58 protein-coding genes (1 of these 58 running past the window's edge) are annotated in these 57671 nt (G+C 36.3%); 52 read left to right on the top strand and 6 right to left on the bottom strand.

Annotated elements, in window-relative coordinates:
• Positions 1-71 precede the first annotated feature (71 nt).
• The 3 genes from RZ79_RS04510 to RZ79_RS04500 are packed head-to-tail and all read left to right on the top strand — an operon-like array spanning position 72 to position 3842.
• Entirely contained in the window at positions 72-923 is an 852-nt protein-coding gene (locus RZ79_RS04510) for a methyltransferase domain-containing protein (RefSeq protein WP_054450235.1), read from the top strand.
• Positions 924-937: 14 nt separating this feature from the next.
• Positions 938-1450 carry a tRNA (cytidine(34)-2'-O)-methyltransferase gene (locus tag RZ79_RS04505; RefSeq protein ID WP_053795643.1) on the top strand — a complete coding sequence of 171 codons (513 nt, stop codon included), beginning with the start codon at positions 938-940 and terminating at the stop codon, positions 1448-1450.
• A gap of 19 nt (positions 1451-1469) precedes the next feature.
• Complete coding sequence (locus RZ79_RS04500; RefSeq protein ID WP_054450233.1) at positions 1470-3842, top strand: DNA translocase FtsK; 2373 nt, start codon at positions 1470-1472, stop codon at positions 3840-3842.
• A gap of 39 nt (positions 3843-3881) precedes the next feature.
• Here RZ79_RS04500 and RZ79_RS07170 read toward each other — a convergent pair whose 3' ends face one another.
• Positions 3882-4001: a DUF4044 domain-containing protein gene (locus tag RZ79_RS07170; protein WP_080695541.1), complete on the bottom strand. Its 120-nt coding sequence runs from the start codon at positions 3999-4001 to the stop codon at positions 3882-3884.
• 116 nt (positions 4002-4117) lie between these two features.
• On the opposite strand from RZ79_RS07170, the gene RZ79_RS07350 reads away from it, so the two are divergent.
• The 28 genes from RZ79_RS07350 (at position 4118) to arcD (ending at position 32976) form a co-directional block, all read left to right on the top strand.
• Entirely contained in the window at positions 4118-4468 is a 351-nt protein-coding gene (locus RZ79_RS07350; protein WP_080997459.1) for a DUF3397 family protein, read from the top strand.
• 172 nt (positions 4469-4640) lie between these two features.
• Complete coding sequence (mraZ, locus tag RZ79_RS04495; RefSeq protein ID WP_054450231.1) at positions 4641-5066, top strand: division/cell wall cluster transcriptional repressor MraZ; 426 nt, start codon at positions 4641-4643, stop codon at positions 5064-5066.
• An 18-nt stretch (positions 5067-5084) separates the two neighbouring features.
• Positions 5085-6032, top strand: coding sequence for a 16S rRNA (cytosine(1402)-N(4))-methyltransferase RsmH (gene rsmH, locus RZ79_RS04490; protein ID WP_054450229.1), 948 nt, complete (start codon positions 5085-5087; stop codon positions 6030-6032).
• Between the two features lie 20 nt (positions 6033-6052).
• A complete protein-coding gene (locus RZ79_RS04485) occupies positions 6053-6430 on the top strand; it encodes a hypothetical protein (RefSeq protein WP_034531801.1) in 378 nt (125 codons plus the stop codon).
• A complete protein-coding gene (locus RZ79_RS04480; RefSeq protein ID WP_054450227.1) occupies positions 6427-8580 on the top strand; it encodes a penicillin-binding transpeptidase domain-containing protein in 2154 nt (717 codons plus the stop codon). Before RZ79_RS04485 ends, RZ79_RS04480 begins: the two co-directional genes overlap by 4 nt.
• A 21-nt stretch (positions 8581-8601) precedes the next feature.
• Positions 8602-9558, top strand: a complete 957-nt coding sequence (mraY, locus tag RZ79_RS04475) for a phospho-N-acetylmuramoyl-pentapeptide-transferase (protein WP_053796012.1) — start codon at positions 8602-8604, stop codon at positions 9556-9558.
• Between the two features lie 23 nt (positions 9559-9581).
• Positions 9582-10961 carry a UDP-N-acetylmuramoyl-L-alanine--D-glutamate ligase gene (murD, locus tag RZ79_RS04470; protein ID WP_054450224.1) on the top strand — a complete coding sequence of 460 codons (1380 nt, stop codon included), beginning with the start codon at positions 9582-9584 and terminating at the stop codon, positions 10959-10961.
• The gene (gene murG / locus RZ79_RS04465) at positions 10961-12052 is read left to right on the top strand and encodes an undecaprenyldiphospho-muramoylpentapeptide beta-N-acetylglucosaminyltransferase (protein WP_054450223.1); all 1092 of its coding nucleotides are present in this window, start codon (positions 10961-10963) and stop codon (positions 12050-12052) included. The genes murD and murG overlap by 1 nt, the downstream gene beginning before the upstream one ends.
• Positions 12053-12067: 15 nt before the next feature.
• On the top strand, positions 12068-12955 hold the full coding sequence (locus RZ79_RS04460; protein WP_053795636.1) for a cell division protein FtsQ/DivIB: 888 nt from the start codon (positions 12068-12070) through the stop codon (positions 12953-12955).
• 109 nt (positions 12956-13064) lie between these two features.
• Positions 13065-14426, top strand: a complete 1362-nt coding sequence (gene ftsA, locus RZ79_RS04455) for a cell division protein FtsA (protein ID WP_034531792.1) — start codon at positions 13065-13067, stop codon at positions 14424-14426.
• 29 nt (positions 14427-14455) lie between these two features.
• Positions 14456-15688: a cell division protein FtsZ gene (ftsZ, locus tag RZ79_RS04450; RefSeq protein WP_034531789.1), complete on the top strand. Its 1233-nt coding sequence runs from the start codon at positions 14456-14458 to the stop codon at positions 15686-15688.
• 38 nt (positions 15689-15726) lie between these two features.
• Entirely contained in the window at positions 15727-16131 is a 405-nt protein-coding gene (locus tag RZ79_RS04445) for a cell division protein SepF (RefSeq protein WP_034531786.1), read from the top strand.
• A gap of 1 nt (position 16132) precedes the next feature.
• Entirely contained in the window at positions 16133-16915 is a 783-nt protein-coding gene (locus RZ79_RS04440) for a YlmH family RNA-binding protein (RefSeq protein WP_054450221.1), read from the top strand.
• Between the two features lie 17 nt (positions 16916-16932).
• On the top strand, positions 16933-17574 hold the full coding sequence (locus RZ79_RS04435) for a DivIVA domain-containing protein (RefSeq protein ID WP_053791873.1): 642 nt from the start codon (positions 16933-16935) through the stop codon (positions 17572-17574).
• A gap of 232 nt (positions 17575-17806) precedes the next feature.
• On the top strand, positions 17807-20605 hold the full coding sequence (gene ileS, locus RZ79_RS04430) for an isoleucine--tRNA ligase (protein ID WP_054450219.1): 2799 nt from the start codon (positions 17807-17809) through the stop codon (positions 20603-20605).
• Between the two features lie 51 nt (positions 20606-20656).
• Positions 20657-20860, top strand: coding sequence for a cold-shock protein (locus tag RZ79_RS04425; RefSeq protein WP_034531780.1), 204 nt, complete (start codon positions 20657-20659; stop codon positions 20858-20860).
• 66 nt (positions 20861-20926) lie between these two features.
• Positions 20927-21481 carry an NUDIX hydrolase gene (locus RZ79_RS04420; RefSeq protein WP_034531779.1) on the top strand — a complete coding sequence of 185 codons (555 nt, stop codon included), beginning with the start codon at positions 20927-20929 and terminating at the stop codon, positions 21479-21481.
• Between the two features lie 22 nt (positions 21482-21503).
• Entirely contained in the window at positions 21504-21755 is a 252-nt protein-coding gene (locus tag RZ79_RS04415) for a hypothetical protein (RefSeq protein ID WP_034531778.1), read from the top strand.
• A gap of 10 nt (positions 21756-21765) precedes the next feature.
• The gene (locus tag RZ79_RS04410; protein WP_034531777.1) at positions 21766-22458 is read left to right on the top strand and encodes a 5'-methylthioadenosine/adenosylhomocysteine nucleosidase; all 693 of its coding nucleotides are present in this window, start codon (positions 21766-21768) and stop codon (positions 22456-22458) included.
• 17 nt (positions 22459-22475) lie between these two features.
• On the top strand, positions 22476-23630 hold the full coding sequence (locus RZ79_RS04405) for a cysteine desulfurase family protein (protein WP_054450218.1): 1155 nt from the start codon (positions 22476-22478) through the stop codon (positions 23628-23630).
• A 1-nt stretch (position 23631) separates the two neighbouring features.
• Positions 23632-23970, top strand: a complete 339-nt coding sequence (locus RZ79_RS04400; RefSeq protein ID WP_034531775.1) for a DUF1831 domain-containing protein — start codon at positions 23632-23634, stop codon at positions 23968-23970.
• Between the two features lie 140 nt (positions 23971-24110).
• Complete coding sequence (mnmA, locus tag RZ79_RS04395; RefSeq protein WP_034531774.1) at positions 24111-25238, top strand: tRNA 2-thiouridine(34) synthase MnmA; 1128 nt, start codon at positions 24111-24113, stop codon at positions 25236-25238.
• A 105-nt stretch (positions 25239-25343) separates the two neighbouring features.
• Positions 25344-26000: a histidine phosphatase family protein gene (locus tag RZ79_RS04390; RefSeq protein WP_080997458.1), complete on the top strand. Its 657-nt coding sequence runs from the start codon at positions 25344-25346 to the stop codon at positions 25998-26000.
• Between the two features lie 16 nt (positions 26001-26016).
• Positions 26017-26730, top strand: a complete 714-nt coding sequence (locus tag RZ79_RS04385) for a tetratricopeptide repeat protein (RefSeq protein WP_054450213.1) — start codon at positions 26017-26019, stop codon at positions 26728-26730.
• Positions 26731-26755: 25 nt separating this feature from the next.
• Complete coding sequence (gene recD2 / locus RZ79_RS04380; RefSeq protein ID WP_054450263.1) at positions 26756-29314, top strand: SF1B family DNA helicase RecD2; 2559 nt, start codon at positions 26756-26758, stop codon at positions 29312-29314.
• A 68-nt stretch (positions 29315-29382) separates the two neighbouring features.
• Positions 29383-30339: a ribose-phosphate diphosphokinase gene (locus RZ79_RS04375; RefSeq protein ID WP_054450211.1), complete on the top strand. Its 957-nt coding sequence runs from the start codon at positions 29383-29385 to the stop codon at positions 30337-30339.
• 109 nt (positions 30340-30448) lie between these two features.
• Entirely contained in the window at positions 30449-31435 is a 987-nt protein-coding gene (locus RZ79_RS04370; protein ID WP_034531770.1) for an aldo/keto reductase, read from the top strand.
• Between the two features lie 113 nt (positions 31436-31548).
• Entirely contained in the window at positions 31549-32976 is a 1428-nt protein-coding gene (arcD, locus tag RZ79_RS04365; protein WP_054450209.1) for an arginine-ornithine antiporter, read from the top strand.
• A 27-nt stretch (positions 32977-33003) separates the two neighbouring features.
• Here the strand turns inward: arcD and RZ79_RS04360 are convergent, their stop codons facing one another.
• The 3 genes from RZ79_RS04360 to RZ79_RS04350 form a co-directional block, all read right to left on the bottom strand.
• A complete protein-coding gene (locus RZ79_RS04360; RefSeq protein WP_054450207.1) occupies positions 33004-33912 on the bottom strand; it encodes a diacylglycerol/lipid kinase family protein in 909 nt (302 codons plus the stop codon).
• 76 nt (positions 33913-33988) lie between these two features.
• Complete coding sequence (gene rnjA / locus RZ79_RS04355) at positions 33989-35671, bottom strand: ribonuclease J1 (protein WP_034531767.1); 1683 nt, start codon at positions 35669-35671, stop codon at positions 33989-33991.
• Between the two features lie 2 nt (positions 35672-35673).
• Positions 35674-35889 carry a DNA-directed RNA polymerase subunit epsilon gene (locus RZ79_RS04350; RefSeq protein ID WP_034531766.1) on the bottom strand — a complete coding sequence of 72 codons (216 nt, stop codon included), beginning with the start codon at positions 35887-35889 and terminating at the stop codon, positions 35674-35676.
• A gap of 160 nt (positions 35890-36049) precedes the next feature.
• Between RZ79_RS04350 and RZ79_RS04345 the strand changes: the two genes are divergently transcribed.
• Complete coding sequence (locus tag RZ79_RS04345) at positions 36050-36496, top strand: hypothetical protein (RefSeq protein WP_054450206.1); 447 nt, start codon at positions 36050-36052, stop codon at positions 36494-36496.
• 31 nt (positions 36497-36527) lie between these two features.
• Here RZ79_RS04345 and def read toward each other — a convergent pair whose 3' ends face one another.
• A complete protein-coding gene (def, locus tag RZ79_RS04340; RefSeq protein WP_034531763.1) occupies positions 36528-37091 on the bottom strand; it encodes a peptide deformylase in 564 nt (187 codons plus the stop codon).
• 137 nt (positions 37092-37228) lie between these two features.
• On the opposite strand from def, the gene RZ79_RS04335 reads away from it, so the two are divergent.
• From RZ79_RS04335 to holA, 13 genes are all read left to right on the top strand, one after another.
• Entirely contained in the window at positions 37229-38146 is a 918-nt protein-coding gene (locus tag RZ79_RS04335; protein WP_054450204.1) for a Rossmann-fold NAD(P)-binding domain-containing protein, read from the top strand.
• Between the two features lie 8 nt (positions 38147-38154).
• The gene (locus RZ79_RS04330; protein ID WP_162200345.1) at positions 38155-38430 is read left to right on the top strand and encodes a UPF0223 family protein; all 276 of its coding nucleotides are present in this window, start codon (positions 38155-38157) and stop codon (positions 38428-38430) included.
• 21 nt (positions 38431-38451) lie between these two features.
• On the top strand, positions 38452-39243 hold the full coding sequence (locus tag RZ79_RS04325) for an inositol monophosphatase family protein (RefSeq protein ID WP_054450201.1): 792 nt from the start codon (positions 38452-38454) through the stop codon (positions 39241-39243).
• A 109-nt stretch (positions 39244-39352) separates the two neighbouring features.
• Positions 39353-41191 (top strand): translational GTPase TypA, encoded by a 1839-nt coding sequence (gene typA / locus RZ79_RS04320; protein WP_034531758.1) that lies wholly within the window; start codon positions 39353-39355, stop codon positions 41189-41191.
• A 192-nt stretch (positions 41192-41383) separates the two neighbouring features.
• The gene (locus RZ79_RS04315; protein WP_054450199.1) at positions 41384-42538 is read left to right on the top strand and encodes an FtsW/RodA/SpoVE family cell cycle protein; all 1155 of its coding nucleotides are present in this window, start codon (positions 41384-41386) and stop codon (positions 42536-42538) included.
• Positions 42539-42553: 15 nt separating this feature from the next.
• Positions 42554-42832 (top strand): DUF2129 domain-containing protein, encoded by a 279-nt coding sequence (locus RZ79_RS04310; protein ID WP_053795617.1) that lies wholly within the window; start codon positions 42554-42556, stop codon positions 42830-42832.
• A gap of 13 nt (positions 42833-42845) precedes the next feature.
• Positions 42846-43403, top strand: a complete 558-nt coding sequence (rsmD, locus tag RZ79_RS04305; RefSeq protein WP_054450196.1) for a 16S rRNA (guanine(966)-N(2))-methyltransferase RsmD — start codon at positions 42846-42848, stop codon at positions 43401-43403.
• Between the two features lie 2 nt (positions 43404-43405).
• Complete coding sequence (gene coaD, locus RZ79_RS04300; RefSeq protein WP_053795615.1) at positions 43406-43882, top strand: pantetheine-phosphate adenylyltransferase; 477 nt, start codon at positions 43406-43408, stop codon at positions 43880-43882.
• The gene (locus tag RZ79_RS04295) at positions 43882-44931 is read left to right on the top strand and encodes a SepM family pheromone-processing serine protease (RefSeq protein WP_054450194.1); all 1050 of its coding nucleotides are present in this window, start codon (positions 43882-43884) and stop codon (positions 44929-44931) included. The genes coaD and RZ79_RS04295 overlap by 1 nt, the downstream gene beginning before the upstream one ends.
• A gap of 64 nt (positions 44932-44995) precedes the next feature.
• On the top strand, positions 44996-45661 hold the full coding sequence (locus tag RZ79_RS04290; RefSeq protein ID WP_054450192.1) for a ComEA family DNA-binding protein: 666 nt from the start codon (positions 44996-44998) through the stop codon (positions 45659-45661).
• A gap of 47 nt (positions 45662-45708) precedes the next feature.
• Positions 45709-46188: a ComE operon protein 2 gene (locus tag RZ79_RS04285; RefSeq protein ID WP_034534666.1), complete on the top strand. Its 480-nt coding sequence runs from the start codon at positions 45709-45711 to the stop codon at positions 46186-46188.
• 171 nt (positions 46189-46359) lie between these two features.
• A complete protein-coding gene (locus RZ79_RS04280; RefSeq protein WP_054450191.1) occupies positions 46360-48405 on the top strand; it encodes a DNA internalization-related competence protein ComEC/Rec2 in 2046 nt (681 codons plus the stop codon).
• A gap of 2 nt (positions 48406-48407) precedes the next feature.
• The gene (gene holA / locus RZ79_RS04275; protein ID WP_054450189.1) at positions 48408-49436 is read left to right on the top strand and encodes a DNA polymerase III subunit delta; all 1029 of its coding nucleotides are present in this window, start codon (positions 48408-48410) and stop codon (positions 49434-49436) included.
• A gap of 73 nt (positions 49437-49509) precedes the next feature.
• On the opposite strand, the gene rpsT is transcribed toward holA, so the two are convergent.
• On the bottom strand, positions 49510-49758 hold the full coding sequence (rpsT, locus tag RZ79_RS04270; protein ID WP_034531745.1) for a 30S ribosomal protein S20: 249 nt from the start codon (positions 49756-49758) through the stop codon (positions 49510-49512).
• A gap of 275 nt (positions 49759-50033) precedes the next feature.
• Here rpsT and rpsO point away from each other — a divergent pair, with 275 nt between their 5' ends.
• The 7 genes from rpsO to yihA all read left to right on the top strand — a co-directional run.
• A complete protein-coding gene (gene rpsO, locus RZ79_RS04265; protein ID WP_054450187.1) occupies positions 50034-50303 on the top strand; it encodes a 30S ribosomal protein S15 in 270 nt (89 codons plus the stop codon).
• A 180-nt stretch (positions 50304-50483) separates the two neighbouring features.
• Positions 50484-52175: a ribonuclease J gene (locus RZ79_RS04260; RefSeq protein WP_054450185.1), complete on the top strand. Its 1692-nt coding sequence runs from the start codon at positions 50484-50486 to the stop codon at positions 52173-52175.
• Between the two features lie 28 nt (positions 52176-52203).
• On the top strand, positions 52204-53118 hold the full coding sequence (locus RZ79_RS04255; protein ID WP_054450183.1) for a hypothetical protein: 915 nt from the start codon (positions 52204-52206) through the stop codon (positions 53116-53118).
• A gap of 188 nt (positions 53119-53306) precedes the next feature.
• Complete coding sequence (gene tuf, locus RZ79_RS04250) at positions 53307-54494, top strand: elongation factor Tu (RefSeq protein WP_054450182.1); 1188 nt, start codon at positions 53307-53309, stop codon at positions 54492-54494.
• A gap of 167 nt (positions 54495-54661) precedes the next feature.
• Positions 54662-55966 (top strand): trigger factor, encoded by a 1305-nt coding sequence (gene tig / locus RZ79_RS04245; RefSeq protein ID WP_034531735.1) that lies wholly within the window; start codon positions 54662-54664, stop codon positions 55964-55966.
• A 140-nt stretch (positions 55967-56106) separates the two neighbouring features.
• Positions 56107-57342, top strand: coding sequence for an ATP-dependent Clp protease ATP-binding subunit ClpX (clpX, locus tag RZ79_RS04240; RefSeq protein WP_054450178.1), 1236 nt, complete (start codon positions 56107-56109; stop codon positions 57340-57342).
• 143 nt (positions 57343-57485) lie between these two features.
• A protein-coding gene (gene yihA, locus RZ79_RS04235) for a ribosome biogenesis GTP-binding protein YihA/YsxC (protein WP_053795605.1) crosses the window boundary here: on the top strand, positions 57486-57671 show its start. It continues 405 nt past the right edge of the window; 186 of the gene's 591 nt are visible here — the first part of the coding sequence; the start codon lies at positions 57486-57488; its stop codon lies off the right edge, out of view.

The raw sequence follows: 57671 nt of genomic DNA, 5'->3' as shown, positions 1-57671 counted from the left end.
TAGTTCCTGTAAATGAAGGCTTTACGAATATGATATACTTATATATTGAATTGGATAAGGATGATTTAAATATGAAAAAAATCGAAATTGCAAAGCAATTTTTAAAACAAAATATCGATTTATTTAGATGCCCAGTATGTAAAGAATCATTTATTAACCAAGTTGATAATTCAATCGTTTGTCCTAACAACCACTCATTGGATATTTCCAAAAAGGGAACCATTCAATTTATTAACCATAAGGTGAATACAGAATATGATGGGAATATGTTAGAATCTAGACGAAGGATTATGCAGGCTGGTTTCTTCGATGGGATTTTACAAAAGATTAATGAACTAATCGATGCCGGGCATAAGAACATCGTTGACATCGGTAGTGGAGAAGGAACACCACTAAAACGTTTGGAAGACTTAAGAAAAAACGTGGATAGTGCGATTGGCTTTGATATTTCTAAACCAGGGGTCAATCTATCAACCAGTGAATTAAGCGACCAAATGTTTTTCTGTATTGCTGATTTGGCGAACCTTCCATTTAATGATCAAAGCATTGATATTATTATGGATTTATTTTCACCATCAGCTTACAAGGAATTCAATCGAATCATTGCACCTAAGGGTCACTTGATTAAGATTGTGCCAAACTCACGTTACCTATTTGAATTGCGTCAAAAACTTTATGGTAATGATAGCGAAAACAGTAGCTATGATAACCAAAAGGTTGTCGATCTATTTATGGAGCATTATCCAAATGCGAAGAAATACGATGTGAAATACACCGTTGAGTTACCTAAGGAGTTAACTCACGATTTAATGATTATGACACCACTTCATTGGGGCCATAATGCGAAAGATTTAACACAAGCAGAAGTTGAATCATTAACATCAATCACAGTTGATGTATCAATATTAGATAATCAGTTTTAAAGCGAGGAAAAATTATGACTAACCATATTGTTTTATTTGAACCATTAATGCCAGCCAACACTGGTAACATTGCTAGAACATGTGCCGGTACCGACACTGTTTTGGATTTAATCAAACCACTAGGATTTTCAGTTGATGACAAGCATCTAAAAAGAGCTGGATTAGACTACTGGGACAAGGTTGATATCAACTATCACGAAAGCTTACCAGCATTCATGAACACTTTAGGCGAAAAGGACAAACTTTACCTAGTATCTAAGTTTGCTAACCACGACTACACAGATCGTGATTACACGGACGATGACTTCAACTACTACTTCATGTTTGGTAAGGAAACCACTGGATTACCTGAAATGTTCATGCGTGATAATGAAGAAAAGGCAATCAGAATTCCACAAGATGACACTCACATTCGTGCATTGAACCTATCAAATACATGTGCCATCGTTATTTACGAAGCGTTAAGACAACAATCATTTCCAAATCTTGAAAGAACACACAAGTACGAATACGACAAACTAAAATAAATGATAAGGGGTAATCAATTTGGCAAAGAGAAAAACAAGCGCGCGTAAAAAGAAAAAAACAACCACCAATGCCAAATTATTTAATATCGATAGCAAGTATCAAAATCATATTATTGGATTTATTATGATTTTGGTCAGTGCATTCAGTCTCTTTAAATTGGGCTTTTTAGGAATCACTTTCGATAATATCGTTAGATTCTTTATCGGAGATAGTAGTCCATTTGGATTATTGATTGCACTAGTTGTCGGGTTTATCTACCTAATTAAAGGACCTAAGCTTCAATACAATAAGCGTTGGATAATTGGTGGAACCATCTTTTACCTTGGTTTAACACTGTTCTTATCAGCATTATTGTTTTCAAACAGTAGCGACAATGCCTTTATATCAAAGACACTATCTTTAATTAGCCAGGATTTCATTCACCTAACCGATGCTTCATCAATTGGTGGTGGAATGATTGGGGCATGCTTATTAGTAGTATTTGATTTCTTAGTTTCAATTCTGGGATCAGAAATCCTATCAATTATTATGATGATTGTCGGATTAATCGTATTCTTTAACGTTCCAATGAATAAAGTCATGGATAACGTTAGAAAATACTCCGAAGAATCATCACAAAAGATTGGTTCTGCAATTGAAGAACGTAAGCAACGCCACTTAGAAGAAAGACAAGATAATCAAGATGATGAAGAACAAGTCGAAGACGTTAATCCAATGTCTAGGGTTCAAAGAAGAAAGAACCCAGCTTCTGTTGAAGAAAAGCCTAAGATTAAGCTTTCAGGTTGGATGGATAACGAACCTGAAAAACCAGAGGTAAAGAGTAAGCCAGAAGCTAACTTGGATCGTTCAGACTTTAAGTCAGCAGACGACTACAATCAAGATACCAGAAACAAACCAAAGCTATCTGAAATTATCAACGGACACACCGAAAATGATAGTAAGGGAATCGATATTAAGGATATTGATGATTCCAACTATCAATTGCCACCGATTGGCTTGTTATCCGATGTGGCTAGAAGTGACCAAAAAGATGAGTTTAAAAACATCGACCATAATACAACCGTATTGAAGAAGACATTGAACAGTTTTGGTGTTGACGCCGAAATTAAAAATGTTAACTTGGGACCTTCAGTTACTGAATATGAATTACATCCAGCAATCGGCGTTAAGGTTAGCAAGATTGTTAACCTAGCAGACGACTTGGCCTTGGCATTAGCAGCTAAGGACATTCGTATTGAAGCACCAATTCCTGGTAAATCATTAATCGGGATTGAAGTACCAAATAAGAAGGTCGCGATGGTGTCATTTAAGGATGTTGTCAAAACATCACAACAATCCAAGCATGGATTATTGACAGTGCCATTGGGAAGAAACGTTAGTGGGGATGTTATTACAACCGACCTAACTAAGTTGCCTCATCTATTAATCGCTGGTTCAACTGGTAGTGGTAAGTCCGTTGCCATCAACGGAATCATTACTAGCATTTTAATGAATGCTAAACCTAGCGAAGTTAAGATGATGCTAATTGATCCTAAGAAGGTTGAACTAGGAATTTACAACGGGATTCCACACTTGCTATCACCAGTTGTTTCAGAACCTAAGAAGGCTGCAAGAGCCCTTAACAAGGTTGTTGCGGAAATGGAACACAGATATGACTTGTTTGCTAAGCATAATCAAAGAAAGATTAGTACGTTTAATGAATATTTAAAAGGGATGACCGAAGAAGAACGTGGCGATTTAAAACCACTTCCATACATCGTAGTTGTTGTTGATGAATTGGCTGACTTGATGATGACTGTTTCAAATGACGTCGAAGGTGCCATCATTAGATTGGCACAAATGGGACGTGCTGCCGGAATTCACATGATTTTGGCAACTCAACGTCCATCAGTTGATGTTATTACCGGTCTAATTAAGTCTAACGTGCCATCTAGAATTGCTTTTGCCGTTTCAAGTGGGATTGATTCTAGAACTATCCTAGATACTAATGGTGCTGAAAAATTATTAGGTCGTGGGGACATGTTATATCTACCAATTGATAAGAATAAGCCAAGCCGTGTGCAAGGTGCATTTATATCTGATCAAGATGTTGAAAATGTGGTAGATTATATTAAAGAACAACAACCTGCCGAATATGACGACGATATGATTGTTACGGATGAAGAAATCAAGGTCGACGAAGAAAACGAAGATCAAGACGACTTATTCGATGACGCACTAGCCTTTGTTGTAAAAGAACAAAAGGCAAGTACATCATTACTACAACGTAACTTTAGAATCGGTTATAATCGCGCAGCTAGAATTATTGATGACTTAGAACAACGTGGTTACATTGGCCCTCAGGAAGGAAGTAAACCAAGAGAGGTTTATAAACAACCTGATAATGACTAAAAAAATGGAACCCATCATTTTGATAGGTTCCATTTTTTATTAGTTTTCAAATAGTTGGAAGGCAGCACCTAGTACTAAACCACCAACAGTTGAGATAATCATTAACCAGACAAAAATCATGGTAATGATTTGAAATCTAGATTTCTTTTTCTTAGCCATTATTAACACCACTTTCCGCAATTAATAATATATTTTAAAGTTTACAGTTCATCAGCGAATAATGCAAACTAATTCATATTGAGGTGATTGTTATTTCTCCGTTTGGATTTTTGACCATGGTATTAGTTCAGGTGGTATTTTTATTCTTATTTTCATTACTGTTCAATATCGTCAAAAAAATTATTAGCAAACTTTATAAGATTTCGATTAGAGCGAGTGATTTCTTTCCAATTATCATGAGTTATGATATCTACCAATTATCATTGGATAAACACGATCAATCTTTCTTACCATATGTATGGTTAGGACTTGTTATAATTGGGATTATCTACGCAATCTACTACTTGTTCACACGTAGTAATGCCAAAGTGGGGATTTTTTACAAATTCTTGTGGAGATTTTCAGTAATTTACTTTTTTGTGGTCTGGCCCTCCACCATTTTGATAATTGCCGCCAAAACGCTTTAAAACCTTGAGCTACCAATGTTGGTAGCTCTTTTTTTATTGTCTAAAATTAGTGGATTTTAATCTAAATGTGGTGAAAATTAGTACATATTGGAAGAAATTTAATAATAAGGTGGTACGAAGTGGTGGATAGTGGTAAAATCAAGGTAATATAAATTGGAAGGAGTGAAGAAGCGTGTTAATGGGTGAATATGAACATTCAATAGATTCAAAAGGGCGCTTGATCATTCCTTCCAAGATTAGATCAGAAATAGGTGCGAACTTCATCATCACACGTGGACTTGATGGATGTTTATTCGGATATCCTATGGATGAATGGAAAAAGGTTCAAGAAAAGATTAATCAACTTCCTGTAAGCAAGAAGTCAGCAAGATACTTTTCACGTTTTCTATTCTCAGCCGCCGACGAAAGTAAGGTTGATAGCCAAGGAAGAATTAACATTCCAGATACTTTGATTGATTACGCGGGTATCGAAAAGAAATGTGTGATTGTGGGGGTTTCCACAAGAATTGAAATCTGGAGCAAGGAAAAGTGGGACGAATTCTCAGCAACTGCTGGTGAAGAGTTCGACGACATTGCTGAAGACTTAATTGATTTTTAGAAAAGAAGGTGACTAATTATGACGGAATTTCATCATGAAACTGTACTACTTAAAGAAGCAGTTGACGGATTAAATATTAAACCCGATGGCATTTACATCGACTGTACCCTTGGTGGGGGAGGCCACAGTGCCCGAATTTTGTCACAATTAACATCTGGTCATCTTTATTCATTCGATCAAGATGAAGTGGCAATCGAATATAACAAAACTAATCTCAAGCAATACATAGATGAGGATAAGGTTACCTTTGTTAGAAGCAACTTTAGATACATTCAAGAAGAAATGAATAAATTAGGAATTCAATTTGTTGATGGAATTCTGTATGACTTAGGAGTTTCATCTCCACAGTTTGATGACGCAAGTAGAGGCTTTAGTTATCAACACGATGCACGATTAGATATGCGAATGGATCAGAGAAATCCATTAGACGCATGGAAAATCGTCAACGAATGGCCATACGAAAAATTAGTGAAGATTTTCTTCCGTTATGGAGAAGAAAAATTTTCTAAGCAAGTTGCACGAGCGATTGAAAGGAACCGAGAAAACCATTCAATCGACACAACAGAACAACTTGTTGATGTGATTAAGGAAGGAATTCCAGCCGCGGCTAGACGTCACGGTGGTCATCCTGCCAAGAAAGTCTTTCAGGCATTGAGAATTGCGGTGAACGACGAACTAGGTGCTTTGGAAGAATCATTGGAAAAAGCAATCGATTTAATTGATGTGAACGGAAGAGTAAGCGTCATTACTTTCCAATCATTAGAAGATCGATTGGTTAAGACAATGTTTAAGGAAAAGACCACGATTGAAGATTTACCAAGTGGTTTACCAATCATTCCAGACGCCATGAAACCTGACTACAAATTAATTAATAGGAAACCAATACTACCGAGTGATGACGAATTGAGAGATAATCATCGTTCACATAGTGCAAAATTGAGAGTTATTGAGAGAATTAATAAATAATAGAGAGAAGAGTTAATCTGATGGCACAAAATAATCTAGCTAATAGCGTATACGCTACCCCTGGTTATTACTCCGCAGGGGAACAACAAAAACAACAAAATCCAGAAGTAAAATCAAATGTAAGACTTGGATTGTCAAAATTTGAAAAAACTGTTGTAATATTAGGATGTTCACTTGTATTCTTTTTGATGGTTGGACTAGTTGGTGAAAAGATCTCACTAGGTAACCACGCCACAGAACTTCAAGTAACAACTAATTTATTAGGCAAGGTTAAAGATGATAACAGTACACTAAAGCAAGAAGTAAGTGAACTTCAAAGCGGAAATCGTCTACAAAAAATTGCTAAACAAGCCGATTTATCTTTGTCCAATAAAAACGTAAGGAATGTTAGCAAATGAATAAATTAAATAATCGGAACAAACAAAAAAAACGCCGAGAAAACCGTAGCCGCTATGGACAATTTTTACTATTGCTATGTCTAGGCGTTTTTTTGTGTATGGTATTGAGATTTACATATGTATCAGTATTTAAAAACGTTGGTGGATACAACTTAAGCGAAATGGCAAAGAGTTTGTACACTCAAAGCAACGTTATTTCTGCTAAACGTGGAACTATTTATGATGCAAACGGACAACCTCTTGCCGAAGACACTAACGTTTATACAATGTATGCCATCTTGAATAAGAAACAAGTTGGTTTAGATAACAAGCCAATGTACATCACTGATAAGGAAAAAGCTGCCAAAGCCATTTCTTCAGTGTTATCAATTTCATATAAACAAGCATTAAAGGATCTAAATCCTAGTACCAATGCATTCCAAGTTGAATTTGGTTCAGCCGGTACTAACATTTCATTAACTCAAAAACAAAAACTGGATTCATACCATATTTCTGGTTTGAATTTCTTACAACAACCATCAAGACTATATCCAAATGGTGTCTTTGCTTCTCACATCATTGGATATGCGTCTGCTAACTCAAACTCTAGTGATAGCAAGGTATCACTAACTGGTCAAATGGGAATCGAAAAGGTATATAACGAACTATTGACTGGTAAGAATGGATACAAGACCACTCAACTAAACAATGCAGGTGTGGAAGTTGATAACGGTGAAAGTGTTAATAAGCCTGCCAAGAATGGTGACGACGTCTACACTACTTTAGACTACCGACTTCAATCTTTACTAGAAACTGAAATGACCAGTGTTTACAACCAAGTTCATCCAAAGACAATGAATGCCGTTTTGATGAATGCTAAAACTGGTGACATTTTAGCTGCTACTCAACGTCCTACATTTAACGCTACTACCAAGCAGGGACTAAGTAGTATCTGGCGTAACACATTAATCCAAGATTCATACGAACCTGGTTCAACAATGAAAATTTTCACTGTTGCATCATCAATTAATAGTGGTCACTATAACGGAAACGCCACATATCATTCTGGTAAATACCTAGTTGATGGTAAGGTTGTTCCTGACTGGAATACAAACGGTTGGGGTAACATTACTTACAACAAAGGTTTCGCATTATCAAGTAACGTTGCCATGGCCCATCTTGAACAACAAATGGGTGCTAAGACTTGGCGCAACTACATGAACCGTTTCCAATTCTTTACTTCAACTAACTTAGGCTTCCCTGGAGAAGAAACAGGAAGCGTTCAATTTAACTACCCAATCGAACAAGCTAATACAGCGTTTGGACAAGGTATCCAAGTTAATGCAATGCAAATGATGAGAGCATTAACTTCAATCGCTAACGGTGGTACAATGTTACAACCAAGACTTGTTACAAAGATTGTGGATCCAAAGACCAAGAAGGTCATTAAATCATATCCAAAGAAGGTAGTTGGTCATCCAATTACCGCAAATACAGCAAAACAAGTTATTCAACATATGGAAGATGTTGTTTATAAATCATATGGTATTGGTGGAGCATACAAGATTCCAGGTTACAAGATTGCCGCAAAGACTGGTACTGCCCAAGTCAGTGATGGTAAGTCTGGATACGAATCTGGTGATGATAGTTACCTATACTCAGTTGCCGGAATTGCACCAGCAAATAATCCAAAATACATCTTATATATAACGATGAAACAACCTCATTTAACTGGAACTAAGACAGCCTCACAACTAATGGCTGAAATCTTTAACCCAGTGATGAGATTGGCATTGGAAGAAAACGTAAATGCTGAAAGCGAAAATAGTCTAAAGGTTCCAAGTATTACTGGTAAGTCTACTAGTGAAGCTAAGGCAGCACTAAAAGATGCTGGTTTGAAATATGCAATTATTGGTGACGGGGATAAAGTATTAGATCAATCAATTGATGCCAACGAAAAAGTTTCAAAGAATCGAATGGTAATTGTTCAAACCAACGGCAGTAAGACGATGGCTAACCTAAAGGGCTGGTCTAGATATGATGTTGCGACATACTGTCGAATGGCAGGTATTGATGCCGAACTTGACGGTGATGGATTTGCCTATAAGCAATCCGTCAAACCAGGGGAAAGTCTAGATGGTGGAACCAAGGTAACCATAAAATTTAAATAGGGGATTGAAATCAGGATGTTTATGAATATTGTTTTACCAATCATAATTAGTTTTTTAATTACATTAATCTTTATGCCATCTCTAATTGGCTACTTCAGAAGAAAGCATGAAGGCCAAATGATTAGAGAAGAAGGACCAAAGTGGCATGAAAAGAAATCAGGAACACCTACAATGGGTGGTCTTCTTTTCATCATTGCAATCATTATTGCGTCACTAATTAGTGGTGGGGTTGCTCACATGATGAACCCAACACTACTAATCCTATTGTTCATCCTAGTATTGTACGGATTATTAGGAATGTGGGACGATAGTATCAAGCTGTTTAGACGTCAAAATGAAGGTCTAAAAGCATGGCAAAAACTAGCGGGTCAAATCGTGGGTGGACTAATCTTTACTTTCGTTTATGCACACCACTTTCCACTAGCACTAAAGATTCCATTTATGGGTGATTTACACCTTGGTTGGTTCTACGCAATTTTCATTATCTTCTACCTAACTGGTTTCTCAAACGCAGTTAACTTAACTGATGGTTTAGATGGTCTAGTTAGTGGATTATCAATCATTGCCTTCCTAGCTTATGCAGTTGTTGCATTAGTTCAACATCAAATGGATGTTGCTATTTTCTGTTTAGCAGTAGTTGGTTCACTATGTGCATTTATGGTATTCAACCACAAGCCAGCTAAGATTTTCATGGGAGACATGGGATCATTAGCACTTGGTGGTTCTTTAGCTGCCGTATCAATTCTGGTTCATCATGAACTTTCATTAATTTGGATTGGTTTCATGTTTGTATTGGAAACATTGAGTGTAATGATTCAAGTTACATCATTTAAACTTACTGGTAAGAGAGTGTTCTTAATGTCACCAATCCATCACCATTTTGAAATGCTAGGTTGGTCAGAATGGAAGATTGATATTGTCTTCTGGTCTGTAGGTACTATATTGGCAATTACCGGAGTTTTATCAATTATTTTATAATAATATTTTTGGGAGCATGAATTATGAAAAATATTGACGATTATCAAAATAAAAACATACTAGTTTTAGGTGCAGGAATGAGTGGAATCAATGCATCTAAATTATTAAAGCAATTAAACGCTAACGTTTGGTTAAATGACGCTAATCCTTTGAAATCGGACGCAAAAGAAGAGTTAAAAAAAATTGGCGTTGAGGTAATTGATGCTAAACAAAGTCCAAAGATTTTAGATGATTACAATTTTGATTTAATCGTCAAGAACCCTGGAATTTTTTACGATAATGAACTAATTAAAGAAGCAATTAAAAGAAATATTCCAATCACAGTTGAAGTTGAAATTGCCAGTCAAGTCAGTGAAGCACCAATTGTTGGTGTAACTGGTAGTAATGGTAAAACAACCGTTTCAACTATGATTAATGACATCCTAAACGAAGAAAGAACTACTGGATGTTCGTACGTTGCCGGAAACATTGGTGTTCCAGCAAGTACTGTTACCACAAAGGCAACTAAGGATGATGACATTGTCTTAGAACTATCAAGTTTCATGTTAGTTGGCATTAAGACATTACATCCTCACATTGCTGTTTTAAATAACGTTTTCTCTAACCATCTTGACTACCATAAGACCAGAGAAAACTACGTTAACGCCAAAATGCGCATCACAGAAAATCAAGATGAGAACGACTACTTCGTTGTGAATTTTGATAATGAAGAATGGCGTGAATTGAGCAAGCGTAGTAAGGCTAAGGTTGTTCCTTTCTCATACGACGCAGTAAGTACAGATGGTGCTTATGTTAAAGATGAACAAATCTTCTTTAAAGATGAATTCGTTATGAACATCGATGAAATTAGAGTGCCTGGTCAACAAAACGTCCAAAACGCATTAGCAGCAATTGCTGTTGCAAAGATTATGGGCCAGAGTAATTCTGCAATTAAGAAGGCGCTAAGTACATTTGGTGGTGTCAGACACCGTGTCCAATACGTATTAACTGCTGATGGTAGAAAGTTCTACAATGACTCCAAGGCTACAGACATTGAAGCAACCCAAGTGGCTTTGAGAAGTTTTAAAGACAACGTTGTTTTAATTGCGGGTGGATTAGATCGTGGTTACACTTTTGAAAAACTCGAAAAGGATTTCGCCGACCACGTTAAGGCAATCACTTTATTTGGTGAAACTAAGGAATTGTTAGCAGATACTGCTAAGAAGGCTGGCGTTAAAAACATCAAGATTGTAAACAACATGAAAGAAGCTGTGGATGAAGCATGGGCAATGAGTGAAGAAGGCGACATTGTTCTATTGTCTCCAGCTAATGCTAGTTGGGATCAATATGATACCTTTGAACAAAGAGGGGACGAATTCATCCAACTAGTAGAACAAAAAACAGGTAGAAAGGAAGAAAACTAATGAGACTAATGATTTCAGGTGGAGGAACTGGTGGCCACATCTATCCTGCACTAGCATTAATTGAAGAACTTCGCAGAGTTGATCCAAATGCTGAAGTTTTATATGTTGGATCAACTAGAGGCTTGGAAAAGGATATCGTTCCAAAGCACAACATTGCTTTTGAAGAATTAGAAATCCAAGGATTCAAACGTTCTCTTTCTTTATACAACGTAAAAACTGTTAGTTTGTTTTTAAAGAGTCTACATAAATCAAAGAAGTTAATTAAAAAATTCAAACCAGATATCGTGATTGGTACTGGTGGATACGTTTCTGGAGCCGTTGTTTATGCAGCTTCACAAATGAAGATTCCAACAATGATTCACGAACAAAATAGTGTGGTTGGTTTAACTAACCGTTTCCTAAGCAAACACGTTGACAAGATTGCCGTTGGATTCGAAGATGCCATCAGTCTTTTTCCCGAGGAAAAAACAGTGTACACTGGTAACCCACGTGCCCAACAAGTTGCAAACTTAAAATCTGATTTTTCTTGGGACCAATACGGATTAAAAAATGATGTTCCAACACTTTTAATCTTTGGTGGTAGCCAAGGTGCATTGAAGATTAATAAAGTTGTTTGCGAAAGCATTCGTCAATACAACGAAAAGAATTATCAAGTCGTGTTCGTTACTGGTAAAAAGCGTTATGATGATGTTATGGAACAACTAAAAGGACAAACAATCAACGATAATGTCGTAATTAAGGATTACATTGCTGATATGCCAAACGTTTTACCAAAAGTTGATGCAATCGTTGGTAGAGCAGGGGCTACCAGTCTAGCTGAAATTACTGCACTTGGTATTCCATCAGTGTTAATTCCAAGCCCATATGTTACTGCTGACCACCAAACCAAGAATGCTTTAAGTTTGGTAAAAAATGATGCTGCTTTAATCATTACTGAGAATGATTTAAACGCAAAGACATTAATTGAAAATTCTGACTTTATCATGAATGACAAGGCAAAAAGAGACGAGATGGCTGAAAACTCAAGGAAAATGGGTTGTCGTGATGCCGCAAGTCGTCTGTTGGAAGTTGCAAAATCAATTTGCCGTTAATGGAGGAACTTTACTATGAAGTCTAAATTGTTTTCCTCAAAAAAATCCTCGAATAAGGCTTCAAGAATATCCGATGATTTTGTTGAATTGCATAAGCAAAAGATAAAAAATAAAATGAAATCTTCCTCATATATCATCATTCCATTGGTGGTGTTGCTACTAATCTTGATTTATTTGGTTTCACCAATGAGTCGAATTAGCAGTATTAGCGTTAATGGAAACGGATATATCTCTCAAAAAGATATTAAGAGAGAACTTCAGTTAGATGAAGGGGACAGTATTTTTAAAGTTATTGGTCATAAAAATAAAATTAACCAAAGGGTTATTAATGATGATCATCGCGTTAAATCGTTAGATTTTAAATTTACGGGATTTAATCATCTTTCTGTTTCAGTTTCACCATACAAAGAAATTGGTTATGAAACTCGTGGCAACAAGCAGTATCTAATATTAGAAAACGGAAAGGTTACTAATATTGCTGTAAAGAACCCTAATGATTCTAAGATGCCTTATATAGTGAAATTTAATAATCAGTCATTATTGAAATCAATGATTGAAAAGTATTTAAAGCTACCTAAGGACATCAGAGACAACATTCGTGTCATTTCATACTCACCAACTAAGGTGTACTCGGATGAATTACACGTTTATATGCGAGATGGGAATCGCGTTATTATCTTAATGCACGATTTTAATGATAAGATGGGCTTCTATCGATCAATAGCCACTCAATTAAAAACAAAAAGTGTTATTAATTTAGAGGTTGGTGCTTACTCATTCCCAATCAATGATGAGAAAAAAAGTAGCAATACAACCACTAAAGCATCTACAAAAACTAAGCTTAAAGAAACGCTAAATAAGGATGCTAAGAAAACAACAACTACAACTAAAAAAAGAAACTAATAATGGTTCTTTAGAGTTGTCCACTCCTGTGTTAAAATTAACTTATAACTAACTTAAATATAAACTAGAGTGTCTAAGAATAATTATGCTTAATTGGAGGTTCCCTTAGATAATGAATTCAGAAATGTATGTTGGATTGGATATTGGAACTACGTCAATTAAGGTGATTGTTGCCGAAAAAGTAAAGGGCCAAATGAACGTTTTAGGTTTAGGAAACGAACGTTCTGAAGGTGTTAGCCGAGGCATCATCGTCGATATTGACAAGGCTTCTGAATCAATTAGAAGAGCTGTTAACCAGGCAGAAGAAAAAGCTGGTATTCAAATTCATGATGTGATTGTTGGTATTCCTGCCAACCAATTAAAGATTGAACCATGCAGCGGAATGGTTGCTATCTCAGATCAATCAAGAGAAATTTCAGATGAAGACGTTAAAAACGTTACTGTGTCTGCAATGATTAAAAACCTACCACCAGAAAGAGAAATTATGGATACCTTAGCTGACGAATTCATCGTTGATGGATTTGACGGTATTAAGGACCCAAGAGGTATGGTCGGTGTAAGACTCGAAATGAAGGGTCGAATCATCACTGGACCAAAGACTATCATCCATAATATTAGAAAAGCGGTTCAAAGAGCTGGATTAAATCCATCTTCAATCATCAACATGCCACTAGCACAAGGCATGACCATTTTAGATGACGGAGAACAAGACTTTGGAACTGTTCTAATCGATTTAGGTGGTGGACAAACAACTGCTTCTGTTGTTCATGATCATCAACTAAAATTCACTACTGTAGATAGTGAAGGTGGAGAATACATCACTAAAGACATTTCGGTAGTGCTTAACACTTCATTAGAAAGTGCCGAAAAAGTTAAACGCGATTACGGTTACGCTGATGAAATTGAAGCATCAGAAAGCAATGAATTTCCAATTGAAGTTGTTGGTCAAAGCCAACCAGTCAGAATTTCTGAAAAATACCTAGCAGAAATCATTCAAGCTAGAGTAGACCAAATCTTTACTAGAATGTACAAGAGTTTAAGCAGCATTTCTGCTTTAAATCTACCTGGAGGTATTGTTCTAACTGGTGGAGTTGCAGCATTGCCTGGAATCTCAGAATTAGCAGCCGATAGATTTGATACTAATGTTAGAGTTTACATTCCAGATCAAATGGGATTAAGACACCCATCATTTTCACTTCCATTGTCACTAGTAACTTATCGTGCTAACATGAGTGAAATTCAAGTGTTAGTAAGATCATCACTAGAAGGCAAAACTGTAGTGAACAACACCCAATCCAATGATGATTTCATTGGTAACGATTATGGCGATGATGTAATCGATAACTCATCTGAATACATTCAACAAGATAATCAACCACAACAACCAAGTAAACCTAAAAAGTCTGGTTCAAAACTAGCTAAAAGCACTAAGGGAAGACTTAAACGCTTTTACCAAGACTTTTTCGAATAAAATAACAGAAGTACACGGAGGAAGTTAAAATGGAATTTTCATTAGATTCTACTGAAAACCAAGGCGCAAAAATTAAAGTTATTGGTGTAGGTGGCGGTGGTAGTAACGCCGTTAACCGTATGATTGCTGAAGATGTTAAAGGTGTTGAATTTATCGTTGCAAATACCGATGTTCAAGCATTAAACACATCAAAAGCTGAAACAAAAATTCAATTAGGACCTAAATTAACTAGAGGTTTAGGTGCTGGTTCTGATCCAGAAGTTGGAACTAAGGCCGCTGAAGAAAGTGAAGAAGCTATCTCAGAAGCACTTCAAGGTGCAGATATGGTATTCGTAACTGCCGGAATGGGTGGTGGTACTGGAAACGGTGCTGCTCCAATCGTTGCAAAGATTGCTAAGGACTCAGGTGCCTTAACTGTTGGTGTTGTTACAAGACCATTTACTTTTGAAGGACCAAGAAGATCTAAATATGCTGCAGAAGGTGTTTCAGCATTAAAGGAAAACGTTGATACCTTAATCGTAATCGCCAACAACCGTCTACTAGAAATGGTTGATAAGAAGACACCTATGATGGAAGCTTTCCAAGAAGCTGATAACGTATTAAGACAAGGTGTTCAAGGTATTTCAGATTTAATTACTAGTCCTGGATACGTTAACTTGGACTTTGCTGATGTTAAGACTGTTATGCAAAACACTGGTTCAGCACTTATGGGTGTTGGTACTGCTACAGGTGAAAACAGAACTGCAGAAGCAACCAAGAAGGCTATTTCTTCACCATTGCTAGAAGTTTCAATTGATGGTGCAAAACAAGTATTATTAAACATCACTGGTGGCCCCGACATGTCACTATTTGAAGCCCAAGATGCTTCAGATATCGTTGCTCAAGCTGCAACTAGCGATGTAAACATTATCTTTGGTACCTCAATTGATGAAGACCTAGGCGACGAAATCAAGGTTACTGTTATTGCTACAGGAATCGAAACTAGTCCAGAAGAACTACTAAACGGCCAAGCGCGTCCATCAAGAGTTTCAGAAACTCCTGGTAAGGTAGTTAGCCCAAGACATCACAAGGAAGACCAAGGTAACGTTAGAACTAACGACGAAAGCACAGATAACGATAAGCCATCTGACACACGTTTTGAAAACGTACAAAAGAAAGAATTTGATCCATTTGATGCTAACAACTCAAGTGACAATCAAAAGGAAGATAAATCAAGCGATGACGATTTACCTCCATTCTTCAAATTCCGTCGTAAGAACTAATCACTTTTTCTAGATTTCTTTGAAGGGAATGAATTGAAATGACAGCTAAGTTTAGTTTTAGTAAATTCTTCGGAACTGATTACGATCAAGACGAAGAATTTTACGAAGAAGATAACTCCCAAGTGGAGAACAATGATAAGGTGGTTTCAATCAGCAAAAACTCAAGTCAAAGTCGTAATAGCAAAATCTCCGTCTTTGAACCTAAGATTTATGCTGATGTAAAAACAATTGCGCAAAAATTAATTGATAACAATGCTGTAATCATTAATTTTGATGCTGCTAGCGATGAAGCAACTAGAAGAATTATTGATTTCTTAAACGGAGTTGTTTTCACTATTGATGGAAATATTGAGAGAATTTCTGAATTAGTTTTTCTTTTCACTCCACACAACTACTATGTAGACGGGGAAATCAGAAAAGAAATGAATGAACGTTTAAGATAAAATGAATAAAAATATTGAACAGCATTTTAGAAAAGAAGAAGTTCCGTTCATCGATTCTTGTGCTGACTTAATTGATGAATCAATTAATCAATATCGTCCAATCCTAACTAAGTTTTTAAACCCTAGACAGGTTTATATTTTAACGACTTTAGTTAACCGCCAGAGCGACTTATCGGTCGCATTTTTCGGGGGATATCCAAATTCTGAAATGAAACGTGGCTTGATATATCCAGAATACTTCGAACCATCTGAAGATGATTATCAAGTTAAGTTGTTTGAAATTAGATATCCAGTAAAGTTCTCAAAATTACGTCACAGTAAGATATTGGGAACTTTATTAGGTTCAGGTGTTGAAAGATCAACAATTGGAGATATTTTAACTGACGGAACAAGATGGCAATTCCTATGCACAAGAGAAATTGCTGATTTTTTGAAAATGCAAATTAGCTCAATTGGTAAAACAAAGGTTTCACTGATTGAAACAGAATTTTCTGACGTAATTACGCCGGAAAATGAATGGAGAGATGAGTCAACGACTCTATCATCATTTAGAATGGATAACTTAATTTCGGAAGGATTTAACATATCCAGAAATGATGCCAAAGAGTTAGTTAGTCATCAAAAGGTTCACCTTAACTGGGCGGTAAACAGTCGACCGGATTACGAAATTACAACCCACGATGTTGTATCGGTTAGAAGATTCGGCCGCATTCGTTTAAAGCGTCAGGAAGGCCAAACCAAAAAAGGTAAATATAGAGCCATTATTTCTGTATTAAAAAAATAGGTTGGAGGAGAGATACAATGGTACTTAGCCCACAAGATATTCATAATAAAGAGTTTTCTGTAAAAATGAGAGGTTACAATATTGACGAGGTAAACGAATTCTTAGATCGTATTATCAAGGATTACCAATTAACTTTATCCGAAAATATCGATATGAAGAACCGTTTGAAACAAACTGAAGATGAACTAAAATACTTTAATGGTATGAAGGATTCATTGAATCAATCAATTATCATTGCACAAAATGCTGCTGATAAGGTTAAAGTTGAAGCTCAAAACGAAGCCAACAACGTAACTGAACAATCAAGAAAACAAGCTGATGAAATTTTGAATGATGCTAGCGTTAAGGCTAAAGACATCGTTGAAAATATCTCAAACCAATCTAAAGCACTACTTATTGCAAATGATGATTTAAGAAAGACAACTGAATCATTCAGAGAAAAGATCAGAACCTTACTTGAAAGCCAAATGCAATTTGTTAACAGTCCAGAATGGGATCAAATGATTTCCGGAATTGACGGTAACTTCGACAAGGTTAATGAACAAATTAATAACCTTGACAATTTTAAGGAAACAGTTGTACAATCTGAAGGTAAAGAAATGCCAGCAGATGCAACTATTAAGATTTATCCTGATGGCTCATTCAAAGCAATTGAATAACTTGAGATAGAGAATAGAAAGCTTAGAATTCGAAACAATATAGCGAGCTGACAAATGGTGGAAGGTCAGTTGTAAATCATTCTATGCAGATCACCTCTGGCTAATCTCTTTTAATGTAGTAAATAAAGATGGGATATTATTTTTAATGTCCTAATTTGGGTGGTACCGCGGAAGACTTCGTCCCTTGTGATGAAGTCTTCTTTTTTTATAATTTGAAAAGGGAGTGTGTGTTATGCGTGTAAAAGATACTTTGAACCTAGGTAAGACCAAGTTTAAGATGCGTGGAAACTTACCTGTTAAAGAAGTTGAAAGACAAAAAGCATGGGAAGACAATCACGTCTACCAAATGAGACAAAAACTAAACGAAGGGAAACCATCATTCGTACTTCATGATGGACCTCCATATGCTAATGGTGACATTCATATGGGACACGCTTTAAACAAAATTTCAAAGGACTTTATCGTAAGATACAAGTCAATGAACGGATTTAGAGCACCTTACGTTCCAGGTTGGGATACTCACGGTTTACCAATCGAACAAAAGCTTACTCAAGCTGGATATGACAGAAAGAAAATGGATACTAACGAATTCAGAAAACTTTGTCATGAATATGCTTTGAAACAAGTTGATCGTCAAAGAGAAGGTTTCAAACGTCTAGGAGTTACTGGTGAATGGGACAACCCATACCTAACTCTAAAACCTGAATTTGAAGCTGCTGAAATTCGTGTATTCGGTAAGATGGCTGAAAAGGGTCTAATCTACCGTGGTAAGAAACCAGTTATCTGGTCATGGTCTTCAGAATCAGCTCTAGCTGAAGCCGAAGTTGAATACCACGATATCGAATCACCTTCAGCTTTCTACGCTGAAAAAGTTGTCGATGGTAAAGGTGTTTTAGACGAAGATAACACATACATGGTTGTATGGACTACTACTCCATGGACCATTCCTGCTTCAATGGGTATCACAATTGATGCCGGTTTCGACTACGCTGTTGTTAAACCAGCTAACGATGATCGTAAGTTTGTTTTAGCTGCAGAATTAGTTGAAAAAGATGCCGAATTATTCGGTTGGGAAGACTACGAAATCGTAAAGACTGTAAGAGGTCAAGAACTAGAAGGTGTATTAGCTCAACATCCATTTATGGATAGACAACTATTAACCATGCTAGGTGATTTCGTTACTATCGATACTGGTACTGGTTTAGTTCATACTGCTCCTGGTTTTGGGGAAGATGATTACTACGTAGGTAAATCATACGGCTTAGACATTTTTGTTGATGTTGATGCACAAGGTTACCTAACTAAGGAAGCTGGTCCAGATTTCGAAGGTGTCTTCTACGATGATGCAAACGAAATTTCATTAAACAAGTTAAAAGAAAAGAACTTATTATTGAAGTACCAACCAATCACTCATAGTTACCCATTTGACTGGAGAACTAAGAAGCCGGTTATTTACCGTGCTACTGATCAATGGTTTGCTTCTGTTGATAAGATTAGAGATGACATTCTAAATGCCATCGAAGACGTTCAATTCAAACCTGAATGGGGTAAGAAACGTCTATACAACATGATTAAAGATCGTGGTGACTGGGTAATCTCAAGACAACGTGTTTGGGGTGTTCCACTACCAATCTTCTACGGTGAAGATGGTACTCCAATCATTACCAAAGAAACTACCGACCACGTTGCAGACTTATTTGCAAAACATGGTTCAGACATTTGGTTCGAAAAAGAAGCTAAGGACCTATTACCAGAAGGTTTCACTAGTGAACATTCACCAAATGGTAAGTTTACTAAGGAAAACGACATCATGGATGTATGGTTTGACTCAGGTTCATCACACCAAGGTGTTTGTGCTGAACGTGATTACCTAACATACCCTGCAGACCTATACCTAGAAGGTTCTGACCAATACCGTGGATGGTTCAACTCAAGTTTAATTACTAGTGTTGCATTTAGCGGTAAGGCTCCATACAAGCAATTATTATCACAAGGATTCACTCTTGATGGTGAAGGCCACAAGATGAGTAAATCACTTGGTAACACAATTGCTCCTGATGAAGTTATTAAGAAGATGGGTGCAGAAATCGTTCGTCTATGGGTAACTTCCGTAGATACTTCTGCCGATGTTCGTGTATCAATGGAAAACTTTGTTAAGATTTCTGATTCATACAAGAAGATTAGAAATACCATGAGATACATGCTTGCCAACACTTCTGACTTTGATCCTAAGGAAAACAGTGTTGATTTTGCAGACATGAAGTCAGCTGACCAATACATGATGGTTAAGTTAAACAACTTTGTAAAAGACATTAAGGAAGACTACGACAACTTTGACTTCCTAAGTCTAAACCGTCGTTTACTTTCATTCATCAATGCTGATCTTTCAGCTTTCTACCTAGACTTCGCTAAGGATATCCTATACATCTACGCCGAAGATAGTGCCGAAAGAAGATCAATGCAAACAGTTCTATACAATGCAGCTGTTGCAATTACTAAATTAATTACACCAATTCTTCCTCACACTGCTGAAGAAATCTGGCCATTCTTATCTGAAAAAGAAGAATTCGTTCAACTATCAGAAATGCCAGAACCAATGGAATTAACTGGTGCAGATGAACTTTCATCAAACTGGCACAAGTTCATGGAAATCAGAGATGACGTATTGAAGGCATTGGAAGAAGCTAGAAATAATAAGCTAATTGGTAAGGCTTCAGAAGCTAAATTATCATTATTTGTAAATAATGAAGTAAAATCATTACTAGATAGCCTACACACAAATGTTGGTCAGATCTTGATGGTTTCACAACTAGAAGTTAAAGATTTAGTTGATGCTCCAAGTGATGCACAAAGCTTTAACGACGGTATTTCAATCGTGGTTGAACATGCGGAAGGTGACACTTGTGAACGTTGTCGTCTAATCTCTACAGATGTTGGTTCTGATGCAGATTATCCACAATTCTGTGCACGTTGTGCTAAGATTGTTCGTGATAACTTCCCAGAAACAGCTACTGAAGGATTCGAAGAATAATCGATAAAAAACTGGGACTATCCCAGTTTTTTATTTTTAAGGAGAAATAATATGATTAAAGGTAAAGTAAATAATTTTAACCCGGATCACGATTTTGGTTTTCTAAAGGGCGAAGACAAGAACAAGGTCTTCTTCCATGGTTCAGCGGTCGAAAACAAGACTAGAAATGAAATCGAAATTGGTCAACAAGTGGAATACCAAATTGCACAAGGCATGAAGGGACCACAAGCTGTCAAAATTCGTGTAATTGATTAGTCAGTCCATTGAAAAAATAATTAAATATATATAGAATGAATATATAACTAAAAAAGGGCTGATATTATGGATTTAGAGGAAAAGGTACTAGGTGTTGAGCCTAAGTACGATGGCGCAATTATCAACGTTGAAAAACAAACAGTTGAATTGCCAAATGGTGAAACATCAACTAGAGATGTTGTTCATCATTCCAATGCCGTTGGTATTTTAGTCTTAACTAAGAACAACAAGATGTTATTAGAAACCCAATGGAGAGCTCCTGTTGCTAAAGAAACAATCGAGATTCCTGCCGGTAAAGTTGATAATAGAGACCATGGCACTGCCTTGGACACTGTAGTTCGTGAGTTGAACGAAGAAACTAGATACAAGGCTAATAACATCAAACGAATCACCGGATTTTATTCAAGTGTCGGTTTTTGTGATGAATACATGGACCTATACTTGGCAACTGATTTAGAACCAGTTGAGGATGAACTACCAAGAGATCAAGGTGAATACTTGAAAATTAAGGAATACTCACTTGATGAAGCCATGTCAATGATTGAAAGTGGCGAAATTGAAGATGCTAAGACAATTACTGCTATTTATTATTGGAAGTTACATGATAAGATTGGTCTTTAATTAATAAAGGAGCAAGTCCAATATGATAACTAGAAAAGAGTATCAAAATAGTCAAAAAAGAAATTCTATTGACGATGATTTTATAAAAAGAGACGAACCAGTTGAGCAACCTTCATTGAAGAGAATTAGACCCGAAGAAAAAAAGGGTAAGGCTCATGCAATGACAACTGAACAAAAGACAAAACGTTTAGGTAGAAGACTTAACTGGGCAATTGCATTTTTAATCTTTGCAATCATTGTCGTTTACTTAATACTAATCTACGTTAATCCTTAAGGAGATATTTATGAAATTTGGAATTTTATGTGCAATGGATGAAGAAATCAAATCATTGCTAGATAACTTAGATAACACTAAGAAAGTTGATATCAAAGAAATGACTTTCTACGAAGGTAACATTTCTGGACAAGAAGTTGTTCTTGTTCGTTCAGGAATCGGTAAAGTTGAAGCTGGTTTAACAACTGCTCAATTAATTACTAACTTTGATGTTGATATCGTTATCAACTCAGGTTCAGCCGGTGGAATTGGCCAAGGGTTAGCTGTCGGTGATGTTGTTGTTTCAACTGAAACTGCATACCACGACGTTGACGCTAGAGCTGCTGGATACGAATACGGTCAATTACCAGGTCAACCAGCAAGATTCAAATCTTCAGAAAAATGGGTAAAGGAAATTACTGAAGCTTCTAAAGAAGTTGGTTTAAATGTTCAAAAGGGATTAATCGTTACAGGTGATCAATTCGTTGCCGACCAAGCAGTGATTGATAACATTCTAAAGAACTTCCCTGACGCACTTTCATGTGAAATGGAAGGTGCAGCTGTGGGACAAGTTGCTAACCAATTTGATATCCCATACGTAGTAGTTAGAGCAATGTCAGATAACGCCAACGGTGATGCTGATCGTAGTTTTGACGAATTTATCATTGATGCAGGTAAGAAATCTGCTCAAATGTTATTAGACTTATTCGCAAATCAAAAATAGAAGGGGTTTAGGTATACTTGACTGAAATCTACTTAGATAATGCCGCTACCACTCCAATGGATAAAAACGTTTTGAATGACATGTACGATAAGATGCAAAACGTTTACGGTAACGCTTCTACCTTGTACAGCATCGGTAGAAAGGCTCATACTGTATTGGAAGATAGTAGAGACATTATCGCCAACAGTATTAATGCGAAGCCAGACGAAATTATTTTTACAAGTGGTGGTACTGAAAGTGATAATACCGCGATTCTTCAAACTGTCGAAGCGAGAAAGAATTTAGGAAACCATATTATTACAACTGCAATTGAACACGAAGCAGTGTTAAAACCACTTGCCTATCTTGAAGAACAAGGCTTTAAAGTAACTTACCTACCAGTTGATGAAACTGGGGTAATTAGTTTAGACGACTTCAAGGATGCATTAGACGATGATACCATCTTGGTAACCATCATGACTGCTAACAATGAGGTCGGTTCTCACATGCCAATTCACGAAATTGGTGAAATCTTAAAGGACCATCAGGCATGGTTCCATACTGATGCCGTCCAAGCTTATGGATTGTTAGATATCGATGTAAATGAGGATCACATTGATTTACTATCAACATCTGCTCATAAGATTAATGGTCCTAAGATGACTGGTTTCCTATACAGACGAACTGGGGTAGATTTTCCAAGTTTTGTAAAAGGTGGAGACCAAGAAAAGAAGCGTCGTGCTGGAACAGAAAACATTCCTGCAATCTCGGGATTCGCGACCGCGGTTTCTCAAATTACACCTGAATTAAAGCACGAACTACACGATCGTTATTATGGATTCAAACATCAAATCATTGATGCTTTAAATGATAATGATATTGATTTCGTTGTTAACGGAACTGTCGAAGACAACCCGGTCCAACATGTATTTAACATTTGGATTAAGGGCATTGCTTCAGACATTATTTTGGCTAATTTGGACTTGGAAGGAATTGCGATTTCAGCTGGTTCAGCATGTACCGCTGGAAACATTGAACCATCACACGTTTTGATGGCAATGTTTGGTAATGATACCAACCGTTCATCTCAATCAATTCGAATTAGTTTCGGTAAATTCACAACAGATTCAGAAATCGATGCCTTTACCACTGCATTAGTAAAGGTAATTAAGAGAATAAAGAAGGTTAACTAATATGGCTTTTGAAACAGCAAATCAATTACAAGGTGATTCTAAAACATACGCAGTTAGTCCTGAAATCAAAAAATTCACACTATCTGACATGGGTTTTGTAAAGACTAATGCTGGTAACTTTCAATTTGAAAGAACATTAGATCCTGAAGATCCATACAATGGTATCAAGTTAAAGATTATTTTTAAGAGTGATTTAAAAACATTCAAGATGAGCACCATTACTGCAAATGGTTTAAATAAGGTTAATATTTTTACCAACAAAAATGCTGATGCATTAGTTGAACAATTCAATTTCTTGATGGATAACTTTGTGGAAAGAAAAGTTTTCGTGAGAAAATAATTAAAAAGAGGGCTTTATAGCCCTCTTTTTTGCATCTTCATTGCAATTGGTTCCTTAAATGGGTTATTATATTTTTTATGGAATATACGACCTTCAAATCGTAGATTCTAAGAATCTAAAAGGAATGATGGTGATTTTAAATGGCAGACAATAGTAATACTCGTGTTGTTGTCGGAATGTCAGGTGGGGTGGATTCATCCGTTACCGCCTACCTTTTGAAGCAACAAGGATATGACGTTGTAGGTGTATTTATGAAGAACTGGGACGACACTGACGAAAACGGTGTTTGTACCGCAACAGAAGACTACAAGGACGTAGCCAAAGTTGCCTCAGAAATCGGAATACCTTACTACTCTGTTAATTTTGAAAAAGAATATTGGGATCGCGTTTTCACTTATTTCTTGAATGAATACAAAAAAGGTAGAACTCCAGATCCCGATGTTATTTGTAACAAGGAAATTAAGTTCAGAGCGTTTTTAGACTACGCCTTAGATTTAGGTGCAGACTACATCGCTACTGGTCACTATGCTCGTTTACAACGTGATGAAGATGGGCACAACCACTTGCTTCGCGGAAGCGACGACAACAAGGACCAAACTTATTTCTTAAGTCAATTATCCGCAGAACAATTAGACCGCGTTATGTTCCCACTAGGTGACATGCCAAAGCCTAAAGTTCGTGAAATTGCAAAAGAAGCTGGTCTAGCCACTGCTGAAAAGAAGGATTCAATGGGAATCTGTTTCATTGGTGAAAAGAACTTCAAGTCATTCTTAAGTAACTACTTACCAGCAACTCCTGGTAAGATGATGACTTTTGATGGTGAAGTAAAGGGTAACCATGATGGCCTAATGTATTACACAATTGGTCAACGTAAGGGGTTAGGAATCGGTGGAGACGGTAAAGATAACCGCCCATGGTTCGTAGTTGGAAAAGACCTTTCAAAGAACATCTTGTATGTTGGTAAGGGTTATGAAAACAAGCACCTATACGCAGATTACCTAGAAGCTTCAGATATTTTCTGGATTAATGACATTGCTGATCGTGGCAACGACTTCCGTTGTACTGCTCAATTCAGATATCGTCAAAAAGACGTTGGCGTTACTGTTCATCTAAACGATGATGGTAAGTCACTACGTGTTGATTTTGATGATCCTGCAAGAGCCGTTACACCAGGACAAGCCGTTGTATTCTACGATGGTGATGAATGTCTAGGTTCAGCAATTATCGATGCAGCATACCAAGACGATAAAGAATTACAATACATTTAAAACCAAAAGATGCTTATTTATTAAGCATCTTTTTTTATATAAACTTTGAATTTATCCGCATAAATTGAGATAATATATATAAATCAAAATGAACGAGGGATAAAAGTGAAACTTTACTTTGTAAGACATGGAAAAACTGAATGGAATCTAGAAAGCAGATATCAAGGTGCCGGAGGAGATTCCGAATTGTTGCCGGAAAGCTATAAACAAATGGATCAATTAGGTGAGTACCTAAAAGATATTAAGTTTAGTCATGCTTATTCCAGTCCAATTAAGCGTGCACGCATTACCGCTTACCGTGTTATCCAACATTTCCATCGCAAACCTCAATTGAGCCTATGGAACCGATTCGAAGAGTTTCATTTAGGTAAGATGGAAGGAAAAAAGTTTGACGATGTTAAAAAACAATTTCCGCAAAGTTTTGACAATTTCAGAAATCATCCAGAAAAATACGATGCTGACGAAATTGGCGGAGAGAGTTTTAATGACGTAATTAGCAGAATGCAGTATGCTATTAAACGTGTTGTAAATAAAAACGATAATGAAGATAACGTTATTATTTTCAGCCATGGTGCTGCCCTAAACGCACTAATCAATTCACTTTTGGGTGTTGAGATTAAGGATCTAAGAAAACGTGGTGGACTAGCTAACACTAGTACAACCATTCTAGAAACAACCGATGGCGGAAAGTCTTTTGCACTAGTAAGTTGGAATAATACTGAATATCTTACAAAGAAAACTGATAAAACTGACGTAATTTAATATGTAGGTGATTAAAATGGATCAAAAGTCTCAAGAAATTAAAGAAAAACAACAAGCTGTTGAAAAGAAACGCGAAGAACAACAAAAAAAGGCCGATGAAACTCTTCATAAATTAGTTGAAGATATTGATAATCATCCAGATGATTACCGTACCTACTACGACTTAGGAAGTTTTTTAGTTCAATTACATAACTACACCCAAGCCGAAGAACTAATGATGAAAGCCTTAGGTTTATTCGCTGACAGAAGTAAGAAAGCCAAAGAAACATTGGTATACGGATTAGGGAATGTCTACTATGCAGCAGGAGAATACGATAAGGCAATCGAACAATTTAATAACCTATCTGACGGTGACATGAAGACCGATGCCTACATCATGTTGGCACAAAGCTACATGGCCAAAGAAGATTACAAAAAAGCGGTCGTATTTGCGCTAACTGCACAAGGTTTTAGAAGACAAGACCCAGAAATAAACTACCTCCTAGCAAGTAGTTTATTAGCTTTAGGAAACTTCAGTGAAGCAGCAGAATTCTATGACAAGGTCCTACATGCTAAACCAAAGGATGGTAAGGCTAACTTTGATCGTGGAATCGTCGCAATGGTGTTGGAAGAAGATTTTAACCAATACTTTGAAATCGCTAAACGAGAAGATCCTAAGTACTTTGAAAAGGGTCAAAAGCGTTTAGCAGATATCGAAAAGTTTATTCAAGTAAAAAATGGCAAAAAATAAGGAGAGATAAGCCGTGGCAGAATCAATGAATTTGTTCTCAGTAGACGACAATGACGAACATATTGAAGACAATCAAGAGCTATTTATAAAAGGTAAAGTTGCGGCTACTTTCTTTGAAAGTCCCGATAGCTTCTTTAAGGTGCTATTGGTAAAAATTTCTGAAACAAACATTTCAGATTGGCATGAAGATGAAATTGTAATTACTGGTAATTTTGCGGATATCGCTGAAGAAAGCGAATATCAATTTTATGGTGAATTAGTCGACCATCCCAAGTATGGAAAGCAATTCAAATCAGATAACTATCAAAGTACGGTCCCAACGTCTAAAGAGGGACTAGTCGAATACTTATCCGGTGACAATTTTCCGGGAGTTGGTAAGCAAACCGCTAAACGAATGGTGGATGCTTTGGGCACCAATTTAATTTCAGACGTGTTGGAAAATAACTCATTATTGGATCGAGCCGGATTATCCGATAAACAAAAATCAACTGTTTTAGAAACATTGAACAAGAACAATGGGATGGAACAGGTGATTATTGGATTAAACAGTTATGGGTTCGGAAGTAGTCTATCTTCTGCAATCTATAATAAGTACAAGGGTGACACCCTAAAGGTAATCCAAGAAAATCCATACAAGCTGGTTGAAGATATTGACGGAGTTGGTTTTAAAAAGGCCGATGATATTGCCAAACAAATGGGGATGTCTGCCAACAATCCTGGAAGAATTCGTGCGGGGCTAATTTCTGCCCTTAAGACGCTTTCTTTACGTAATGGGGATACTTATACTCAAACCGGTCCAATCCTCGAAGAAACGCTAAGATTATTGAATAACGGTAATGCTGAACCAGTTAGTGGTGAAGATTTATCTGATCAATTTTTAGAGTTAGCCAAGAATCAAAAGATTGTTGGTGAAGAAGACCGTGTTTACCTAAAAGAATTATATGATGATGAATGGCGCATTGCCGAACACATCAGTCGAATTATCAAGAATCCGGTCGTTAAAAAATTTGATGATGAGACAATTGATAAGAAGATTCGTTTAATCGAAAAGAAATTAAATATTAGCTATGATGAATCACAAACTAATGCTTTAAAACAGGCTATCAAGTCACAAATGTTCCTATTAACCGGTGGCCCAGGAACAGGGAAGACCACCATCATAAAGGGAATCATATACTTGTACGCGTATTTAAACGACCTATCTTTGGATATTAATAAGTACAAGGAACGTGAATTTCCAATTCTTTTAGCAGCTCCAACCGGTCGTGCTGCCAAGAGGATGCAGGAAACCACAGGAATTCCTGCCAGTACCATTCACCGTTTGCTTGGATTAAACGGTTATGAAGATAGTGATGAAGGTACTCAAGACATCGAGGGTGGCTTGTTAATTGTTGATGAAATGTCGATGGTTGATACTTTCTTATTTAGAGCTTTAGTACGTGCCATTCCAAACCAAATGAAAGTTGTATTTGTTGGTGATAAGGATCAATTACCATCAGTTGGACCAGGACAGGTCTTCACTGATTTATTGAATTCGAAGCGAATTGATAGCATGCAATTGACCACTATTTATCGTCAAGATAGTAACTCAACAATTATTCCGTTAGCTCACAGTATTCAACAGGGAAAACTGCCTGATGATTTTAATGATAAGCAATCAGACCGTAGTTTTATTCCATGTAATGCTAACCAAATGAGTTCTGTAATTGAACAAATTGTCAAACGGGCTAAACAAAAGGGTTTTAGTGCAACCGACATTCAAGTCCTATCACCAATGTATCGAGGTAATGCTGGGGTTAACCATTTAAACGAAGTTATTCAACAAATCATGAATCCTAACAATACTGATAACCAAGTCGAATATCGTGGCATTCATTACCGTCTTGGCGACAAGATTTTACAACTGGTAAATAGTCCCGAAGATAACGTCTTTAATGGGGATATCGGACAAATTATCGATATCGAAAAGGGTAGCAAACAAAGTTTAGATAAGATTACCGTTGCCTTTGACCAAAGCGAGGTAACATACCAACGTAAAGATTGGATTCAAATCACATTGGCTTACTGTACAACCATCCATAAGGCTCAAGGTAGCGAATTTAAGATGGTCATCTTGCCAATTGTTCCGCAATTTACCAAGATGTTGAAAAAGAACTTGTTGTATACAGCGATTACTCGTGCCAGTGATACTTTGATTATGATTGGTGATTACAATTCATTCCTATCATGTGCACAAAGTGAATCTGACAACAGAAATACTAGTTTGATGCAACGCATCCAATCATTGTTGGATGGTGAAGTCAAACCAGTTACAACGTCTGTCAACGACCAAAGTAGTATGGTTAAAGAAGTTGCTGAAGAAAAGAAGGCACAAGCACCTGTTGATAATAAACCGGTGGAAAAACTTAAAGCTGATTCTGTTTCAGATACTAAGCAAAATAATGTGGCAACTGATGAGGATGATCAATCACCTTTTGATGAAGCAACATTTGATGACAAGCCAAAATCATATCGCTTAACTAAGGACATGATTTTATTGAATCAGGTTGATCCGATGATTGGGATGCGTGGAATCAAACCATAATTGTTATATCAATTTGTTTTTTTTGTGGTAAAATTTAAGCATTAAAAGAACTCGAGAGGAGCACTTTCATGGTGGAGTCAATGGATAATAAAAATATGAAAATCTTTTCCTTAAGTTCTAACAGACCGTTAGCAGAAAAGATTGCCCAAACTTGTGGACTTAAGCTTGGTGAAGCAACAATTAATCGTTTTAGTGATGGCGAAATTCAAATTAAAATTGATGAAAGTATTCGTGGGGATGCCGTATACATCATTCAATCACTAAGTGAACCAATTAACGCGAATATCATGGAATTATTCATTATGATTGATGCTGTTAGAAGAACTAGTGCAAAATCTATTAATGTGATTATTCCATATTATGGTTATGCTAGACACTCTGCTAAGAAGCGTGAAAGAAAGGCAATCATTGCTAAACTAATCGCGCGTGTATTGGAAAGAGCAGGAATTGACCGTGTGTTAACCCTTGATTTACATGCCGCTCAAATCCAAGGTTTCTTCAACAAACCAGTTGATAATCTAAAAGCTGATAAGCTAATGGCTAATCACATGTTAGAAAACTACGATTTAGATAATGCAGTTGTCGTTTCACCTGATCATGGTGGAGTGGGAAGAGCCAGAGGTTTTGCAGGATTAATTGATGCACCAATTGCAATTATTGATAACAGAGATCCCGAAAACGATGCGCACATTCCAACATTCATTATTGGAGATGTTAAGGACAAGGTGGCCATTGTAGCTGATGACATGATTGACACTGCTTCTCGTGCTGTTAAAGCTGCAAATGTTTTAGCCAAGAACGGTGCTTCAGCAATATACCTTGTTACTACACACGGTGTTTTTGCTGGGGATGCAATTAAACGCATCGAAGAATCACCAATCAAAAAGGTGATTGTATCCGATTCAGTTTACATTAGTGACGAAAAGAAAATTGATAAATTAGACATCGTATCTGTAGCAGATTTAATGGGTAAGGCAATCTTGCGTATCCATAATAACAAATCTGTTGGTAAATTATTTAGATAGGAAGTTCACCCATGATTGGGTGGTCTTTTTTGTTTACTTGTTTTCTTGCTTTGAAGGCCAATTAAACTTAAAATATAGATGTAGTATTATGAAAATTGAGGTGTTTAAAATGTATAAAGCTTCAGATGAACGATACGATAATATGAAAATCAGAAGAGCCGGAAACTCCGGTCTACAATTACCCGCATTATCATTTGGAATGTGGCATAGCTTCGGTGACGACGCCAACTTTAAGGACAGTCGCGAAGTAATGCTAAACGCTTTTGATAAAGGAATCTTTAGTTATGATTTAGCAAATAACTACGGTCCTGGTTCAGGAGCAGCTGAAAGAATGTTTGGTCAAGTCTACAAGAACGACTTGAAGCCATACCGTGATGAACTAGTGATTACTACTAAGGCTGGTTACCACATGTGGCCTGGACCATACGGTTCATTCTCGGCTAGAAAGACTTTGATTGCCGCATTAGACAGATCACTAGAAAGAATGGGTCTAGACTACGTAGATATCTACTACAGTCACCGTTTTGATCCAAACACTAGTTTAGAAGAAACTGCCGAAGCATTGGACAGTACTGTTAGATCTGGTAAAGCATTATATGTTGGTATCTCTAACTACAATGGTGAACAAACCCGTGAAATCATTAAGTACTTCAAGGAATTACACACACCATTTGTTGTTAACCAAGCATCATACAACATGTTAAACCGTTCTGCTGAAACAGACGGAACTATTGATGCGTTAAAAGAAAATAATGACGGTTTAGTAGCATACGGTCCATTAGCTGAAGGAATCCTAACTGATAAATATCTAAACGGATTACCTGATGACTTGAAGCTTCACTTTACTAACAGTTTCATGATGGAAAACAAGGATGAAGTTGTAAAACGTTTAAACCAATTAAATGAATTGGCTAAAAACAGGGACCAAACACTAGCTCAAATGAGTTTAGCCTGGTTACTACACGACCCAGTAGTAACCAGTGTTGTGACAGGTGCATCTGATCCTAAGCATTTAGATTCAAACCTAAAGGCTTTAGATAACCTAGACTTCACCGAAGATGAATTAACACGTATCAACGAAATTTTGAAAAAATAAATAAAAAAAAGGAGCAGTCGTAAAAGACTGCTCCTTTTTTTATATGACAAACATGGTTTAAATGCGTTATAATAGTAAATTGTTTTCAATCGTTTAAAAAAAGGAGAGATAGAATGAAGGATTCCGCTAAAAAGCTGAATTTAACGGAACTAATTGGTTTAGTTATTGGTTCAATCATTGGTGGAGGAATCTTCAACCTTATGCACGACATGGCATCACAAGCTGGTGTTGGGTCAGTGATAGTTGGTTGGGTTATCACAGCCATTGGGATGCTTTGTCTAGCATTCACATTTCAAAATTTAACTAACAAACGACCAGATTTACAAGCTGGAATTTACAGTTTCGCTGATGCTGGATTTGGTCACTATATCGGGTTTAACTCTGCATGGGGATACTGGTTATCAGTTTGGTTAGGAAATATTAGTTATGCAACTCTATTGATGAGTTCATTAACTTATTTCTTCCCAATCTTTGATAACGGTCATAATTTAGTATCATTTATTGCTGCTACCATTATTCTATGGGGTGGGCATTTCCTTGTGTTAAGGGGAATTCATTCAGCATCATTTATTAACACAATTATTACTATTATCAAGTTGATCCCAATCTTCTTGTTTATCGTGATTATGATTACTGCATTCAAACTAAACGTATTTACCAGCGACTTCTGGTTAATGCATGGCAAACCATTTAACTTCTCAGATATGTTGGGACAAGTTAAGAGTACAATGCTAGTTACAGTCTTCGTATTCTCAGGTATCGAAGGAGCGGTAATCTTCTCAGGATATGCTAAGAAGCGAAAAGACATTGGTAGAGCAACCGTTCTTGGAATCGTTGCAGTAACCATGATTTACATGTTGGTAACATTACTTTCATTTGGTGTTATGCACCAAGCTCAATTATCACAATTGGGTCAACCAGCCATGGCTGATTTATTACAACACGTCATGGGTAAATGGGGAGCCATCATCGTAAACATTGGTTTGATCATCGCCGTATTGGGTGCATGGTTATCATGGACAATGTTTGCTGCGGAAGTACCTTATGAAGCTGCAAAAGTTGGATCATTTCCAAAATTCTTTGCTAAGGAAAATAAGAACGGAACTCCCGTTAATTCACTAATCTTTACTAACGTATTGGTTGAATTATTCATGGTTTCATTCTTCCTAGCATCAAGTGCTTATAACTTATTCCTATCAATTTCAAGTTCAGCGGTATTAATTCCTTATGCATTTTCAGCATTATACCAAGTTAAGTATTCTTATCTTGATAAGGGTGCTAGTGACCGTAGACGTAATTTAATCCTTGGAATTATCGCCAGTGCATATTCCATTTGGTTGATTTATGCAGCCGGATTAAACTACATTCTATTGACCACCATCTTGTTCGCGGCAGGGTTACCAGCTTATTGCTACTTACAAAAGGTCGATAATAAAAAAGATCGTATTTTTACCAAACTAGAAAGATTATTAGCGATTGCATTGGTTATTTTAGCCGTAATTGCGATTCATGAACTAGTTACTGGTGGAATTACCATATAAAAAAAGAGTGATTAATATCACTCTTTTTTAGTATATAAATGGATATTTTGCTTTACGGTATTCGATATCGTAAAAGCGGCTTCCCAATGTTTCACCATCGGCATGAGCGTATTCCAATGATGGAATTTCCACATGAATGTTATCGCTTGTGATTCTAAAAGCAGACTTCACTTTTAACTCACGTTTGAATAACACACGCATGATTACGTAGCATAGTTGGAAAATATTTTTTCTAGTTAAGACTAGTAATTCAATGTCATTATCAGTGTCATGATTTAAAGCAGTCACCATGAATGCCTTTTTAATCTTATGTTTTTCACCGTTAGCCTTAATATCAACAGGGAATGTGCTTAGGTTGTAGATAGTAGGGAAGATTGAAAGGTAGTATTCGATTCTGGTCTTTAAGTTGATCTTATGTGAAATGAAATTGTTTTTTAGGTTAAAGACGTTAGCATCTAAACCAATTCCTAAATTGTTTAAGAAGATACCACGTTGCTTTTTAATGTGTTCATCGAATAAACCAATTTCATGATTTTCAATATGGTGTTTTTTGATTTGTTCAATGAAGTTACTATTTATGTTATGTTGTTGCTTCATGTGGGTGTAGAAGTTATTGTTAGCTCCAGTTGGAATGATTAATACCGGTACATTTGGAATTGATTCATTCTTTGACTGAGCAGCATGAATCCCTTCGATGGTTTCATGAACTGTTCCATCTCCACCAATCACAATAATGGCTTTAGGTAGTGAGTCACTTCTAAATGATGTAACTAAATAATGCGAAATAATGGATACGCAATGAAGAGGGCGTCTAGTAATCTTTAGACGGTACTTAATATCGTTTGCGTCCAATTGCTTTTTTATTTCGGGCCATTGATGTTTAGCTCTTCTTTTATTAGCCACTGGATTGAAGATGACTAAATAATCAGTGTTCAACTTAAATACTCCTTTCTATGTAAAAATAAAAACGAATTCAATTAAGAATTCGTTTTTAATAAGCATCAATTTGAAATTATTTTTTATTCATAATTAACATTGGTAAAATCAAAGGATGTCTTTCGGTCTTATTATATAAGAATTCTTGTAAATCATCGATGATAGCGTTTCTGATGCTTGATTCGTTGGCATTCTTGTTACGCATAGCACGACGAATAGTTCTAAATACTAATCGTCTTCCTTCGTCTAGTAATTGACCAGACTCTCTCATATATACGAAACCTCTGGATAGTAAGTCAGGACCAGATTGAATTTCTTGATCTTTTAGGTTAATTGTAGCAACAACCACAACTAATCCTTCTTCAGATAATAGTTGACGGTCACGTAAAACAACGTTTCCAATATCACCAATTCCGTTACCGTCAATGTAAACATCTCCGGCAGCGAAGTGACCAGCAATTCTAGCTGAATCCTTGGTTAGTGCTAAGACATCACCATTTTTCATAATGAAACTGTTTTCCATTGGAACACCACATTGTTCCGCCAGTTCAGTATGAATTTTTAACATTCTGAATTCACCGTGAATAGGCATGAAGTATTTTGGCTTCATTAAACTAAGCATAAGCTTTTGTTCTTCTTGTCCACCGTGACCAGAAGTATGGATCTTGTTAATCTTACCATGAATAACTTTAGCACCAGCTTCTTCCAATTCATTGATAACACGGTTAACGCTAACCTTGTTACCAGGAATTGGGTTACTTGAGAATACTACAGTATCATTTGGTTGGATTGCGATTTGTCTATGAGTACCATTAGCAATTCTGGAAAGGGCAGCCATAGTTTCACCTTGAGAACCTGTACATAAGATAAGGGTCTTTTCGGCTGGAAGAGATTGTAATTCTGAAGCGTCAACGAATGTACCATCAGGAACGTTTAAGTATCCTAATTCTTGTCCATTAACAATTGCAGCTTCCATACTTCTTCCGAAAACAGCAATCTTTCTACCGTGTCTTAGGGCAGCATCACAAGCGGTCTTAATTCTCGAAATATTTGATGCGAAAGTCGCAAATATGATTCTTCCAGTTTCTTCATCAAAGATGTGTTCAACTGCAGAACCAATCCAACTTTCTGACTTAGTCCAAACGGGTCGTTCGGCGTTTGTGCTATCCGACATTAGACATAGGACACCTTCGCGTCCCAATCTTGCCATTTCTTGTAAATCAGGCGGCTGTCTCGTAACAGGGGTCAAATCAAACTTGTAATCCCCGGTTTCCACAATCACTCCAGAAGGGGTGTGAACCGCGATTCCCAAAGTATCAGGAATTGAGTGGGTGGTACGGAAGAATGAAACTTTTGTCTTGTTGAACTTTAAGACGGTTTGTGGATTAATTTCATGAATTTCAGTACTTCTCAATAATCCATGTTCTTCTAACTTGTTCTTGATTAATGCTGACGCCAATGGACCAGCGTAAATGGGAACATTTAAATCGCGGATTAGGTATGGAACACCACCGATATGATCTTCATGTCCGTGGGTGATAACTAATGCTTTGATTTTGTCCTTGTTTTTTACTAGGTATTGATAATCAGGGATAACGTAGTCGACCCCTAATAAATCATCCTCTGGGAATTTAATCCCTGCATCGATTAAGATGATTTCATCTTGAAATTGAACACCATAAGTGTTTTTTCCAATTTCACCAAGTCCACCAACGCCATAAATAGCTGTTTCGTTATTTTTGACGTTTAGTTTGTTCATAATTATTTAAACTCCGTAATTTTAAAATCTGGGCTCTTTTGTTCGTAAGCCAAGTGGTTACCTTCAAGAGGTTCAATGAATTCGATATTGTGATCAGTGTTCTTGTCAATAAGTTCTCTTGCTTCAACTTCTGTATCACAGTCTACATAAAGTGATTTTGTGAATTCTCTCTTAGGATTAGCCTTAGTATCTTCTTGGTATAAAACTTTAAATATCATAAAAATTAAAATCTCCTTCTATGTTTTTTTACCGATCGATTGTGTAATACACATCTAATTGTTTTTAATTTTATCATATTAATAATGATAAGTATAGTAACCAATAATTTGATAAAATGATAGAATAAAATCAGATAATATTTACGAGGAGGCGATGATTTTGCCACTTTTTTTAGAAATCGTAATTGGCTTTATTGTAGCTGTTATAGCGTACAATTTGATCCATTATTTCTTCATTACTCGACCAATTGACAAAGGTCACAATCAAACATTAAAAATATTAAATGGATTAGTTAATAACCTCTTAGAAAAGGAAAAAAAAGAAATTATAGAAGTTCATGATTTGTCCAATATTTGGGGAAGAAACATATATGCGTTTGAATATGTGATTTCACAATACCAAACTGACGAATTAAGCGATAAACTAATTAATAAAATTAAAGAAGCAATTGATGAAGCAAATCAGTCGAAAAGGTTTAACCATGAAGTGGTGTTAACCGATTCGTTTGTAAGGGACAATCAGGTCCATGTTGATTTAGCATACCTATTAAATGCAGCGACATACGAGTATGTATTAGATATGCGCCAATTAAATAAGGTAAATTAAAAGACCTAACAAAATGTTAGGTCTTTTTTGATTATTCGATGAACAAGTCATTGTCCACTTTTGAGAATGGGTTTTCTTTATCAACGTGATCGTAGAATAGAGTTCCGTGTAAGTGATCAATTTCGTGTTGGCAAACAATTGCAGGATAGTTTTTAAGTCTAACTGTGTGTTCAGTACCTTCAACGTCTTGATACTTAAGGGTAATTCTAGCAGCACGGTGAATGAAGCCAGGAACGTCTTCGTCAACTGATAGACAGCCTTCACCTTCAGTGATAGCACATCTTTGAACTGAGCTTGATAGGATGACAGGATTGATAATGACATCCTTAAAGATTGGTTCGCCTTCACCTTCAAAGTCGTTTGGAACTAGTACAGCAGCCATCATTTCTGACACACCAACTTGAGGTGCAGCTAGACCAACTCCAGCTCTTAATTTATATTTGGCACAAAGTTCAGGATCTTGACTTACTTCAAGATATTCCATCATATCTTCAGCTAATTTTTTATCTTCCGCGCTAAGTGGAAATTTAACTTGTTTAGCTTGTTGTCTTAATACTTTATTTCCATCGCGAACGATGTCTTTCATTAGTATCACTTAAATGACCTCCCAAAAGTTTATTATTATATTATAACATAATAACGGGAATTATATGATACTAATGTGATACATAAGAGTTGCTTATTTCTAGAAAATGGTATAATTACAGGTACTAAATTAAACGGAGGCTCATTATGAAAACTAATTTGGTAGTTGATGGAGAGCAGAAAAGAATTGAATCACTAATTGAATTCATGATTTTAGTGGATTATCCAGTTAACCTAACTATCGCAAATTTAAAGATGAATGATTTTATTAATCAACTTCAATCCAATTTGCTATGTGAACATTTTGAAGTCAAATTAGCGGATGACAAAATGGATTATCATGATTTTGATGGGTACATGTACCTATACGATTTTCCAAAGGAAACAGTTGAAGAAAAAAGTGAAGTTACTTCATTCTTATCACCTTACTTAGATCACTTTAGAAAGTCGCTAAATCAAGTTATTAAGGAAGGGTTTAGCGGAAAGATTATCGTTAATGGTTTTCATGATGAAGTCTTCGCATACTTTGCAACCAAGTTTTCCGGTAAAGAAAATAACAAGGTTGTATCAACAGGGATGCTAGCAAAGACATTACTATTAAAACACGCACTACGTCGTTACTTTGATATCAGTTTATCCGATATTAACGTCAGTGTATTAGGTAGTGAATCCAAGAACTTAATCTCATGGAGTAGGACATACATTGGTCAATCACCAATTCTGACCTACCTAGCCAACCCTAACAATATGTTTAGCACTGAAATCTTCGCCAAAGCAGAAGATTTCATTAATAAATCCGACACACCTTGTGATGAAGTAATCCAAGCAAAGGCAATTGGAGTAATTCTGGATGCCTTTTACATGGGTAATTCGTGTTTAGCAAGTGTAGGACATGTTAGTCAAATAGATGGTAGAATAGCAGTGACAAGTGAACCAATCATGTTAAACCAAACCGGATTGGTCCCAACTGTAGAATTAGTATTATCTGACAAAGAAAAACAAGCTTTCGATGATGCCAAACAATATACTAATGAAATAATTGATGAAATTTTAGAAAGTAAGTAGGAATGATTATGAATAACTATTCTTATCCAATTTTTCCTGATTGGTCCAAAGAAGAATTAATGGACATGATGGCTTTATACAATGCTGTGGAAAGTGCGTACGAAGATGCCAATGGTGTTAATGCTGAAAAGGTTGTAAAGCTATACAACCGTTTTAGAGAGATTAATCCGGCTAAAATGGAACAAAAACAAATCGACCGTGATTTTCAAAGCATCTCTGATTACAGCATTTATAGAACTTTTCAAGCAGCCGCTAAGGCTAAGACTAAAAACATAAGAATGTAATTTGTTTTAAGGAAGATATGTATGAATGATTTATGGTTAAAAAACGCAGACGAGGCGATTCAGTCTTGGTTTAAAGAAATTCGTGAATTCACCGTTAGTTCACTTAATCAGATTCATGATGTTTCCACTAAGTCTAGTCGAACTGATTTGGTTACCGATGTCGATAAATCAAACGAACGGTTCTTTATCAAAAAGATTAGGGAATTTGATTCAGAAGCTCACATCCTTGGTGAAGAGGGCTTTGGGGATGATGTTACCAATCTAGATGGCCACGTATGGATAGTTGATCCAATCGATGGAACAATGAACTTTGTAAAGCAGCACAACCATTTTGCGATAATGTTAGCTTTATACATCGATGGCAAAGAAGAGCTTGGCTATATTTTAGATGTTATGAATGATAAACTTTATCACAATTGGGATGGTAAAGTTTATGAAAATGATACCGAAATTAATCCACCAGAAGATATTTCTTTATCAGAAGGATTAATGGGATTGAGTGGACCATTATTAATAAATAATGAGAAAAATATGCAAGCAATCTCTAAAGCCAGTGAAGGTGCCAGAATATATGGTAGTGCCGGCATCCAGATTATTGCTGTCTTGAAGGGCGAACTAGTGGGATATATTTCCACTTTAAAGCCATGGGACATTGCAGCTGGAAAAGTGCTTTGTGATACGCTTGGTATTAAGGTGTCTGATATTGACGGAAATATAATTGATGTGGTATCATCAGACATTGTATTGGTAGCGACGAAGATTGCACAAAAGGACATACTTAATATTGTTAAGTACGGTTCTGACTGTGACTGATGTCACAGTTTTTTTATGCAAATTTAATTATTTAATGTAATAAACTTGGTCCGAGTTGCTAAGTATTAAAGAAACAAATATTTATGCTTCGAAGGGAAGGAAACTAATAATGAAGACAAGAGACGATATTAGAAATATTGCTATTATTGCCCACGTTGACCACGGTAAGACAACTTTGGTTAACGAATTACTAAAGCAATCAGATACTTTAGACGAACACGTTCAAATTGATGATCGTGCCATGGATACTAACGATATTGAAAAGGAACGTGGTATCACAATCCTTTCAAAGAATACTGCCGTTAGATACCAAGATAAACAAATTAACATCTTGGATACACCAGGACATGCTGACTTCGGTGGAGAAGTTGAACGTATCATGCGAATGGTTGATGGTGTTCTACTAGTTGTTGATGCTTTTGAAGGAACTATGCCACAAACTCGTTTCGTTTTAAAGAAAGCTTTAGACCAACACCTAACTCCAGTTGTTGTTATTAACAAGGTTGACCGTCCAGGTTCACGTCCTAGTGAAGTAGTTGATGAAGTATTAGACCTATTCATCGAATTAGGTGCTGATGATGAACAACTAGACTTCCCTGTTATCTACACTTCAGCTATGAACGGTACTTCAAGTTACGATGAAGATCTATCAACTCAAGAACACACTATGAAGCCTGTATTTGACACTATCATCAAGGCTATTCCTGCTCCTATCGACAACTCAGATGAACCATTACAATTCCAAGTTGCTATGCTTGATTATGATGACTTCGTTGGTCGTATTGGTATTGGTCGTGTATTTAGAGGTACTATCAAGGTTGGGGATAACGTTACTGTTATGAAGCTTGATGGTTCAACTCAAAACTTCCGTGTTACAAAGCTTATGGGATTCTTTGGTCTAAAGAAATTAGATATCAACGAAGCTAAAGCTGGTGACTTAATCGCCGTTTCAGGTATGGAAGAAATCAACGTTGGTGAATCTGTTGTAGATCCATCAAATCAAGAAGCTCTACCAATTCTAAGAATTGACGAACCAACTCTACAAATGACTTTCGGTACAAACACTTCACCATTTGCTGGTAAAGAAGGTAAGTTTGTTACTGCTCGTCAACTACAAGATCGTCTAGAAAGAGAATTACACACTGATGTTTCTCTACGTGTTGAAGAAACTGACCAACCAGGTTCATGGACTGTATCTGGTCGTGGTGAACTTCACTTATCAATCTTAATTGAAAACTTAAGACGTGAAGGTTACGAACTACAAGTTTCTCGTCCACAAGTTATTATTAGAGAAGTGGATGGTCAACAATGTGAACCATTCGAATCAGTTCAAATCGATACTCCTGATGAATACTCAGGTACTATCATCCAAACATTATCTGAAAGAAAAGGTAACATGCAAAACATGGAAAGTGTTGGAAACGGCCAAACTCGTTTGACATTCCTTGCACCTTCTCGTGGTTTAATCGGTTACTCAACTGAATTCCTATCAATCACTCGTGGTTACGGTATCATGAACCACACATTCGATAGTTACCAACCAGTTATCAAGAACTGGAACCCAGGTAGAAGAAACGGTGCCTTAGTTTCAATTAACGAAGGTAAGACTACTACTTATGCTACTATGGGTATCGAAGACCGTGGTACTATCTTCGTAGATCCAGGTACTGAAGTATACGAAGGTATGATTGTTGGTAAGAACAGTCGTGACAACGATATCTCAGTTAACATCACTAAGGGTAAGCAAATGACTAACGTTCGTGCTTCTGCTAAGGATGAAACTGCTAAGATTAAGGAACCACAACACTTAACTCTAGAAGAATCACTAGAGTTCTTGAACGAAGATGAACTTTGTGAAGTAACTCCAGAAAACGTTCGCCTAAGAAAAGAAATTCTAAACACTAACGAACGTGAAAAGCAAGCTAAGCGCAAGCGTCACAACAGCTAATAATTTAGCATTTAATAAAAGGGATGGACAATTTGTCCATCCTTTTTTGTTGTCTTTAAAATACTAAAGCAAATAGTGTAGATATGCTATAATGTTAGTTATATTAAAAGGTTACGTTGGAGATGTAAAAATATGATAAGCAAAATCGCCGAGTATTGTCACAAGTGGCATATATCAGAGCACTGGAAAAGAATGAAATTTAATATTAACGCAATGGACTACTACATTTTCGTTCCATTTCTACTACTATCCGTAATTGGAATAATTATGGTTTATTCAGCGAGTTCAAACGTTTCAACGCAAATTGGTGGAACACCCACTGGATATTTAATCAAACAAAGTATGTTTGTGGTAGTCAGTATAGTGATTATTCTGATTTGTTTGGCTGGAAACAATCAATTTGTCAGAAAAGCTAAATTTTTAGGGATTTTCTTTTTTGCATTATTTGGTGCCTTGATCTTGCTAAAGGCATTTGGACATTCAGTTAACGGTTCTGCCGGATGGATTCCAATCGGTCCTTTGCATGTGCAACCAGCCGAAGTTGCCAAGGTTTATATTATTTTAAGAATGTCTCAATTCTTGGCTTCTAGAGAAGATCGAATCATTAATGGTGAAAAATCAAGAACACATGTCCAAGTTTTTTCAATATTTGTTATGTTGTTCCTTGTTTTTATCCAACCCGACTTGGGTGGTACCGTTATTAACTTAGCAATTATGTTTGCAATCCTATTTGGATCCGGAGTTAATTGGCGAGGTGCAACATTACTTACATCTGCTGGATTATTATTCGGATGGATATCGCTAAAAATCTTATCCTTTGTATTTAAAGACGGAACAAGTATTTACCAAATCCAACGTATCACTGCTTACAGTAATCCGTTTAAATACGCCAACGGAATTGGACAACAATTGGTTAATTCTTACTACGCATTAAGTAATGGTGGAATCTTTGGTGTTGGTTTAGGAAACAGTATTCAAAAGACTGGGTACCTACCTGAACCAAATACCGACTTTATCATGGCGATTATCGCCGAAGAATTAGGACTAATTGGTGTATTGTTCATCTTATTCCTATTACTTACAATTATTGTTAGAGCATTCCAATTAGGTATTCGTTCAAACGATACATACGATACATTAATTTGTTATGGTGTTGGAACATACATGTTGGTTCAAGCATATTTCAACGTAGGTGGTGTAATTGGTTTACTACCAATCACCGGGGTTACTTTCCCATTCATTAGTTATGGTGGATCTAGTATGTTAACCTTAGCATTGTGTATTGGAATGATTTTGGTAATTAGTGCAAAACAAAAAACTCAAAAAACTAGAAGAATCCGTTATTAAAGTGGAGGGAATTTTTTGACAGATACAATCGAAAACAGAAAAAGCTTAATTGTTTATGTTTATTCAACTAAACAAGTCAGGCAATTGAAAAAATATGGCTTAATATATTATGTCTCACAAAAAATGCACTACGTGGTTATGTATGTAAATGCTGATAACTACGATTGGATTAAAGAAAAAATTAGTAGTTTAAAAATTGTGAAAAAAATTGAAGAAACGCCTTACGAAAAACTTTCGAGTGAACTATCACTTGAAGGTGACTTCGAAGATGTTGATGATGATGAAGATTATTAAGGAGTTTGGATAAATGAGAGTTGTTTCAGGTAAATTTGGTAGTCGAAACCTTAAACCTGTGCCAGGTAGTAAGACAAGACCAACAACCGATAAAGTGAAAGAATCCTTATTCAATATGATTGGCCCATTTTTCAATGGTGGGTCATTTTTAGATTTATACGCAGGTTCTGGTTCGGTTGCAATCGAGGCAGTATCTAGAGGATTTGATAGTGCGGTGTTGGTAGACCACCAATATCTAGCAATCAAGACTATCAAAGAAAACGTTAAGATGACCAAGGAAATGGATGCATTTAGAATTTACAAGATGGATTCAGATATGGCATTAAAACGTTTTGCTGATCAAAATGATAAGTTTGACTACATTTTCTTGGATCCGCCATACAAAGACCAAAAGATGGTCGATCAACTAAATATCATTAAGGAAAAAGAATTACTTAATGATGATGGAATTGTCATTTGTGAAACTGATGATAATGTTGTTTTAAAAGACGATGTAGAAGGTTATGACATGGTCAAACAAAAGAAGTATGGAATTACCATTATTTCTATTTACAGAATGAAGAGGGGATAGTTATGACAAAAGCAATCTTCCCGGGAAGCTTCGACCCATTGACTAAGGGACATCTGGATTTAATTAAGCGCGCAAGTAAGATGTTTGATGAGGTTGTCGTTACTGTGGCAAAGAATACCAGTAAAAATGGTGTTTTTAGTTATGATGAAAGAATGAGTTTAATTAAACCCAACATTGAAGGAATTAAAAATGTGTCAGTCACTTCTGCTGACGGATTAACAGTGGATCTTGCCGAACAGGTAGGAGCAACCGTAATTGTCAGAGGACTTCGTAATTCCAGTGATTTTAATGCTGAAAGCTCAATTGCTTCAATGAACTACAACTTGGATAATACAATCGAATCAGTCTTTTTGATTACACGTCCAGAGTTTCAATCTGTTTCATCTAGTTTAATTAAGGAAATTGCTCATTTTGGCGGAGATATTACTCCTTATGTACCACAAAACGTTGCTACGGCATTGAAAGAGAAGTTAAGTTAATGTTTAAAAATAACAGACGGAATAAATTAATCGCACTTTTTGTGGCAATTGCTGCACTTGCGATTTTTGTTAATATTCCATTTCTACCAAAGTATATTGAAAGTCCCGGAACAGCTCCTAATTTAAAACCGGTTGTTTCAATCAAGGGACATAGTGATAAGTTCAAAGGCAAATTTATGTTTACCACGGTGAGTGAATCACAAGCATCAATTGCATCATACGTTGTTGCTAAATTTAATCCGCACCAAACAATTGAAAGCATTAGCGATGTAACTGGTAACCAAGATCAACAAAGTTATATCAATCTGCAAAATGTTTACATGGAAAGTGCAATCAACAACGCAATTTATAATGCCTTTCATTACGCCAAAAAAGATGTTTATTTGAAATATCGTGGTATCTACGTGCTAGCTGTTGATAGTAAGTCTAACTTCTACAATCAAATCAAGGCTGGTGACTCCATTGTTTCTTTGAACGGGCACAGGTTTAAAAGTTCTGCGCAGTTTAGAAACTATGTAAAGTCTAAGAAGATTGGGTCAAAGATGACTTTAACGGTTTACCGTAATAAGAAAAAAATTAAAATAACTAGAAAACTATACAAGCTAGCAGGAACTAATCAAGCTGGGATTGGAATTATTTTATCTGATGACAATCAGGTTTCTACTAAGATACCAATTGATGTTAATCCAGGTGAAGTGGGCGGACCATCTGCCGGATTGATGTTCTCACTTCAAATCTATGGTCAACTAACCCAACAAAATATCAGGCACTCACAAAATATTGCTGGAACTGGAACAATTGATGAAAATGGTAACGTTGGTGAAATTGGCGGAATCGATAAGAAGATTATCGCTGCCAGAGATGCTGGCGCTAAGTATTTCTTAGCACCATACGTTAAGCCAACCAAAGAAGTGCTTAAGTATGAAGATCAACATATGACTAATTACCAACTTGCTGTTAAAACAGCGAAGAAGTATGCACCAAACATGAAAGTTATTCCGGTAACTTCATTCAGTGATGCTTTAAATGCATTGAAAAAAATAAAATAAAAGGAATGTAATTGAATAAATTACATTCCTTTTTTCGTATCTAAGTTTTAGAAAGGAGGAAACGGTGAATAAGATATTAGATTTTTCAACGCAGATAAAAGAAATAATTGAAGAACATGCATATAAAATTTTGATTGGTCTATTGCTCATCGCTTTTAGTTTAGGGTTAGTTATTATTTTAATTATGAACCAAAACAGCAATGACGCTAACAATGTAGCAACAGATTATTCAGAACAAAGTAGTGTTGTGGCTTCATCATCTTCTTATAAAAGCCAAAGTAGTGCTTCGGGAAACCTATACATTGATGTTAAAGGAGAGGTTAAGCATCCCGGCGTTTACCAAATTCCATCCAACAACCGTGTTACCGACGTCATCAAAGAAGCGGGCGGCTTCAAGGCAGATGCCGATGAACAAAGTGTTAACTTAGCCAAAGTATTAAACGACCAAGATGTTGTCGTTGTTAATAAAAAAGGTGCATCCAGGAGTTCATCTTTTGCTAGTTCGAACAATATGATCACAGGAAATCCTGCTAATAATGTCAAAATTAATTTGAATACAGCGGATCTAAACGAACTTCAAAGACTTGACCGCGTCGGTGAAAAGAAAGCACAAAAGATAATTAATTATCGCAATCAACACAACGGTTTTCATTCAATTGAGGAAATTAAACATATTAGTGGATTTGGTGATAAGACATTTGAAAGATTAAAAGATTCTTTAGAAGTGTAATCTTTGCTATACTATGATTAGTAGTAAAAGAGGGAGAGTAATTAATTATGACTAAACACAGAATTCCATGGGATCAATATTTCATGCTACAAGCTGTTTTACTTTCAACACGCGGGACCTGTAACCGCCTTTCTGTTGGAGCAACCATCGTAAGAGATAAACGTATTATTGCTGGTGGTTATAACGGATCAGTTGCGGGCGATGAACACTGTATTGATGTTGGGTGTTACATGCGAGACGGCCATTGCTTAAGAACAATTCATGCCGAAATGAACGCCATTTCTCAATGTGCCAAATTCGGTGAATCAACCGATGGTTCAGAAATCTATGTAACTGATTTCCCATGTCTTCCTTGTACCAAAGTATTATTACAAGCGGGAATCAAAAAGATTAACTACCTAAGAAACTACCACAATGATGAATATGCATTGTCATTAATTAAACAAAATAATGTCGAATTGAATCAAGTAATCTTGGATGAAGAAACAATCAAACAAATTGAATTTAGCTCTTATTTACCAAAATAAATTAATAATTTATATATTTTTCCATCGATTTCGATTGGAATATTAAGCATTATTTTCTTTGGTGATTTAAAGCTCGGTCTATTGCTTTTTTGTCTATGGATGATTCGGATCATTCGATTAAAAAACGCGTTAGTAATAAAAATAACCACCGTCATGGTGGTTATTTTTTGTTTGGTTTTCTGGTATAGATATAAACAAAATCAGGCTAATCAAATTCAAGGACAACAAACGGTAACGAAAAGTGTTTTGATTTATCCAGACAATATTAAGTACAGTGACGACTCATTTTATGGTATCGGCACTATTACTGATACCGGTAAGCAGATAATGATCTACGGCAATGACGCAAAGAGGGTAAAGCAATATTTTAAACCAATTGTCATCAATGTTTCTGGAGTCTCCCAGCCATTTGATGAGGCCAGAAACTTTAACCAGTTTGATGCCAAGGAATACTACGAGAGTATGGGTGTCTATAGTCGATTGACGGTTAAGCAGCTCAACAGTGTAGTAGAACAACATCGTTTTTCAATCATCGATATGCTTCATTATTTACGGATGCTAATGCTGAAATACACGAACCAATTACCACATCCCTTGAACCTCTACGCCAGCAGTCTATTTCTAGGTGTCATGGATACTTCATTCAATGACGAACTATCTGGTGTGAAGACATTGGGGCTCATTCACTTATTTAGTATTTCCGGTTTGCATGTCTTCTACATCGTGAACCTATTGAAAATGATACTGGGACTATTCCGTATTACCAGGGAGAAGACTCGGTGGATTACCTTGATATTTCTGCCAACATATTTCGTCATTGCCGGATCATCGATTGGATTGATGCGGTCGATATTAACGGTTGAAATCGGCATTATCGCATTAATACTAAAGAAGCGATTGACCGGTTTGGATGTTTTTTCGATTACCTTGATGGTCAATTTAATAATTGAGCCGGAGATGTTGTTACAGTTTGGTTCACAACTAAGTTATGCTCTGGCATTCGGATTGATTTATACGAATAAAATGAGACCGCTAAAGCAAACGGTGATGATGAACCTAGTCAGTTTGCCCTTTATTATCTACAAGTTATTTCAGTGGCATACTCTAACGATGCTGGCCAACTATCTGGTGATTCCGATATTTTCGGCGTTAATTATGCCAATGATATTAATCGCGGTCATTACGTACCCAATTGGCGAATGGTTTAGTTCGTTGGTGGCGGTGATATTGAACAGTTTTGATACTGTCGTAAATTGGCTGGGGGCTTTACCTGGGCAGATTAATTTTGGTAAACCCAATCTGTATGTGGCAACAATATTATTTGTAATGACTTTGTTGGTAATCGATAGGGTTAACTTAAAAAGGGTGTTGATGCTACTATGTATGTATCTAATCACATTTATGTATATTCACTATCCAGTTCAGGGTGAGGTATCCTTTTTCGATGTTGGTCAGGGTGATAGCATCTTAATTCGTGAACCGCTTAACCATTCAATCACCATGATTGATACGGGTGGTAAGCTGCAATTTGGTCGCAGAAAAAATAGTAAAGTGACCTATCAGTCGGAAAAAACGTCGATTAATTATCTAAAGAGTATCGGTATTAACCATCTTGATAATCTGGTGTTGAGTCATCAAGACGCTGATCACACTGGGGATATTCCCGCAATCTTAGCGGATTTAAATGTCGATCGGATTATTGTCGGGGATGGTTTGCAGAATAATCCATCGATAATGAGAAAAATCCGTCCTTATTTGAATAAAACAAAACTAGTGTTGGTTAAAGCAGACCAAAAGATACCTGATTTTTCGTTTAACATTTATCATCCCTTTGAAAGTGGCCTTGGTAAAAACGAGGACTCGGTCGTCTTAGGAACAATAAAAGGAAATCGCAGTTGGCTGTTTATGGGTGACTTACCATCTAGTGGTGAGAGTGACATCATGCAAAAATATCCGATGCTAAAAGCGGATTATTTGAAACTGGGTCATCATGGCAGTAATACCTCTAGCAGTGATGCTTTTTTAAAATTCATTCATCCCAAAATATCAATTATCTCCGCCGGTAGGAACAACCGATATCACCATCCGAGTGTTGAAACACTGAAAAGATTAAAGGATAATAATTTAGCATACGTGAACACACAAAAACAGGGTATGATATCATATAAATATGGATTATTAGGAAATCACTGGATATTTAAATTGCAAGGGGAATAGTAATGAAAGTAAACGAACTATTAACACAAATTAAAAACAATAATATCAACCCAATATATCTAGTGTTAGGTAAAGAAGACTATTTAATTAATGAAATTAAAAAACACTTTGTGGAATTAATTCCAAAAGAAGAAAGAACCATGAACTTCGCTAGCTATGACATGGAAAGTCAAAACATTGCCACTGCCGTGGGGGATGCTGAAAGTTTGCCATTCTTTGGTGAAAAGCGATTGGTTGTTGTAAACAATCCGTACTTTTTAACCGGTGAACGTAGCAAGTCGACCTTAGATCATGACATCGATAGTTTTATTGAATATGTTAACCATCCAGTTGATAGTACGGTTATGGTCATTATGGCACCATATGGAAAACTAGATTCTAGAAAAAAGGTTACCAAGCAGTTGAAAAACAATGCAGAGGTAATTGATTTAACCAAACTAGATGATCGCGCCATCCAATCATACGTTGCTAACAACATTAAGAGTAATGGCTATACGGTAGAAGGAGATGCCCTTCAAGAATTACTAGGCAGAGTATCTAACGATTTATCATCCGCAATGAACGAACTTCCTAAGTTATTCCTATACTGTCAAAAGGATAAACTCATTACTAAGAACAGTATCGATAGCTTGGTTGCCAAGTCATTGGATCAAAACGTTTTTGATTTAATTGATTACGTAATGAAAAAGGATTCCAAAAACGCCATTGATTTATACCGTAACCTAATCGTAGAGGATCAAGAACCATTACAAATCAATGCGGTCTTGTTGTCTCAATTCAGACTATTACTACAGGTAAATGTATTAAGTCGTAAGGGGTACAGTCAGGGAAACATTGCAGAAAAGCTAAAGGTTCATCCATTTAGAGTGAAACTAGCGATGCAAAATGTGCGTAAGTATCAATTTAGTAGTTTAAGGGATGCCTATTTGGGATTAGTTGATGTGGAAGAAAAACTAAAATCAACACCTGAATCACCAGAACTACTATTTCAAATGTTCACTTTGAAATTTGTCGACAATCAAATTGGATAAACAAAAAAGGACATCTCAAAAGAGATGTCCTTTTTTTAGGAATAAAAAAAGCTCAGTTAAAACTGAGTTCTTTTTACTTGTTTAACTTAGCTAGACGTGATTTGTTACGTGCAGCAGTGTTAGCTTTGATTAAGCCCTTTGACTTAGCATGGTCTAATGCACTAACAGCGTTGTTGAATAGTTCTTCACGGTTGTCAGCGTTAGCATCAGCTTTTTCAAACTTCTTAACAGCAGTTCTCATCTTGCTTAGTTGAGATGCGTTACGTTTGTTTGCTTTTTCATTAGTTTTTACACGTTCGATAGCAGATTTAATAACAGGCATGAAATTCACCTCCAAAAAAGTCGAATTTTATTTAAAATCCTTAAATTTCAACGACTTTTATTATACAAAAGACAACTTAAAAAAGCAATAGAATTATATAATTCGGATTTCTCCGATTACATTAATAAGGATATTACCTTGCTATTTTCAGGTAATCATAGTAGTATAATTAACGTAGTTTAAAACTACGGTACCGATACTTAGTTTTGTCGCTGCTCTCATCTGGCGCTTTACTCAGTATCTGGTATATTTACTTTTGAAAGGTGGGAAACACAATGGCTCTAACACAAGCTGAAAAGAACGACATCATCAAGAAGTATGCTAGACATGATGGTGACACTGGTTCTGCTGAAGTACAAATTGCTGTACTAACTGCTGACATTAATGAAATTAATGGTCACATGAAAGAACACAAGAAAGATTTCCATTCACAACGTGGTTTGTTGAAGAAGATCGGTCACCGTCGTAACTTACTAAGATACTTACGTAACAAAGATGTTCAACGTTACCGTGATTTAATCAAGAGTTTAGGTCTACGTCGTTAATATTTTTAAAATGGAACTGCTCTATGAGTGGTTCCATTTTTTTATACATACATATATTCACTTATCAGTTATTATTCAATTTAAAAGTATGATACACTATAGATAGTTAAATGAGATCGTATTGAAAATAATTATTTTATTTCATAATAAAAATATACATAAAATTATATGAGGTGAATCATGAAAAATAGTGTAAAAATCATTCCCTTAGGAGGAGTAAGGGAGAGTGGCAAGAACCTATATGCCGTTGAGATTAACAATGGGATTTATGTTTTAGATTGCGGTCTAAAATACCCCGAAAATGACATGTTAGGAATTGATGTAGTTATTCCTGATTTCACATACTTACGTGAAAACAAGGAAAAGATTATCGGAGTTTTCCTATCTAATAGTGACATGGATTCAATTGGCGCACTACCATATTTCGTCAGCGAATTCGATGTTCCGGTATTCGGATCAAAGCTAACCATTGAAATGGCTAAGTACGAAGTTAAGAATAATGAAAGATCAAAGAAGTTTAACAACTTCAACGTAATCAATGAAAAGAGTGAAATTCTTTTTGATGACGTTACAGTTACTTTCTTTAAGACTAGTCACTCAGTTCCTGACTCAATGGGAATTTCATTGGCTGTTGAAGAAGGCCAAATCGTATACACTGGTGACTTTAAATTTGATCCAGCATTACGTAACGGTTTTGCAACTAATTACAGTTCAATTGCAAAGGTTGGTAATAAGAAGGTTATCGCTTTACTAGCAGATTCACAAAATGCGGATAATCCTTTCCCAATGGCAAACGAAATTCAAGCTAGCCAATACATCTTTGATACATTTGAAGATAGTAAGAGTCGTGTGATTGTTGCAGCTAACTCTGCTAACCTATTAAGAATTCAACAAGTATTTGATGCAGCTGCAAAGTCTGAAAGAAAAGTATTTGTTGGTAAGCACCTAGATGCCAAAGTTAAGTTAGCAATTGATTCTGGATACATTAATGTAGCAGAAGGGTTATTAATTGAAGACATCGAAGAACTAAAGAAGCTTGAAAGCGACGAAATTGTTGTGTTGGAAACTAATCCAGTTAGTGAACCAATCAAGCTAGTTCAAAGAATGGCTGCTCAACAACAAAAGGATATCAACATCGAATCCGGTGACGTTGTACTAATCGTTACTTCACCATCTCCAGCAATGGATAACAGTATGGCTAAGACCGATGACATGGTATACCAAGCTGACGGTACAGTTAAGGTTATTTCAAACGACCTAAATGTTTCTGATCACGCAAGTGCCGAAGACATCCAAATGCTAATCAGCTTGTTAAAACCACAATACTTCATTCCAGTTAGTGGTGAATACATGATGATGAACGAAAGCAAACGTGCTGCTACTAACATGGGTGTAGACGAAGATAAGATTCTAATCCTAAGCAAGGGTGAAACTATCGAATACGATGGTGCTAAATTCCACCATGGTAACGCCGTTGAAGCTGGTAACACTATGATTGATGGTATCGGTGTCGGAGACATTGGTAACATCGTTTTACGTGACCGTAAGGTGTTATCAGAAGATGGTATCTTCATCGTTGTTGTTACAATCGACAGAAAGAAAAAGATTATCATTTCTCGTCCTAAGATAACTTCAAGAGGATTCATTTACGTTAAGTCAAACAAGGACCTAATGAATGAAGCAGCTGAAATTGTTTCTAAGACCATTCAATTAAACCTTGATAACAAGGAATTTGATTGGAGCCACTTGAAGCAATCCGTAAGAGAAAAAATCAGTCACTTCTTATTTGATAAGACCAAACGTCGTCCGGTAATTCTTCCAGTTATTATGGAAGTAAACCAACATCATAAAAAGAAGCGCCCACAAAAATAAATAAGGTTAATTATTCGGAGTGATTTTAATGGATGAATATAGTTCACAAATAGCCAAGGATATTGCATCGAATATTGATGATAAACAATATCAACTAGCTATTAACAAAGCCAAAAATTACTTAGAAGATCAGCCAAGCGATGAGATTGAAGTATTATTAGTTCAATCTCTTTTTAGCTTGAAGCAATATGTTGAAGCAAGAAAAGAAGTCATGGAAAATCCAAATGCGTTTACTACAAACGATCATGACTTTTTATTGATGATTAATGTGTTATTGAAGAATAATGAATACATTAAATCTAGAGAAATTGTTGAAACATTTAAAGCTAACGATAGCTATTATAATGATGGCTTAAAGCTAATTGAAGAAAGCGAAGCTTCTTTTAGAAGTAATTCAAGTGAAGAAATTCATCAACTTGCACAAAAGTTCTACCATATAAGTAGTAAGCAAACGATGTATTGGCAAAAAGAATCGTTTTTAAATGGACAGCATTTACCATACGATGAATTTTTAAAATACAGTCGCTTTGTTTTGATGGATCCATTTGTCCAATCTGTGATTAAAGCAGAGGTAATCGACACGTTAAGAAAGGTCGGTTCAAATGAAGTCGTCGACATGATGTGGATTGATGGAAAAACAAAGAAAGTTAAGATGGGTGAAATTAAATCACTTCAAGATATGAACTCATATCAATTTATCTTTAATCGATTAACTGACGAGTATATGATGGATCCGGAAAAGTTCATGTTATTGAGTAGTTATTTCCAACATCAATCAATTTTGATGTACCCATTCAATGATGAAATAATTCTGGATGCAAATAGATGGTATGACCTGTCAATACAGGCATATCTAAGAGCAAAAGAGTACACTGAAGACGATAATGATGATTATGTAAAATTAATCGAAATTATAAAGCGACAATTTAATTCAATTAAATAGAATAAAATTGTTAAATATGCTTTTTTTGTGTTTACAAATAAAAATACAGTAGCTATAATATTAAAGGAATTCTTCTTGAGACTGATATGTGATTTTGTCTTTTTGAGAAGATGTAGTATAATAAATCATAAAGATGAGTTGGCATTTGCTAATTCAAATCTTTCGAAATTTATAGGAGGTTTTCATAAATGGCAAAAGAACATTATGAAAGAACAAAACCCCATGTAAATATTGGTACTATTGGCCATATTGATCATGGTAAGACTACTTTAACTGCAGCTATCACTAAAGTGCTTTCAGAAAAGGGTCTAGCAGACGCTTCTGATTACGCTCAAATCGATGCTGCTCCAGAAGAACGTGAACGTGGTATCACAATCAACACTGCTCACGTTGAATACTCAACTGAAAAGCGTCACTACGCTCATATTGATGCCCCAGGACATGCTGACTACGTTAAGAACATGATCACTGGTGCCGCTCAAATGGATGGTGCCATCCTAGTTGTTGCCGCAACTGATGGTCCTATGCCACAAACTCGTGAACACATTCTTCTAGCTCGCCAAGTTGGTGTTGAATACATCGTTGTATTCTTAAACAAGACTGACTTAGTTGACGATGATGAATTAGTTGACTTAGTTGAAATGGAAGTACGTGAATTACTTTCAGAATACGATTACCCTGGTGATGATATTCCAGTTGTTCGTGGTTCAGCTCTAAAGGCTCTACAAGACGACCAAGAACAAAAAGATGTTATCTTACACTTAATGGATATCGTTGACGAATACATCCCAACTCCAGAACGTGATGCTTCAAAACCATTACTAATGCCTGTTGAAGATGTATTTACTATCACTGGTCGTGGTACTGTTGCTTCAGGACGTATCGACCGTGGTGTTGTTAAGATTGGTGACGAAGTTGAAATCATCGGTCTTGTTGAAGACATCTTAAAGACTACTGTTACTGGTCTAGAAATGTTCCGTAAGACTCTTGACGAAGGTGAAGCCGGAGATAACGTTGGTATGTTACTTCGTGGTGTAAACCGTGACCAAGTTGTACGTGGTCAAGTTATCGCTGCTCCTGGTTCAATCAAGACTCATACTGAATTCAAAGCTCAAGTATATGCTTTGAGTAAAGAAGAAGGTGGACGTCATACTCCATTCTTCTCAAACTACCGTCCACAATTCTACTTCCACACTACTGACGTTACTGGTGTTATCGAACTAGAAGACGGTGTTGAAATGGTTATGCCTGGTGATAACGTTGAATTTGACGTTAAGCTAACTAAGCCAGTTGCCATCGAAAAGGGAACTAAGTTCACTGTTCGTGAAGGTGGTCACACTGTTGGTGCCGGTGTTGTTTCAGACATCGAAGAATAATCAATTCTAAAAAAGAGATTCAGATTTTATCTGGATCTTTTTTTGTACATAAAAATAAGCGAAAGACCTATAATTATTTACTTTTTACTTGTGTTACGTTAAAATATAGAGGTGCGCAATTAGAAGAAAATTGTAAAAAATTATATTTTCATGTCGGAGGGAAAATAATGTCAGCTAAATGGGAAAAAAAAGGCACTAATGACGGTGAACTAACATTCGAAATTAGTGTTGACAAAGTAAAAGAAGGTTTAGATCAAGCCTTCAACAAGAACAAGAAAAACATCACTGTTCCTGGTTTCCGTAAGGGAAAAGTTTCACGCCAAGTATTTAACGAAATGTACGGTGAAGAAGCTCTATACCAAGACGCTTTAAACATTCTTTTACCAGAAGCATACAGTGAAGCTATCAAGGAAACTGGCATTGAACCAGTTGCTCAACCAGAAGTTAACATTGATAGTCTAGAAAAGGATCAACCATGGGTTCTAAAAGCTAACGTTACTGTTAAGCCAGATGTAGAACTAGGTGATTACAAAGGAATCGTTGTTGAAAAACCAAACACTCGTGTTTACCAAAAAGATGTAGACGCTAAGATTGAAGACATGCGTAAGAACCAAGCAGAACTTGTTCTAAAAGAAGACAAGGCTGCTGAAAACGGTGACACTGTTGTTATCGATTTTGATGGTTACGTTGATGGCAAACAATTTGATGGTGGCCAAGCAACTAACTACTCACTAGAATTAGGTTCAAAATCATTTATCCCAGGATTTGAAGACCAACTAGTTGGCCACAAAGCTGGTGAAGATGTTGATGTTAAGGTAACTTTCCCAGAAGATTACCAAGCTAAAGAATTAGCATCAAAAGAAGCTACTTTCAAGACTAAGATTCACGAAGTTAAAGAAAAGCAAATGCCTGAACTAGATGACGAATTTGCTAAGGATGTTGACGAAGATGTTGACAGCTTAGAAGAACTAAAGGCTAAGATTAAGGACCAACTAAAGGACCAAAAGAAGGCCGAAGGTGAAACTCAAGTTGAAGACGAAGCTATTAAGGGTGCTGTAGCAAATGCTACTGTTAAAGAAATTCCTCAAGCAATGATTGATGAAGACGTTCAACGTCAAATGGATCAATACCTTGCAAGCATGCAACAACAAGGTATCAATGCTGAAATGTACTTCCAACTAACTGGTACTAAGCCAGAAGACTTGAAGAAACAATTTGCTCAAGGTGCTGACGAACGTGTGAAGACTAACCTTGTATTAGAAGCAATTGTTAAGGATGCTAACATCGTTCCTTCACAAGAAGAAATTGATCAACAAGTTAAGGACTTAGCTGCTCAATACGGTATGAAAGAAGAAGCCGTACGTGGTGCTTTAACTGAAGACATGTTGAAACATGATATTTCAATCCAAAACGCTGTTAAGTTAATCACTGACAACGCAAAACAAGAACCAAAGTCAAAAATTAACAAATAATTTCGATTTTTGTTAATATTAAAGGTCCAGTTAACAATTCGTTAATTGGACCTTTTTTAAACTAAAGCATTATGATGTTATCAACATTAATAATGTGGTATTATTTAGAATAATATCGGAATTATATAGGGGTGAAGTTTTTGTTTGAAGATAATGAAGGAAAAGGCCCCATTACTTGTTCTTTTTGTGGTAAATCACAAGATCAAGTAAAGAAAATCGTCGCGGGACCTGGCGTATACATTTGTAATGAATGTATCGATTTATGTAAAGATATCGTCGACGAAGAATTAGCACAAGAAAATACTGATACAACAATCAAGTCATTAAGTCCAAAGGAAATCGTTGATAAGTTAAATGATTACGTAATTGGTCAAGATGAAGCTAAGAAAACCTTAGCAGTTGCTGTATATAACCATTACAAGCGTGTTAATAACTTAGATGATGACGACGATACAGAACTACAAAAGAGTAATATTTCAATCATTGGACCTACTGGTTCAGGTAAAACATACCTTGCTCAATCACTAGCTCGTATTTTAAACGTTCCATTTGCAATTGCAGATGCTACAACTCTTACCGAAGCTGGTTATGTAGGTGAGGACGTTGAAAACATCTTATTAAAGCTACTTCAGAATGCTGACTTTGATGTTGAAAGAGCTGAAAAGGGAATCATCTACGTTGATGAAATTGATAAGATTGCTAAGAAATCAGAAAATGTTTCAATCACACGTGATGTTTCCGGTGAAGGTGTTCAACAAGCACTATTGAAGATCCTAGAAGGTACTGTTGCTAGTGTTCCACCTAATGGTGGTAGAAAGCATCCACAACAAGAAATGATTCAAATTGATACTAAGAACATTTTATTCATCGTTGGTGGTGCCTTTGATGGTATTCAAGACATCGTAAAACATCGTTTAGGAGACAAGACCATTGGTTTCGGTACTGATTCCAGTGAAGCAGCTAAAGTTAACGATGATAACATTATGCAACACGTTATCCCAAGTGACTTGCTACAATTCGGTCTAATCCCTGAATTTATCGGTCGTTTGCCTATTCTTACTGCTTTAAACAAGTTAAGCGAAGAAGACTTGGTTAGGATTTTAACCGAACCTAAGAATGCATTGGTTAAACAATACGTTAAACTAATGTCAATCGATGGTGTCGAATTAGAATTCGAAGACGATGCCCTAAAGGAAATGGCTCACATAGCCATCGAAAGAAAGACCGGTGCCCGTGGATTGAGATCAATCATGGAAGATACCATGAGAGATATCATGTATGAAGTACCAAGCGATAAAGATGTTAAGAAAGTTATCGTTACTGCTGACTCTGTTTTGAAAAAAGCAGAACCAAAGATTGTAAAAGAAGCTCAATAATAAAAAAGCCTTACAGTGTTTAGTACTGTAGGGCCTTTTATTTTTTAAATAATTAAAAGTTATTTTTGTGGTAAATGCATTTATGAAGATGCCTTTTTTATGGTAGAATTGATATATAAAATTACAGAAACGAGTGAATTAAGATGGATGTACACAACGTCAATATCGATATCAGTGCGGTGGAACCCAAACAATACCCAAGTAATGGATATCCAGAAATTGCATTGGTTGGTCGCTCCAATGTGGGAAAATCTTCTTTAACCAATGTGTTAATTAACCGTAACGGTTATGCTAGAACCTCTAACAAGCCAGGAAAGACTCAAACATTG

Source organism: Apilactobacillus kunkeei DSM 12361 = ATCC 700308 (assembly GCF_001281265.1).
In the GTDB taxonomy this organism is placed as follows: Bacteria; Bacillota; Bacilli; order Lactobacillales; family Lactobacillaceae; genus Apilactobacillus; species Apilactobacillus kunkeei.
This window is presented reverse-complemented; position numbering and strand designations above follow the sequence as displayed.

Coding starts and splice junctions, on each gene's coding strand:
- RZ79_RS04510 (WP_054450235.1), top strand. CDS start 72: ATGAAAAAAATCGAAATTGCAAAGCAATTTTTAAAACAAAATATCGAT.
- RZ79_RS04505 (WP_053795643.1), top strand. CDS start 938: ATGACTAACCATATTGTTTTATTTGAACCATTAATGCCAGCCAACACT.
- RZ79_RS07170 (WP_080695541.1), bottom strand. CDS start 4,001: ATGGCTAAGAAAAAGAAATCTAGATTTCAAATCATTACCATGATTTTT.
- RZ79_RS07350 (WP_080997459.1), top strand. CDS start 4,118: ATGGTATTAGTTCAGGTGGTATTTTTATTCTTATTTTCATTACTGTTC.
- rsmH (WP_054450229.1), top strand. CDS start 5,085: ATGACGGAATTTCATCATGAAACTGTACTACTTAAAGAAGCAGTTGAC.
- RZ79_RS04485 (WP_034531801.1), top strand. CDS start 6,053: ATGGCACAAAATAATCTAGCTAATAGCGTATACGCTACCCCTGGTTAT.
- RZ79_RS04480 (WP_054450227.1), top strand. CDS start 6,427: ATGAATAAATTAAATAATCGGAACAAACAAAAAAAACGCCGAGAAAAC.
- mraY (WP_053796012.1), top strand. CDS start 8,602: ATGAATATTGTTTTACCAATCATAATTAGTTTTTTAATTACATTAATC.
- murD (WP_054450224.1), top strand. CDS start 9,582: ATGAAAAATATTGACGATTATCAAAATAAAAACATACTAGTTTTAGGT.
- murG (WP_054450223.1), top strand. CDS start 10,961: ATGAGACTAATGATTTCAGGTGGAGGAACTGGTGGCCACATCTATCCT.
- RZ79_RS04460 (WP_053795636.1), top strand. CDS start 12,068: ATGAAGTCTAAATTGTTTTCCTCAAAAAAATCCTCGAATAAGGCTTCA.
- ftsZ (WP_034531789.1), top strand. CDS start 14,456: ATGGAATTTTCATTAGATTCTACTGAAAACCAAGGCGCAAAAATTAAA.
- RZ79_RS04445 (WP_034531786.1), top strand. CDS start 15,727: ATGACAGCTAAGTTTAGTTTTAGTAAATTCTTCGGAACTGATTACGAT.
- RZ79_RS04440 (WP_054450221.1), top strand. CDS start 16,133: ATGAATAAAAATATTGAACAGCATTTTAGAAAAGAAGAAGTTCCGTTC.
- RZ79_RS04435 (WP_053791873.1), top strand. CDS start 16,933: ATGGTACTTAGCCCACAAGATATTCATAATAAAGAGTTTTCTGTAAAA.
- ileS (WP_054450219.1), top strand. CDS start 17,807: ATGCGTGTAAAAGATACTTTGAACCTAGGTAAGACCAAGTTTAAGATG.
- RZ79_RS04425 (WP_034531780.1), top strand. CDS start 20,657: ATGATTAAAGGTAAAGTAAATAATTTTAACCCGGATCACGATTTTGGT.
- RZ79_RS04420 (WP_034531779.1), top strand. CDS start 20,927: ATGGATTTAGAGGAAAAGGTACTAGGTGTTGAGCCTAAGTACGATGGC.
- RZ79_RS04415 (WP_034531778.1), top strand. CDS start 21,504: ATGATAACTAGAAAAGAGTATCAAAATAGTCAAAAAAGAAATTCTATT.
- RZ79_RS04410 (WP_034531777.1), top strand. CDS start 21,766: ATGAAATTTGGAATTTTATGTGCAATGGATGAAGAAATCAAATCATTG.
- RZ79_RS04400 (WP_034531775.1), top strand. CDS start 23,632: ATGGCTTTTGAAACAGCAAATCAATTACAAGGTGATTCTAAAACATAC.
- mnmA (WP_034531774.1), top strand. CDS start 24,111: ATGGCAGACAATAGTAATACTCGTGTTGTTGTCGGAATGTCAGGTGGG.
- RZ79_RS04385 (WP_054450213.1), top strand. CDS start 26,017: ATGGATCAAAAGTCTCAAGAAATTAAAGAAAAACAACAAGCTGTTGAA.
- recD2 (WP_054450263.1), top strand. CDS start 26,756: ATGAATTTGTTCTCAGTAGACGACAATGACGAACATATTGAAGACAAT.
- RZ79_RS04375 (WP_054450211.1), top strand. CDS start 29,383: ATGGTGGAGTCAATGGATAATAAAAATATGAAAATCTTTTCCTTAAGT.
- RZ79_RS04370 (WP_034531770.1), top strand. CDS start 30,449: ATGTATAAAGCTTCAGATGAACGATACGATAATATGAAAATCAGAAGA.
- arcD (WP_054450209.1), top strand. CDS start 31,549: ATGAAGGATTCCGCTAAAAAGCTGAATTTAACGGAACTAATTGGTTTA.
- rnjA (WP_034531767.1), bottom strand. CDS start 35,671: ATGAACAAACTAAACGTCAAAAATAACGAAACAGCTATTTATGGCGTT.
- RZ79_RS04350 (WP_034531766.1), bottom strand. CDS start 35,889: ATGATATTTAAAGTTTTATACCAAGAAGATACTAAGGCTAATCCTAAG.
- RZ79_RS04335 (WP_054450204.1), top strand. CDS start 37,229: ATGAAAACTAATTTGGTAGTTGATGGAGAGCAGAAAAGAATTGAATCA.
- RZ79_RS04330 (WP_162200345.1), top strand. CDS start 38,155: ATGAATAACTATTCTTATCCAATTTTTCCTGATTGGTCCAAAGAAGAA.
- RZ79_RS04325 (WP_054450201.1), top strand. CDS start 38,452: ATGAATGATTTATGGTTAAAAAACGCAGACGAGGCGATTCAGTCTTGG.
- typA (WP_034531758.1), top strand. CDS start 39,353: ATGAAGACAAGAGACGATATTAGAAATATTGCTATTATTGCCCACGTT.
- RZ79_RS04315 (WP_054450199.1), top strand. CDS start 41,384: ATGAAATTTAATATTAACGCAATGGACTACTACATTTTCGTTCCATTT.
- rsmD (WP_054450196.1), top strand. CDS start 42,846: ATGAGAGTTGTTTCAGGTAAATTTGGTAGTCGAAACCTTAAACCTGTG.
- coaD (WP_053795615.1), top strand. CDS start 43,406: ATGACAAAAGCAATCTTCCCGGGAAGCTTCGACCCATTGACTAAGGGA.
- RZ79_RS04295 (WP_054450194.1), top strand. CDS start 43,882: ATGTTTAAAAATAACAGACGGAATAAATTAATCGCACTTTTTGTGGCA.
- RZ79_RS04285 (WP_034534666.1), top strand. CDS start 45,709: ATGACTAAACACAGAATTCCATGGGATCAATATTTCATGCTACAAGCT.
- holA (WP_054450189.1), top strand. CDS start 48,408: ATGAAAGTAAACGAACTATTAACACAAATTAAAAACAATAATATCAAC.
- rpsT (WP_034531745.1), bottom strand. CDS start 49,758: ATGCCTGTTATTAAATCTGCTATCGAACGTGTAAAAACTAATGAAAAA.
- rpsO (WP_054450187.1), top strand. CDS start 50,034: ATGGCTCTAACACAAGCTGAAAAGAACGACATCATCAAGAAGTATGCT.
- RZ79_RS04260 (WP_054450185.1), top strand. CDS start 50,484: ATGAAAAATAGTGTAAAAATCATTCCCTTAGGAGGAGTAAGGGAGAGT.
- RZ79_RS04255 (WP_054450183.1), top strand. CDS start 52,204: ATGGATGAATATAGTTCACAAATAGCCAAGGATATTGCATCGAATATT.
- tuf (WP_054450182.1), top strand. CDS start 53,307: ATGGCAAAAGAACATTATGAAAGAACAAAACCCCATGTAAATATTGGT.
- tig (WP_034531735.1), top strand. CDS start 54,662: ATGTCAGCTAAATGGGAAAAAAAAGGCACTAATGACGGTGAACTAACA.